At 61.6% G+C, this 55,996-nt stretch carries 54 protein-coding genes and 1 pseudogene (1 of these 55 cut by a window edge); 32 read left to right on the top strand and 23 right to left on the bottom strand.

Going from position 1 to position 55,996, the window contains the following annotated elements; genetic code table 11:
• The 3 genes in view from HNW77_RS07550 to HNW77_RS07540 are tightly spaced (at most 32 nt apart) and all read left to right on the top strand, a layout consistent with a single transcriptional unit that may run on beyond the window.
• Positions 1-1,030, top strand: partial view of a nucleoside hydrolase gene (locus HNW77_RS07550; RefSeq protein ID WP_172156555.1) — the 3' portion only. The gene continues 113 nt to the left of window position 1, outside the view; only the last 1,030 of its 1,143 coding nucleotides appear in the window; the start codon falls outside the window, past its left edge; the stop codon is at positions 1,028-1,030.
• Between the two features lie 9 nt (positions 1,031-1,039).
• Positions 1,040-1,483: a DUF1489 family protein gene (locus HNW77_RS07545; RefSeq protein WP_172156553.1), complete on the top strand. Its 444-nt coding sequence runs from the start codon at positions 1,040-1,042 to the stop codon at positions 1,481-1,483.
• 32 nt (positions 1,484-1,515) lie between these two features.
• Positions 1,516-2,574 (top strand): lytic transglycosylase domain-containing protein, encoded by a 1,059-nt coding sequence (locus HNW77_RS07540; protein WP_172156581.1) that lies wholly within the window; start codon positions 1,516-1,518, stop codon positions 2,572-2,574.
• A gap of 20 nt (positions 2,575-2,594) precedes the next feature.
• On the opposite strand, the gene HNW77_RS07535 is transcribed toward HNW77_RS07540, so the two are convergent.
• The gene (locus tag HNW77_RS07535) at positions 2,595-4,631 is read right to left on the bottom strand and encodes a glycoside hydrolase family 3 protein (RefSeq protein WP_172156551.1); all 2,037 of its coding nucleotides are present in this window, start codon (positions 4,629-4,631) and stop codon (positions 2,595-2,597) included.
• A 225-nt stretch (positions 4,632-4,856) separates the two neighbouring features.
• Between HNW77_RS07535 and HNW77_RS07530 the strand changes: the two genes are divergently transcribed.
• From HNW77_RS07530 to HNW77_RS07510, 5 genes are all read left to right on the top strand, one after another.
• Positions 4,857-5,390 (top strand): DUF3576 domain-containing protein, encoded by a 534-nt coding sequence (locus HNW77_RS07530; protein ID WP_172156549.1) that lies wholly within the window; start codon positions 4,857-4,859, stop codon positions 5,388-5,390.
• A 104-nt stretch (positions 5,391-5,494) separates the two neighbouring features.
• The gene (gene leuS / locus HNW77_RS07525) at positions 5,495-8,128 is read left to right on the top strand and encodes a leucine--tRNA ligase (RefSeq protein ID WP_172156547.1); all 2,634 of its coding nucleotides are present in this window, start codon (positions 5,495-5,497) and stop codon (positions 8,126-8,128) included.
• Between the two features lie 2 nt (positions 8,129-8,130).
• Positions 8,131-8,994, top strand: a complete 864-nt coding sequence (locus tag HNW77_RS07520) for an LPS assembly lipoprotein LptE (protein ID WP_172156545.1) — start codon at positions 8,131-8,133, stop codon at positions 8,992-8,994.
• Positions 8,991-10,010, top strand: a complete 1,020-nt coding sequence (holA, locus tag HNW77_RS07515) for a DNA polymerase III subunit delta (protein ID WP_172156543.1) — start codon at positions 8,991-8,993, stop codon at positions 10,008-10,010. Before HNW77_RS07520 ends, holA begins: the two co-directional genes overlap by 4 nt.
• 146 nt (positions 10,011-10,156) lie before the next feature.
• Entirely contained in the window at positions 10,157-10,348 is a 192-nt protein-coding gene (locus HNW77_RS07510; RefSeq protein WP_172156542.1) for a hypothetical protein, read from the top strand.
• A 317-nt stretch (positions 10,349-10,665) separates the two neighbouring features.
• Here the strand turns inward: HNW77_RS07510 and tal are convergent, their stop codons facing one another.
• The 5 genes from tal to dhaL all read right to left on the bottom strand — a co-directional run bounded on the left by tal (position 10,666) and on the right by dhaL (position 18,185).
• Complete coding sequence (tal, locus tag HNW77_RS07505; protein ID WP_172156541.1) at positions 10,666-11,859, bottom strand: transaldolase; 1,194 nt, start codon at positions 11,857-11,859, stop codon at positions 10,666-10,668.
• Positions 11,860-11,886: 27 nt separating this feature from the next.
• Positions 11,887-13,989 (bottom strand): transketolase, encoded by a 2,103-nt coding sequence (tkt, locus tag HNW77_RS07500; RefSeq protein WP_172156540.1) that lies wholly within the window; start codon positions 13,987-13,989, stop codon positions 11,887-11,889.
• A 136-nt stretch (positions 13,990-14,125) separates the two neighbouring features.
• Positions 14,126-14,881, bottom strand: coding sequence for a GolD/DthD family dehydrogenase (locus HNW77_RS07495; protein ID WP_172156539.1), 756 nt, complete (start codon positions 14,879-14,881; stop codon positions 14,126-14,128).
• Between the two features lie 34 nt (positions 14,882-14,915).
• The gene (locus HNW77_RS07490; protein ID WP_241694353.1) at positions 14,916-16,265 is read right to left on the bottom strand and encodes an MFS transporter; all 1,350 of its coding nucleotides are present in this window, start codon (positions 16,263-16,265) and stop codon (positions 14,916-14,918) included.
• A gap of 147 nt (positions 16,266-16,412) precedes the next feature.
• Positions 16,413-18,185, bottom strand: a complete 1,773-nt coding sequence (gene dhaL / locus HNW77_RS07485; protein WP_172156537.1) for a dihydroxyacetone kinase subunit DhaL — start codon at positions 18,183-18,185, stop codon at positions 16,413-16,415.
• A 338-nt stretch (positions 18,186-18,523) separates the two neighbouring features.
• On the opposite strand from dhaL, the gene rpiB reads away from it, so the two are divergent.
• Together rpiB and HNW77_RS07475 are read left to right on the top strand one after the other, a co-directional pair.
• Positions 18,524-18,973 carry a ribose 5-phosphate isomerase B gene (rpiB, locus tag HNW77_RS07480; RefSeq protein WP_172156536.1) on the top strand — a complete coding sequence of 150 codons (450 nt, stop codon included), beginning with the start codon at positions 18,524-18,526 and terminating at the stop codon, positions 18,971-18,973.
• On the top strand, positions 18,942-20,030 hold the full coding sequence (locus tag HNW77_RS07475; protein ID WP_241694352.1) for a sugar-binding transcriptional regulator: 1,089 nt from the start codon (positions 18,942-18,944) through the stop codon (positions 20,028-20,030). Before rpiB ends, HNW77_RS07475 begins: the two co-directional genes overlap by 32 nt.
• Before the next feature lie 26 nt (positions 20,031-20,056).
• On the opposite strand, the gene HNW77_RS07470 is transcribed toward HNW77_RS07475, so the two are convergent.
• Positions 20,057-20,824, bottom strand: coding sequence for a polyprenol monophosphomannose synthase (locus HNW77_RS07470; protein ID WP_172156535.1), 768 nt, complete (start codon positions 20,822-20,824; stop codon positions 20,057-20,059).
• On the opposite strand from HNW77_RS07470, the gene HNW77_RS07465 reads away from it, so the two are divergent.
• The 3 genes from HNW77_RS07465 to HNW77_RS07455 all read left to right on the top strand — a co-directional run bounded on the left by HNW77_RS07465 (position 20,823) and on the right by HNW77_RS07455 (position 24,149).
• Complete coding sequence (locus HNW77_RS07465; protein ID WP_172156534.1) at positions 20,823-21,260, top strand: hypothetical protein; 438 nt, start codon at positions 20,823-20,825, stop codon at positions 21,258-21,260. The two genes, HNW77_RS07470 and HNW77_RS07465, sit on opposite strands and share 2 nt — an antisense overlap.
• 272 nt (positions 21,261-21,532) lie before the next feature.
• Positions 21,533-22,768 (top strand): NAD(P)-binding domain-containing protein, encoded by a 1,236-nt coding sequence (locus HNW77_RS07460; protein WP_172156532.1) that lies wholly within the window; start codon positions 21,533-21,535, stop codon positions 22,766-22,768.
• Between the two features lie 52 nt (positions 22,769-22,820).
• Positions 22,821-24,149, top strand: a complete 1,329-nt coding sequence (locus tag HNW77_RS07455) for an ATP-grasp domain-containing protein (protein ID WP_172156530.1) — start codon at positions 22,821-22,823, stop codon at positions 24,147-24,149.
• 198 nt (positions 24,150-24,347) lie between these two features.
• On the opposite strand, the gene HNW77_RS07450 is transcribed toward HNW77_RS07455, so the two are convergent.
• From HNW77_RS07450 to HNW77_RS07435, 4 genes are all read right to left on the bottom strand, one after another.
• Positions 24,348-26,066 carry an OprO/OprP family phosphate-selective porin gene (locus HNW77_RS07450; RefSeq protein ID WP_408886773.1) on the bottom strand — a complete coding sequence of 573 codons (1,719 nt, stop codon included), beginning with the start codon at positions 26,064-26,066 and terminating at the stop codon, positions 24,348-24,350.
• Between the two features lie 154 nt (positions 26,067-26,220).
• Positions 26,221-27,213, bottom strand: coding sequence for a phosphate ABC transporter substrate-binding protein PstS (pstS, locus tag HNW77_RS07445; protein WP_172156577.1), 993 nt, complete (start codon positions 27,211-27,213; stop codon positions 26,221-26,223).
• A gap of 173 nt (positions 27,214-27,386) precedes the next feature.
• Positions 27,387-28,829, bottom strand: coding sequence for a mannose-1-phosphate guanylyltransferase/mannose-6-phosphate isomerase (locus HNW77_RS07440; protein WP_172156526.1), 1,443 nt, complete (start codon positions 28,827-28,829; stop codon positions 27,387-27,389).
• A 160-nt stretch (positions 28,830-28,989) separates the two neighbouring features.
• A complete protein-coding gene (locus HNW77_RS07435; RefSeq protein ID WP_172156524.1) occupies positions 28,990-29,658 on the bottom strand; it encodes a hypothetical protein in 669 nt (222 codons plus the stop codon).
• Between the two features lie 597 nt (positions 29,659-30,255).
• Here HNW77_RS07435 and HNW77_RS07430 point away from each other — a divergent pair.
• Genes HNW77_RS07430 through HNW77_RS07420 form a run of 3 tightly spaced genes read left to right on the top strand, consistent with a single transcriptional unit; the run spans position 30,256 to position 33,390 of the window.
• Positions 30,256-31,602: a CgeB family protein gene (locus tag HNW77_RS07430; RefSeq protein WP_241694351.1), complete on the top strand. Its 1,347-nt coding sequence runs from the start codon at positions 30,256-30,258 to the stop codon at positions 31,600-31,602.
• Positions 31,599-32,402, top strand: a complete 804-nt coding sequence (locus tag HNW77_RS07425) for a glycosyltransferase family 2 protein (protein ID WP_172156522.1) — start codon at positions 31,599-31,601, stop codon at positions 32,400-32,402. Before HNW77_RS07430 ends, HNW77_RS07425 begins: the two co-directional genes overlap by 4 nt.
• Positions 32,403-32,451: 49 nt before the next feature.
• On the top strand, positions 32,452-33,390 hold the full coding sequence (locus HNW77_RS07420; protein ID WP_172156520.1) for a glycosyltransferase family protein: 939 nt from the start codon (positions 32,452-32,454) through the stop codon (positions 33,388-33,390).
• Here HNW77_RS07420 and HNW77_RS07415 read toward each other — a convergent pair.
• From HNW77_RS07415 to HNW77_RS07405, 3 genes are read right to left on the bottom strand one after another with little or no spacing between them, the layout of a single operon-like run.
• Complete coding sequence (locus HNW77_RS07415; protein ID WP_172156518.1) at positions 33,373-33,639, bottom strand: hypothetical protein; 267 nt, start codon at positions 33,637-33,639, stop codon at positions 33,373-33,375. The two genes, HNW77_RS07420 and HNW77_RS07415, sit on opposite strands and share 18 nt — an antisense overlap.
• A gap of 25 nt (positions 33,640-33,664) precedes the next feature.
• Positions 33,665-33,817: a hypothetical protein gene (locus tag HNW77_RS07410; protein WP_172156516.1), complete on the bottom strand. Its 153-nt coding sequence runs from the start codon at positions 33,815-33,817 to the stop codon at positions 33,665-33,667.
• A 21-nt stretch (positions 33,818-33,838) separates the two neighbouring features.
• Positions 33,839-34,123: a hypothetical protein gene (locus HNW77_RS07405; RefSeq protein ID WP_159260840.1), complete on the bottom strand. Its 285-nt coding sequence runs from the start codon at positions 34,121-34,123 to the stop codon at positions 33,839-33,841.
• Between the two features lie 133 nt (positions 34,124-34,256).
• On the opposite strand from HNW77_RS07405, the gene arfB reads away from it, so the two are divergent.
• Positions 34,257-34,664 carry an alternative ribosome rescue aminoacyl-tRNA hydrolase ArfB gene (gene arfB, locus HNW77_RS07400; protein ID WP_172156515.1) on the top strand — a complete coding sequence of 136 codons (408 nt, stop codon included), beginning with the start codon at positions 34,257-34,259 and terminating at the stop codon, positions 34,662-34,664.
• Positions 34,665-34,757: 93 nt separating this feature from the next.
• Here the strand turns inward: arfB and HNW77_RS07395 are convergent, their stop codons facing one another.
• Genes HNW77_RS07395 through HNW77_RS07385 form a run of 3 tightly spaced genes read right to left on the bottom strand, consistent with a single transcriptional unit; the run spans position 34,758 to position 40,532 of the window.
• Positions 34,758-36,254 carry an efflux transporter outer membrane subunit gene (locus HNW77_RS07395; RefSeq protein WP_172156514.1) on the bottom strand — a complete coding sequence of 499 codons (1,497 nt, stop codon included), beginning with the start codon at positions 36,252-36,254 and terminating at the stop codon, positions 34,758-34,760.
• A gap of 4 nt (positions 36,255-36,258) precedes the next feature.
• Entirely contained in the window at positions 36,259-39,384 is a 3,126-nt protein-coding gene (locus tag HNW77_RS07390) for an efflux RND transporter permease subunit (RefSeq protein ID WP_275942141.1), read from the bottom strand.
• Positions 39,385-39,389: 5 nt separating this feature from the next.
• On the bottom strand, positions 39,390-40,532 hold the full coding sequence (locus HNW77_RS07385) for an efflux RND transporter periplasmic adaptor subunit (RefSeq protein WP_172156513.1): 1,143 nt from the start codon (positions 40,530-40,532) through the stop codon (positions 39,390-39,392).
• A 191-nt stretch (positions 40,533-40,723) separates the two neighbouring features.
• Here HNW77_RS07385 and HNW77_RS07380 point away from each other — a divergent pair, with 191 nt between their 5' ends.
• Positions 40,724-41,416, top strand: coding sequence for a TetR/AcrR family transcriptional regulator (locus tag HNW77_RS07380; protein ID WP_241694350.1), 693 nt, complete (start codon positions 40,724-40,726; stop codon positions 41,414-41,416).
• Between the two features lie 106 nt (positions 41,417-41,522).
• Here the strand turns inward: HNW77_RS07380 and HNW77_RS07375 are convergent, their stop codons facing one another.
• Positions 41,523-42,083, bottom strand: a complete 561-nt coding sequence (locus HNW77_RS07375) for a hypothetical protein (RefSeq protein ID WP_172156512.1) — start codon at positions 42,081-42,083, stop codon at positions 41,523-41,525.
• 271 nt (positions 42,084-42,354) lie between these two features.
• On the opposite strand from HNW77_RS07375, the gene HNW77_RS07370 reads away from it, so the two are divergent.
• The gene (locus HNW77_RS07370; RefSeq protein WP_172156511.1) at positions 42,355-42,867 is read left to right on the top strand and encodes a hypothetical protein; all 513 of its coding nucleotides are present in this window, start codon (positions 42,355-42,357) and stop codon (positions 42,865-42,867) included.
• A gap of 207 nt (positions 42,868-43,074) precedes the next feature.
• On the opposite strand, the pseudogene HNW77_RS07360 reads toward HNW77_RS07370, so the two are convergent.
• A pseudogene (locus HNW77_RS07360) lies at positions 43,075-43,511 on the bottom strand (YrrC family ATP-dependent DNA helicase); the annotation flags it as partial.
• 423 nt (positions 43,512-43,934) lie between these two features.
• Between HNW77_RS07360 and HNW77_RS07355 the strand changes: the two are divergent.
• The 4 genes from HNW77_RS07355 to gapS4b all read left to right on the top strand — a co-directional run bounded on the left by HNW77_RS07355 (position 43,935) and on the right by gapS4b (position 48,399).
• Positions 43,935-45,083: a tyrosine-type recombinase/integrase gene (locus tag HNW77_RS07355; RefSeq protein WP_172156510.1), complete on the top strand. Its 1,149-nt coding sequence runs from the start codon at positions 43,935-43,937 to the stop codon at positions 45,081-45,083.
• 211 nt (positions 45,084-45,294) lie between these two features.
• Positions 45,295-46,320 carry a nucleoid-associated protein gene (locus tag HNW77_RS07350; RefSeq protein ID WP_172156509.1) on the top strand — a complete coding sequence of 342 codons (1,026 nt, stop codon included), beginning with the start codon at positions 45,295-45,297 and terminating at the stop codon, positions 46,318-46,320.
• Positions 46,320-47,264 carry a GapS4a family protein gene (gene gapS4a, locus HNW77_RS07345; protein WP_172156508.1) on the top strand — a complete coding sequence of 315 codons (945 nt, stop codon included), beginning with the start codon at positions 46,320-46,322 and terminating at the stop codon, positions 47,262-47,264. Before HNW77_RS07350 ends, gapS4a begins: the two co-directional genes overlap by 1 nt.
• 1 nt (position 47,265) lies before the next feature.
• On the top strand, positions 47,266-48,399 hold the full coding sequence (gene gapS4b / locus HNW77_RS07340; RefSeq protein ID WP_172156507.1) for a GapS4b family protein: 1,134 nt from the start codon (positions 47,266-47,268) through the stop codon (positions 48,397-48,399).
• Between the two features lie 59 nt (positions 48,400-48,458).
• Here the strand turns inward: gapS4b and HNW77_RS07335 are convergent, their stop codons facing one another.
• Positions 48,459-48,668, bottom strand: a complete 210-nt coding sequence (locus HNW77_RS07335; protein ID WP_172156505.1) for a helix-turn-helix domain-containing protein — start codon at positions 48,666-48,668, stop codon at positions 48,459-48,461.
• Positions 48,669-48,916: 248 nt separating this feature from the next.
• On the opposite strand from HNW77_RS07335, the gene HNW77_RS07330 reads away from it, so the two are divergent.
• The 9 genes from HNW77_RS07330 (at position 48,917) to HNW77_RS07290 (ending at position 54,088) form a co-directional block, all read left to right on the top strand.
• On the top strand, positions 48,917-49,126 hold the full coding sequence (locus HNW77_RS07330) for a transcriptional regulator domain-containing protein (protein ID WP_041111696.1): 210 nt from the start codon (positions 48,917-48,919) through the stop codon (positions 49,124-49,126).
• Between the two features lie 133 nt (positions 49,127-49,259).
• Positions 49,260-49,697 carry a DNA -binding domain-containing protein gene (locus HNW77_RS07325; protein ID WP_172156503.1) on the top strand — a complete coding sequence of 146 codons (438 nt, stop codon included), beginning with the start codon at positions 49,260-49,262 and terminating at the stop codon, positions 49,695-49,697.
• 162 nt (positions 49,698-49,859) lie between these two features.
• The gene (locus tag HNW77_RS07320; RefSeq protein ID WP_241694349.1) at positions 49,860-50,201 is read left to right on the top strand and encodes a helix-turn-helix domain-containing protein; all 342 of its coding nucleotides are present in this window, start codon (positions 49,860-49,862) and stop codon (positions 50,199-50,201) included.
• Entirely contained in the window at positions 50,198-50,674 is a 477-nt protein-coding gene (locus tag HNW77_RS07315; RefSeq protein ID WP_172156501.1) for a DUF2840 domain-containing protein, read from the top strand. Before HNW77_RS07320 ends, HNW77_RS07315 begins: the two co-directional genes overlap by 4 nt.
• Positions 50,671-51,240: a S26 family signal peptidase gene (locus tag HNW77_RS07310; RefSeq protein WP_172156499.1), complete on the top strand. Its 570-nt coding sequence runs from the start codon at positions 50,671-50,673 to the stop codon at positions 51,238-51,240. The genes HNW77_RS07315 and HNW77_RS07310 overlap by 4 nt, the downstream gene beginning before the upstream one ends.
• Positions 51,241-51,307: 67 nt before the next feature.
• Complete coding sequence (locus HNW77_RS07305) at positions 51,308-51,637, top strand: DUF736 domain-containing protein (protein ID WP_172156497.1); 330 nt, start codon at positions 51,308-51,310, stop codon at positions 51,635-51,637.
• Positions 51,638-51,687: 50 nt separating this feature from the next.
• Positions 51,688-52,311 (top strand): lytic transglycosylase domain-containing protein, encoded by a 624-nt coding sequence (locus HNW77_RS07300; RefSeq protein ID WP_241694354.1) that lies wholly within the window; start codon positions 51,688-51,690, stop codon positions 52,309-52,311.
• 244 nt (positions 52,312-52,555) lie between these two features.
• Positions 52,556-53,518 carry a DUF3363 domain-containing protein gene (locus HNW77_RS07295; RefSeq protein ID WP_172156493.1) on the top strand — a complete coding sequence of 321 codons (963 nt, stop codon included), beginning with the start codon at positions 52,556-52,558 and terminating at the stop codon, positions 53,516-53,518.
• A 114-nt stretch (positions 53,519-53,632) separates the two neighbouring features.
• Positions 53,633-54,088 (top strand): CopG family transcriptional regulator, encoded by a 456-nt coding sequence (locus HNW77_RS07290; protein ID WP_172156491.1) that lies wholly within the window; start codon positions 53,633-53,635, stop codon positions 54,086-54,088.
• Here HNW77_RS07290 and HNW77_RS07285 read toward each other — a convergent pair.
• From HNW77_RS07285 to HNW77_RS17700, 3 genes are all read right to left on the bottom strand, one after another.
• Positions 54,040-54,972 (bottom strand): LysR family transcriptional regulator, encoded by a 933-nt coding sequence (locus tag HNW77_RS07285; RefSeq protein WP_172156489.1) that lies wholly within the window; start codon positions 54,970-54,972, stop codon positions 54,040-54,042. The two genes, HNW77_RS07290 and HNW77_RS07285, sit on opposite strands and share 49 nt — an antisense overlap.
• Positions 54,973-55,002: 30 nt before the next feature.
• Positions 55,003-55,632, bottom strand: coding sequence for a glutathione S-transferase family protein (locus tag HNW77_RS07280; protein ID WP_082789561.1), 630 nt, complete (start codon positions 55,630-55,632; stop codon positions 55,003-55,005).
• A 176-nt stretch (positions 55,633-55,808) separates the two neighbouring features.
• On the bottom strand, positions 55,809-55,996 hold a 188-nt coding region (locus HNW77_RS17700), incomplete at its 5' end, for a hypothetical protein (RefSeq protein ID WP_241694348.1).

Raw genomic sequence — 55,996 nt, 5'->3', positions numbered from 1 at the left:
ACCCGCCACGGCGGGCCCGGAACTGGTCATTGAGGATAACGACTTCCTCGGCCCCGGCGGGTCGGACCAGCTTTCCACCATTCCGCTGCTGTTCAACCCCAATGTGCGCGTGCTGGGCTTTACGGTAGTGAGCGGCGACGGGTGGGAGAACGCGGAATCCGCCCATCTGCGCCGCCTGCTTGAAATTATTGGCAAAACGGACGTGCCGGTGGCCGATGGCGCGGTCTATCCGCTGGTCAACACGCGCGCCGAAATGCGCCTGCATGAGCAGCAATATGGTGCTATTCCGTGGAAAGGGGCCTGGGGCGGCCTCGGCTCGATCGACACGGCCCCTGATGTGCAGCCCGCCATCGGAACCATGAAGGAAGGCGCACCCCACACCCCGCCCGCAAGGCAGGGCGCGGTGCAGTTCCTGATCGAGCAGGTGCATGCCCACCCGCATGAGGTCACGATCGTGGCCGCAGGTCCGCTGACCAACCTGGCCCTTGCCATCCGCGAAGACCCGAGTTTTGCCGAGACGGCAAAGCAGCTCATCTTCATGGGCGGCATGCTTGACACGAGCATGATGTCGATTACCGGCAACGCGGATTTTGCCTCCGACTTCAACATGATCTTCGACCCCGAGGCCGCCCATATCACGCTCACCGCGCCGTGGAAGAAGATCACGGTGGTGGGCAGCGTGTCGAACGACCTCATGCTCTCACGCGAGTACCTCGGCCAGATCACCAGCAAAAAAACGCCGCTCACCGCCTATATCGGCAGCTATTACGACCCGCTGCCCATGTGGGATGAAATGACCACCGCCATTGCCGCCGACCCCACGCTGGTCACCGCCGCAGTCGATGCCCGCATGGATATCGACACCACCCGCGGCCCGCATTACGGCCACGCCTTTGTGGTGCCCGAGGCCCTTGCCCCAAAGGGCAGCCCCATGCGGGTGATGCATATCGTGCGCAGCATTGATGAAAAGCGCTTCCGCGAGACTTTCATGCACGAGGCGCAGAGCGATCCTGCGGCCCCCGCGCGGTAAGGGCCGGGCATGCTGCATATGGTCAAGCTGGCGGTTGGCGTGCATTCCCTTGAGGAACTCGCCGCCCGCCAGTCGCTCCAGACCCCGCCGGTCGATGACCTTGATGGCACCGGCCCCTCAGGCCAGCCGTGGTTCCGCACGCGCATGTATCCACGTCGGGCGGCGGAAATACTTGATGGCGGATCGATCTACCGCGTGATTGCCGGGCGCATCCTGTGCCGCCAGCGCATTACCGCCATCGAACCTGACACGCGCGAGGATGGCGTGGCCTGCGCGCGGGTGGTCATGGCGCCCGAGATCATTCCCGTCAGCCCGCGTGCCATGCGCGCCTTTCAGGGCTGGCGCTACCTCAAGCCCGCAGACGCGCCACCCGACCTTCTGGCAAACAGCCATACGGGCGATATCCTGCCCGAAGCCCTACGCAACGAACTGGCGGAACTGTGCCTGATCTGAACATGCTCCCTGCACCTCCCTCCCTGCGGGACATGACGCGCCTGTTCCTTGTTGCCATCGCGGGGCTGGGGCTTGCCGCCTGCGCCACGTCACCCGGCGGGGGCGGCCACACCCATGCCAGCTATAACAGCTACTACAAGGGCAAGGCCGCCTACCGCCCGCCCGGCCCCGAAAACGACCCGTGGCAGCCCTATATTGCCGATGCCGCCACCCGCTTTGCCGTGCCGCAGGAATGGATCCGCGCCGTGATCCAGAAGGAATCGGGCGGGCATGAATATATTGATGGCCACCTCACGCGCTCGGCCAGCGGGGCGATCGGGCTGATGCAGCTCATGCCCCCCACCTATGCCGACATGCAGCGCCGCAACCACCTCGGCTCCGACCCGTATGACCCGCACAACAACATCCTCGCGGGCACGGCCTATATCCGCATCCTGTACGGGCTGTATGGCGCGCCGGGCTTCCTTGCCGCCTACAATGCAGGCACCGAGCGGCTGAACGACTACCTTGAAAACGGCCGCCCGCTGCCCAGCCAGACGGTTCGCTACCTTCGCATCATCACCCCCAATCTGGGCAATGAAGTGGCACTGAGCGGGCCGCTGGCGGTTTATGGCTCCTCCAGCCAGCGGGTGACATCCACGCCGGTGCCGCTGGGCAATGGCACCACCATCCAGCCCGACCACACCTATGTGCAGTACGCAACCCTTAACCCGCCCGCCCCCGTGCAGCACCGCACCGCCTGCGTGCATGACGCCAACCTTGCCTATGACCCCGGCAGCAGCACCTGCCACACCGATGCCCGCACGGCGGCCGCAGCCGCGCCCAGTGCCGGCGCCGGATATGGGGCATGGATGGTGCAGGTGGGTGCGTTTTCGGCAGAGGGGCAGGCCCGCTTTGCCAACTCCATGGCGCGGCAGGGTGACTTTGCGGCCCTGCAGGGCGCGCGCAGCCTGGTCATTCCGGTCCGGCGGCCCACGGGCCTGATCTATCGCGCCCGCCTGGCCGGGCTTTCGCAATCCGCCGCGACACAGGCCTGCGCCACGCTGAAGGATCAGGGCCTGCCCTGCACGGTCATCCGGCCCGGGCAGTAAACACTTTTATCCGTTACCCCTCATTCAGCCGTCACCACCGGGGCGGGCTGGTTTTCCAGCGTGGCGGGTACATGCAGCGCGGGCAGGTGCAACGTGGCATGCCGCACCAGCATGACCGACGAAAACCCGAGCGAGAGCGTATAATCCCCCCCCGCCACAGCCCAGTTGCCCGCTGTCGCATTCCACTGCCCCGCCAGCCGCAGGCTGACGGGCACGCTCAGCCGCACAGGATGCCCCGGCACGACCATCACGCTCCGCCACGCAGCCAGCCTGCGCGGATTGCCCGGCAGGTCGGGCGGGGTTTCGACATAAAGCTGGGGCACGGCCCGCACCGCCGCCGTGCCGGGATTGGAGAGCGTGAAGCTGGCGGTGAGGTGATTGCCCTCGCGCACCACATGCAACTCGCTCAGCGCCAGCCGCCCGCGGGCTGACAGCCCATAGCCAAACGGAAACAGCGGCACGACCTGCGCGCGCTCGAAGGCGCGGTAATTCGCATCGACCATGCCCGGCGGATAAAGGCCGCCCGTGAGCGTCACCGGCAGGTGGCCCGAGAAGTCCTGCTGCCCCGACAGCAGCGCCGACAGGGCGGGCGCATACTCATCGCGCCACGCCCAGCCCTGCACCACGCTATCGACCGCATCGAGCCAGGGCATCTGCCGGTCGGGGTCATCGGCGGTCAGCACCACGGCCACATGGCCGCCAAGTTCGGCCAGGGTGGTGATCATGCGGTTGTCATCATTGCTGGCGCTGAGCACCAGCGTGCGGGCCGCCTGCGCGCAGGCGGGTGGCAGCGTGCCCGTAGCCCCTGCGCCATCAGGGGCAGTGACCACCGTCACGGTCAGCCCGGCATGGCGCAACCCCTCGGCCAGCAGGTCGGCAGGGCCGCGCATGGCCGGGTGCACCAGCACCAGCACCGGGCCAAGGGCGGGATCGAAGGGCAGGACCCGATTCTCGTTTTGCAGCAGCACCGCGCCCTCGGCCTCCACATCCCCCAACAGCGTATCGGTGGGCGGGGGCTGCACGCCGGTGCGGGCCGCGGCGAAAGGCGGCGGATGGTCAAGGCTGCCCGCCATGTAGAACGAGGCGAGGATATGCGTGACCATGGCCTGCACCTGCGCGGGTTTGACATCCCCATCGCGCACGGCCTTGCGCAGCATCTCGCCCAGCACGTCGGGGCTGCCGGGGCTGACCTGTTCCATGTCCACCCCCGTGGCAATGGCATTGAGCGCGGGCGCGGTATCCGTGCCATGCGCGGCGCCCCCGGCCAGCGCGCCGCCCGGCACGGCCATGATCATGCCGGGAAAATGCCACGCCTCATGCACCATGCCCGCAAGCCCCGTCACCCCGGCGCACGGGGCCATGCCGCCGCACAGCATCGCCCCCCCATGGGCCACCTCCAGCGCCGTGGCCACGCCCAGCAGGCTGTGGGCCGCAAGGTCGGAAGCCTTGACCGGCGCGCTGCGCTCGGGGGTCGCGCCATCGGCACGCACCTGCTCCTCCCGCGCGACCGAGCCGAAGACCGGCAGCACATGACCCGAGAGCAGCCCCGCCCCGATCATGCCCGCCATGCTGCCCGCCAGCACCTGGTCCTCGCCGCCCTGCAACCGGCCCGAGGGCAGCGTATCCACCCCGCCCACGCGCAGCACCGCGCGGCCATGCAGCCATTCGGACCGGGCGCGGGCCACGCCCGCGCGGCGGGCGAGGTCGGGGTCCCATGTCGCGGCCAGCGCCAGCCAGGGCAGCATGGGCCGCGGCGAAGCATCGCCGGGCTGCACGGGGGTGGCGAAGGTGGGCATGCGCAGCACCGGCAGCCCCAGCCGGGGCACGCCCGGCCAGGCCAGCAGGCCGGGGGTCGTCTCATCCCCCCCGGCAGCCGGAACGGGGCGGACCTGGAGCACGGCCTGCTGCTCGGCAGGTTGCAGGCGGGCCGCCATGTCCGCCGCGCGGCTGCCGGTCGGGCTGGCGGCAGCCGCGACCGCCGCATGCGCCGCAGTGGCACAAAGCAGCCCCGCCATGAGCAGGAAGGGGGCGGACCCTGTAAGCGCGTGTTTCATCATGTTCCGCAGCAGTTGGCGTGTGCCGCCATTTTTGCGCTTCAATGGCCTGATTGTCACGCCGGGCACGGTAAAGTGCCCATGCGACTTGGCGTGACAGGCGCGGCAGGATATGAAGAAGGATAACGCGACAGGCCGCAACGCCCCTGCCCGGCATGCCCGCCGGTGACCGGGCGCGTGGCCGGATCACCACATGCGGGGGCCATCCCCGGCGTCCACAGAGGCATCATGACCCTTCGCCCGTTCCATCCTGCTCCCTCTGCCGCCCCCACGGGCCGTGTCCTGCTGCCACGCACAGCACTCCCCGCCCTGCTGGCCGCCAGCCTGCTGGCTGCCTGCGGCAGCGCGCCGCAGCACGACAAAAGCGGGCTGGCCGTGCCCCAGAACCGCCTGCTGAAGGAAGATCGCGGCGCCAATGGCGGCTCCACCCCGCTGGAAAGCAACGGGGTCAACGCCTTCTTGTGGCGTGGCGCGCTCGATACGCTGTCCTTCATGCCGTTCGCCTCGGCCGATGCCGTGGCGGGCGTGATCCTGACGGACTGGTACACGCCACCCGCCACCAAGGATGAACGCTTCAAGATCACCTGCTTCGTCCTCTCACGCAGCCTGCGCTCGGATGCGGTGCGCGTGTCCGTGTTCCGCCAGGCCTATGAGGACGGGCAGTGGGTCGATACCCCCGTTGCCGCCAATACCGTGTCCGACATCACGGCCCGCATCCTGACCCGCGCGCGCCAGCTGCGCACCGATAGCGGCCAGCACTAGACGCCACGCGCGCCCCGTAACGCACTCCCGGTCGGGCCATGCGCGGCCCGGCCCCTTTCAGCGGGCGCATGCCGCCTGCCCTCCGCATACCGAACCAGAAGAAGATGACCGAAACCAGCACCCCTGCCGAAAACGCCACCCCCGCCTATGATTTCCACACGGCCGAGCCGCAGTGGCAGGAACGCTGGGCGGCCTCGGGCATCTTCGACGTGCCGGACGTGCCCCCCGCCGACCGGCCCAAATACTATGTGCTGGAGATGTTCCCCTACCCGTCGGGGCAGTTGCACATGGGCCATGTGCGCAACTACACGCTCGGCGATGTGGTGGCGCGCTACAAGCGCGCGCGCGGCTTCAGCGTGCTGCACCCGATGGGGTGGGACGCCTTCGGCCTGCCCGCCGAGAACGCGGCGCGCGAGCGCGGCGTGCATCCCGGCCAGTGGACGATGGACAACATCGCCGCCATGCGCACGACCCTCAAGCGGCTTGGCTTCTCCTTCAACTGGGACCGCGAGATCGCGACCTGCCTGCCCGAATATTATGGCAAGCAGCAGAAGCTGTTCCTCGACATGCTCAAGGCTGGCCTGGTCGAGCGCCGCGAAAGCTGGGTCAACTGGGACCCCGTGGACAACACCGTGCTGGCCAACGAGCAGGTGGTGGACGGGCGCGGCTGGCGCTCGGGCGCGCTGATCGAGCAGAAGAAGCTCTCGCAGTGGTTCCTGAAAATCACCAATTTCGCCCCGCAACTGCTTGAGGGCCTGTCCACCCTGCCGCGCTGGCCCGAGCGCGTGCGCACCATGCAGGAGCGCTGGATCGGCCGATCCGAAGGGGCGAAAATCCGCTTCGGCCTGCACGCCCCGCCCACGGGCTTCGATACCGACCTTGATTCGGTCGAGGTGTTCACCACCCGCCCCGACACGCTGTTCGGCATGTCCTTCCTGGCCATTGCCGCCGACCACCCGCTGGCCGCCAAGGTGGCTGCGGGCAATGCGAAGGCGCAGGAATTCATTGCCGAATGCCAGCGCCTCGGCACATCGGAAGAAGCGATCGAAACCGCCGAGAAGCGCGGCTTCGACACGGGGCTGCGCGTCAGCCACCCCTTCATGCCCGACCAGTCCTTCCCGGTCTGGATCGCGAATTTCGTGCTGATGGATTACGGCACGGGGGCCGTGTTCGGCTGCCCGTGTGGCGACCAGCGCGACCTTGACTTCGCGCGCAAATACAACCTGCCGGTCACCCCGGTCATCCTGCCGCCAGGCGCCGAGGCGGGCACGTTTACCATGACCGACAAGGCCTGTGATGGCCACGGCACGCTGTTCAACTCCGGCTTCCTTGACGGGCTGGACACGGAGGCGGCCAAGAAAGAGGCCATCACCCGGCTCGAGGGCATGGGCGTTGGCCAGGGCGTGGTCAACTGGCGGCTGCGCGACTGGGGCATTTCGCGCCAGCGCTACTGGGGCTGCCCGATTCCCGTCATCCACTGCACCGATTGCGGCGCGCAGCCCGTGCCCGATGACCAACTGCCCGTAAAGCTGCCCGAGGACGTGACCTTCGACCGCCCCGGCAACCCGCTCGAGCACCACCCGACCTGGAAGCACGTGGCCTGCCCCAGCTGCGGCAAGCCCGCCCTGCGCGAGACCGATACCTGCGACACGTTTGTCGACAGCTCATGGTATTTCGCCCGCTTTACGGCACCGCACGCACCAACGCCCACCGTGCCTGCTGCCGCTGATGGCTGGCTGCCGGTGGACCAGTATATCGGCGGCATCGAACATGCGATCCTGCACCTGCTCTATGCCCGTTTCTTTACCCGCGCCATGCACGAGACCGGGCACCTGCATGTGGACGAGCCCTTCAACGGGCTGTTCACGCAGGGCATGGTCAACCACGAGAGCTACCGCGACGCGGCGGGCAACTGGCTCTACCCCGAGGAAGTCGAGCGCCGCGCGGACAGCGCCGTGCGCCGCGACAACGGCGCGCCGGTCACCATTGGCCGGGTGGAGAAGATGTCCAAGTCCAAGCGCAACACGGTCGCCCCCGTGGCGATCATCGAGCGGTTTGGCGCGGATACGGCGCGGTGGTTCGTACTGTCCGACAGCCCGCCCGAGCGTGACATGGAGTGGACGGAATCCGGTGTCGCCGCCTCCGCGCGCTTCCTGCAGCGCCTGTTCCGCCTCGTGCGCGGCGTGGCCGAGCAGACCCCGGCAGATGCGCCCTGCCCCGCCACGCTCTCACGCGCGGCTGATGGCCTGCGCCGGGCCACGCACCGCGCCATCGCCGCCGTGACCGAGGCGCTCGAAGGCTTCAGCGCCAACGTGGCCGTGGCCCGCCTGCATGAACTGACCTCCGCCCTGGCCGAGGCCGAGAAGGCGGCAGGCGAGGACGGCATGGCCTTCGCCCGCCGCGAGGCCGCCACCATGCTGGCCCTGCTCGCCGCCCCCATGGTGCCCCACCAGGCGGAAGCGATGATGGCGCTGCTCGAGCCGGGCGGCCAGCCCGTGGTGGAACGCGCCTGGCCCACCGCCATCGCGGACCTGCTCAAGGCCAGCGAACTGACCATTGCGGTGCAGATCATGGGCAAGCTGCGCGGCACCATCGCCGTGGCCCCCGACCTGCCGGCGGACAGGGTGATCGCGCTGGCCGAAGCCGAGCCGAACGTGGCCCGCCTGCTTGAGGGGGCGCGGATCGTCAAGCGCATCCATGTGCCTGGCCGCATCGTCAATTTCGTGGTTGCGAAATAGACATGGCCCTTCCCGTCCTTCGCACCGGCGTGCTGTGCGCCCTGCTCATGCTGGCAGGGTGCGGCTTTTCCCCGATGTACAAGACGACGGGAAGCCATATCGGCCCGGATGGCAAGCCCACCACCGGCAACGTGCTGGCCGAACTCAAGCAGGTCTATATCGCGCGCATCAATGAACGCTACGGCCAGTTGCTGCGCCAGGCCCTGCAGCAGGACATGGGCGGCGCCGGGCCGGAAAACCCGACCCGTTACGTGCTGCGCATCCGCACCTACCTGATGAACGAGGCCGTGGACATCCACGCCGACAACACATCGGGCCGCACGCGCACCACAGCCTTTGCCCACTGGACGCTGGAGACCATCTCGAACGACCCGGACACGCTGGCCGGGGGCGACGCGTCGGTGGTGGACGGGGTAAACAACAATTACGAGCAGTATTTCGCCCAGACCCTGAACCTTGAGGGCGTGCGCGCGCGCGTGGCCAAGAACCTGGCCGAGCAGATCACGCAGGAAGTGGCCGTGTGGTTCCGCACCCATGCCAGGCCCGCCGTCAGCGGCTCGGTGCGCGGGCAGAACCAGCCGCGCTACACCGACCCCAACAGCATCATCAACCCCAACAACCAGATGCCTGCCCAGCAACCCGGCGCCGACGGCCTGCCCACCATGGCCACCGGCCGCACCGATGCCCAGCTCAACGGGGAAAACAACGGCGGCATGATGACACCCGATGAACACGGCCCCATGGATAACACCCCCGACACCGACACCACCACGCAGGCGCCTGCGGCCACCCGCGGGCGCGCGTCGTCCATACTGGAAAATGATGACATGTCGGGCATCAGCATTGGGGGCAACGAGAACCGGTGAAGATCGACGCCCGCTCCGTCAACGCGACCCTGAACGCGCCTGGCGCGCTGCGGGCCATCGTGCTGCATGGGGATGATGCCGGGCTGATCCGCGAACGGGCCACGATGGCGGCACGCGCCATCTGTCCCGACCTCAATGACCCCTTCCGCGTGGCCATACTGGGCCGCGAGGACCATGACCGGCTGGAGGAGGAAACCACCGCCCTGTCGCTAAGCGGCGGGCGGCGGGTGATCTGGCTGCGCGAGGTGGGTGACAGCGTGCTGGCCGCCCTGCAGCGCTGCCTGGCGCAGGAATCCGACACGCTGGTCATTCTCGAAGCGCCCAACCTGGCCTCACGCGCAAAACTGCGCGCCTTTGCCGAAAAGGACCGCCACTGCGGCGTGATCGGCTGCTACCCCGAGGAAGGCCGCGCGCTTGAAGGCGCGATCCGGCAGATGCTGGCGGGGCATAAAGTGGATATTGACCCCGACGCGCTGGGCTGGATGGTCGAACGCGCGGGGCCGGACCGCGCCGCCACCCGCAGCGAAGTGGAAAAACTGGCCCTGTTTGCCGGTGCTGGCGGCAGGCTGGGGCTGGAGGACGTGCGCGCCTGCGTGGGTGACGCGGCGGGCGTGTCGCTGGAGGATGCGGCCTTTGCCGCCATGGCGGGCGAGCGCGAAGCCGCCGATGCCGCCGCGGAGCGCGCGCTGGTGACCGATGGCAGCAGCCCGGTGGCGCTGGCCCGCGTGCTGCTGGCCCACATTCACCGCCTGCGCCGGGTGCGGCTGGCCATGGATGGCGGGATGGGCCGGGCGGAGGCCATGCGGCAGTTGCGCCCGCCGGTGTTTTTCAAGCGCACGGACAGTTTCGGGCAGGCCCTCAATGCCTGGTCGGCCGCGACCCTGCTGGCAGCGGCACAGGACACGCAGGCGCTGGAACTGGCCTGCAAGCAGACCGGCAGCCCCGATATCGTGCTGGGGCTGCGGCATGTGGCCCGCCTGTGCGCCATGGCGCAGAAGGCACGCAGGCGGCGCTAAAGGGCAATTGGCCCGGCCCGCGCGCATAAAACACCTTGCCCACGCGCATGGGCTCGGTTAGAAGCCTCGTTGTGTGTCCGCGTAGCTCAGCCGGATAGAGCACAGGATTCCTGGTTTTCAAATTGGGCGCCATGATGGGAAACCCCATGGCGGATCTGCTCAAATTCGGGGAACGCTCTGGCGAAAGCCGTGCCAATCCCGAGCCAAGGCCAGCGCTGCTGGCAAGGTGTAGAGACTGGATGGGCAGCACCTGTAGACCGCCTGCGGTCCATGGTGAAGGGACAGTCCAGACCACGAACGCCATGCTCATGGCGGCGGTGAAAGCCGAAGTGGTATGAATCCTGGGGCCGTGGGTTCGAATCCCGCCGCGGACACCACAATCCCCTTCCGAACAGTTCCGACCGATCCATGAAATGGCTTCCGGCCGCCATTTTTCACCGTTTCGGGGTCTGGGCCGTTTCTCCCGACCCGGCGCGTCCGGGCGGTATCGCCGGAGATAGCGCCGGGGGAAGCGTCGGAGCAGAAGGCCCGCGCATCGGGGCGAGAGACGGGCGACCGCAGGCCATTTTGCATCGGGTATGTCAGGGGACGGAGTGCGTGCAGGCGTCATCCCTCGTTACGGCCATCGATCCCGCACGCAGTAACACAATACGCGCTAGCGGCCCGAAGAATGCTCATGCAGGTTTGCGAAAGCATTGCCCTTTTCCATGCTGGATATTTTCATGGATATGCTTTGGCGCAGGGCAATGAATGCCGCGTCAAAGGCGGCCAGCCCTTCGTGTAGCAGGGCGTCGGTCACCCCGGCCAGATCAAGCCCCAGCCGGTCCGCCTCATGCAGCACCCGTTCCACGCCCGGGATATCCTGTGTCAGTGTCGGGGCAACGGTTCCATAATCCCGAAAGGCGGCGAATGTAACAGGTGGAATGGTATTGACCGTCTCCGGCCCGATCAGCGCATCGACGTACAGCACATCACTGTAGGCGGGGTCTTTCGTGCCGGTCGAGGCCCAGAGCAGGCGCTGGGGCTGTGCGCCAAGTGCTGCCAGCCTGCGCCACCGCGCGCCCTGTGTCACCTCCCGCCAGTATTGATAGGCCATCCTGGCATTGGCGATGGCAACCTTGCCGCGCAGGTTTTTTAGCGCTGCTGCCTGCGGGTCCGCTGCCGCCAGCCGTGCATCGATCGCCGCATCGATGCGGGCATCAATACGGCTTATGAAAAAGGAGGCGACCGAGGCGATGCCCGATACGGGCAGCCCCTGCGCATGCCGTACCTCCAGACCCGCCATGTAGGCATCCAGCGCCTTCTTATAGGCCTCGAGCGAAAAGAGCAGGGTCACGTTGACATTCATGCCATCCGCGATCGCGGTGCGCACGGCCTCGACCCCTTCCAGCGTACCGGGAATCTTGATCATGAGGTTGGGCCTGTCGACCCGTTTCCACAAATGCCGCGCCTCGGCCAGCGTGCCGATGGCGTCATGGGCCAGATGGGGCGCGACCTCAAGGCTTACATACCCGTCAATGCGCCTGCTGGCTTCATAGACCGGGTGCAGCACGCGGGCTGCGGCCTGTATGTCCTCCACTGCCAGGATTTCATATAGAGTTGCCGCATCGACCCTCCGTTCAGACAGGACCTGGCGGATGCGGGTGTCATATTCGCTCCCCTCCCCCATGGCTTTTTGGAAGATGGCGGGATTGGAGGTGACGCCCTTCAGCCCGTCGTGATCCACCAGCCGTTTCAGGCTGCCATTTTCGGTAAAGGAGCGCTGGATGAAGTCCAGCCACGGCGACTGGCCAAAGCGGGCCAGTTCGCATAACGGATTGCTCACGGCAATGCTGCACGATTCATTCATGATCTGTGTTTCCGGCTCTTCATAGGGTCAGGCGCGCGCGATCTGCCGCCGTGCCGCAGCAAGGACAGCGTCGACGGTAAAGCCGAATTTTTCCTGCAAGGCTTCCGCCGGGGCGGAGGCGCCAAAGCCATGCGTCACCACGGCCTCGCCCGTCAGGCCGATATAGCGCGCCCACCCCATGCCGGATGCCTGTTCCACCGCCACGCGGGCGGTGACATCGGGCGGCAGCACGCTGGCACGATAGGCTTCGGGCTGGGCCTCGAACAGGTCCCATGACGGCATGGAGACGACACGGACACTTACGCCTTCCTTTTTCAGGATCTCATACGCGGCCACCACGAGGGAGATCTCGCTGCCCGTCGCCATCAGGATCAGGTCGGGCCTGCCGCCGCAATCGGCCAGGACATAGGCCCCTTTCGCCAGCCCCGTGGCGGGGGCGTAAACGCTGCGGTCCAGTGTTGGCAGGTTCTGGCGGCTGAGCACCAGCACGGCGGGGCGATCGGTCATGGGGAGGATCACCCGCCAGGCTTGCGCCACCTCGTTCGCATCGGCGGGGCGGATCAGGGTCACGCCGGGGGTAGCGCGGAGCTGGGCCAGTTGCTCGATGGGCTGATGGGTGGGGCCATCCTCGCCCACGCTGATGGAATCATGGGTGAAAATGTAGATTACCGGCAGGTTCATCAGCGCGGACATACGGATCGGCGGCTTCATGTAATCGGAAAAGATCAGGAAGCCGGAGCAGAACGGGCGGATACCCGCCAGCGCGATCCCGTTGCAGATCGAGCCCATGGCATGTTCGCGCACGCCAAAATGCACATTGCGCCCGCCATAGGTCCCGCCCCATTGCGGTGGCTGGAAATCGCCTGCGCCCGCGAATGTCAGGTGGGTCTTGGTCGATGGCGACAGGTCGGCCGAGCCGCCGATCATCCAGGGATAATTCTGCGCAACCGCGTTGAGCACCGTGCCCGAACTGGCGCGGGAGGCCACACCTTTCGCATCTGCATCAAAGGTCGGGATGCCACCATCCCACCCCGCCGGCAGCGTGCCGTTGATGATGGCCGTAACCTCGGCCCCAAGGTCGGGATGGGCCTGAAGGTACGCCGCAAACAGCGCCTGCCACCGCGCGCTGGCCACAGCCCCGCGAGCGCCCAGCCCGGACTGGAAATGCGCCAGCACGCCATCGGGTACGTAGAAGCTCCTGTCTTCCGGCCAGCCATAGAATTTCTTGGTCTCGCGGATTTCTTCCACACCCAGCGGCTCGCCGTGGGCCGCTGCCGTGCCCGCCTTGTGCGGCGCGCCCCAGCCAATGATGGAATGGGCGATGATGAGCGTGGGCCGCGTGGTCTCGGCCTTCGCATCCGCCAGCAGGCGTTCAAAGTTGCCCGTATCGTTGGCATCCATCAGTTCCAGCACGTGCCAGCCATAGCCCTCGAAGCGCCTGCGCACGTTTTCGGTAAAGGCGATATCGGTCGAACCCTCGATGGAAATGCGGTTGCTGTCATAGATCCATGTCAGGTTGCCCAGCTTGAGATGGCCCGCAACGGATGCGGCCTCGCTGGCCACGCCTTCCATCATGTCGCCATCACCGCACAGCGTGTAGATGTGGTAATCGAACAGATTGAAGCCGGGGCGGTTGTAACGCGCAGCCAGCCATTTCTCGGCCATGGCCATGCCCACCGCATTGCCGCATCCCTGCCCCAGCGGCCCGGTTGTGGTTTCCACGCCGGTGGTATGGCGGTATTCCGGGTGGCCCGGTGTTTTTGAGCCAAGCTGGCGGAACTGTTCCAGATCACCCAGTGTCAGCGCAGGCGCATCCGTCACCTTGCCCGCCTGCACATCACGCACACCTGCCAGATAGATCAGTGAATAGAGCAGCATCGAGGCATGCCCGATGGACAGCACGAACCGGTCCCGGTTGGGCCAGAGCGGGTTGGCGGGATCATAATTCATGACATTGCGCCACAGGGCATAGGCACAGGGTGCGAGCGCCATTGCCGTGCCGGGATGACCGGAATTCGCCTTCTGCACGCCGTCCATGGACAGGGTGCGGATGGTGTTGATGCAGAGCTGGTCGATACTGGCGCTGGCGTGGCCGCCCCCATCGGGAGCAGCGGGGATTGTATGGCGCATGTCTTGTGATGTTCCTGCGTCTTTAAATTATGTTGAGAAAAAGAATAAAAAGTTTTTGGGTGCCGCCTTTTGATCGAAACAGGCGGCGTTCTTCGAAGCTTTTTGAAAAAAGCTTCACCAAAAACTTTTTTACTGTTCAGCGAATGGTATAGCCGCCATCCACTACAAGGTTTTCGCCATTGACCATGGCGGCGGCATTGCTGACCAGATAGGCGACGGCGCAGGCGACCTCGTCAGGCTGGGCAAAGCGGCCGGTTGGCACCTGCGCGCGGAAGGCGTCGCCCACCGGCCCGGACCAGACCTGCTTGCCCAGTTCCGTCTCGACCACGGTGGGCGAGATCGCGTTGACCGTCACCCCCGATGGCCCCCATTCAAACGCCAGCACCTTGGTCAGGCCAAGGATACCCGCCTTGCTGGCGCTATAGGCTGCATGCTTGTCCAGCGCCACAAGCGCTGCCTGTGAGGCAATGTTCACGATCCGCCCGAAGCCTTTTTTACACATGGCCGGGCCAAGCGCGCGGGCAAACAGGAACGGCGCGCGCAGATTGATCGCCATCGTCAGGTCCCACGCGGATGTTTCCAGTTCGGCAGCCGAGGCAATCAGGGCAATCCCGGCATTATTGACCAGGATATCGACATGCCCAAGCTGGGACAGGATGGTGCTGCACGCGGTCTTGATCGCGGCTTCATCCGTCACATCGGTATGGACGCCACAATGCTGGCTGCCCAGGCTGGCCGCGATCTCGGCCACCTTCTCGTTGCGATCGACAAGGCACACCACAGCCCCCTGCCCAGCAAGCCGCTGGGCAATGGCCAGGCCAATGCCCGATGCGCCACCGGTTACGACGGCGGTGCGGCCTGTAAGGCTGAGGAGTTCACTGAACGGTTTCATTTTATTATTCCCGTATAGGTTTTTATTTGTGGGTTTATTGACTTCTGGCCACGGCGCGCCGGGAACGGTCCAGTTCCGCCTGCAATGCCGGGTCCAGGGTCAGGAACCACGCAAGGCAGGCACTGAGCAGGTAAATGCCCGCATAGGTGACCATGACACCAAAGATGCCAAAGCGTGGTTCAAAGAGGTAGACAACAGCAGGCCCGATCCACACGCTGGCCCCGGCCCCAAGGTTGAGCAGCGACATCGCGGCCGGTTTGTCGTCGGGCGCCAGATAGGGCATCAGGGCGGAAAGCGGCACGTAGGCGGCCAGCGTCATGCCATACAGCGCACCTGCAAACAGCGTGGGCAGCATGTGCCCCGGCCCGAAATGGGTGGGGCACCAGTACAGCAGCAGCGTGCTGATGGCAGACCCCACGCCGCCCCCCAGCATGACCGTGCCGCGCCAGCTCAGCCAGTCGCTCAGTATGCCGAACAGAAGGTTCCAGATCACGTTGGAGATGAAGATGGCCTGCAACACCATCAGCCACTGCCCCAGGCTGAAATGCAGGTCGTGCATGAAGTACAGCGGCAGGCAGACCAGGAAACCGAATTCAGCCGAGGTATCAATGGCGCGGACAAGACAGCCAAGACCGACCTTGGGCCGCTCCCACGCAATCGACAGCGAGGCGAACAGGGTCTTCAGCGGGTGCTTGTCCGCGCTGGCGGCATGGATGTTGCCATGCGTCTCCCGAATGCCACCCAGCGCCATGGCGCCACCCAGCATGACAAGGCCAAGGGCGAGCCACAATGTTGCGATCGGGCCGATATGGGGAATGGTGTAACCGGCAAATACGGACCCCAGCGTGGGCATGCCGCCGGTAAAGCAGAACCAGAACCACCCCACGGCGGACCCCAGCCTGCCCGGACTGACCGTTGTCACCACCCAGACAAGGAAGCCGAAGGCAAAAAGCGGATAGCCAAAACCCCTGATGCCGTAGAACAGCAGCATGAGCGGCAGGGAGCGTGCGGGGAGTGCCACCAGCAGGAAACCGACCTGCAGCAATCCCCAGATCGCAAGCCCGGTCAGCATGACCCGCCTCGCCCCCCACAGATCGGACAGCGCGCCGGACAGCCACGCCGCAACCGCGGCACTCAGCCCGTAGATGGTGAACAAAAGGGCCACGTCATGCTCGGTAAACCCCATGCTGACGAGATAGGGCGAGAGATAGCCGCTCTCCACCCCATCGCCCGTCATGAAGATCAGGACCCCGGCAAACCCCCATGCCAGGGCGGGCGGCATGCCGATGCGCGAAAGAAACCGGCCCGTGGCGGTGCGCGGTCTTTCCTCATGCGGGATTTCGCCCTCGACCCGCGTGGGGTCAAGCAGAACTGTCTGGGCCATTATCTTACCCTCCAGCATCGCGGCGGGCGCAGCGTGGCGCATCCTTTCCGCAGAAGATGTTATTCTTGTTATTGCAGGAATGGTGGCGCCCCACGGCTGCACGCAGCCGCCGTGGGGCGATCGTGGTCATGCCCGCGCGGGCATCATTCAGGCTTCGGCAATGCCAGACAGGCTGGCCGCCATGGTCTGCAGGATCAGGCAGCATGACGTCGCACCCGCATCCAGCACGCCGCGCGAGCGCTCACCCAGCCTGCTGGCCCGGCCAATACGCGCCACAAGGTCGCGGGTTGAATCACGCCCCTGCCCGGCTGCGACCGACATGGCGGCCAGGGCTGCTTTCAGCCCCTGCCCTTCCGCCGCGTGATAGGCCCTGACGGCGGGTACGAGCGTATCCATCAGCGTCTTGTCGCCCACATCGGCATTGCCCAGCGAGCGGATGCCCGCTTCCGCCCCGTCCAGCATCAGGCCGAACAGATGGGCGTCGATATGGGTCACACCTGCCAGCGGCTTGGCCAGCCCTTCAAAAAACCGCCCGTACAGCGGCCCCATCGAGCCACCAATGCCGGCCATGAGCGAGTCCGAAAGGGCACGCAGCCCGCCTTCCATCGTGGGCGGCGTATCACCCAGCGCCTGGCCGCAGCGGGCAAAGCCCTTGGCCATGTTGATGCCGTGGTCGCCATCACCGATCTTGCCGTCAATCTCGCTCAGCCAGTCACGCGCGCCGACAATGGCGCTGACCAGGGCAGGTACCACCGCACGTGTGTTCTCGACCGCAATCCCCGCTGCCGGGATGTAGCGTTCCGTCTCAGCCAGTGCCCCGTGTGCGCCCTGATCGTGCGCCGTGGCCGCCGGGGCCGCCACAACCGGGTTTTCGGGCGCGTTGCCCACGCGCGTCAGGCCGATGGCGTGGGCCGGGTGGGACATCAGCCGGTCCAGTTCCGCATCCAGCTTCATCACCGTCAGCGTCACCCCCTTCATGTCCAGCGAGGTAAACAGGTTGCCCACGAAGTTGTGGCGGATGGTGATGCCGCGTTCGCGCATGATATCGGCAATATCGGCAAACAGCACGTAAAGCTCGATGACCGGCGTGGCCCCAAGGCCGGATACCAGCACCGTCACCTCATCGCCCGCCGTGAAGGGCAGGTCGGGCAGGATATGGTCGCACATCATCCGCGCGATTTCACGCGATGAGCCCAGCCTGCTGATTTCCACCCCCGGTTCGCCATGATGGCCGATGCCGACTTCCATCGTCCCGGCCTCGATCATGAAATTGGGGTGACCGTTGGCGACAATGGTGCACGGTGAAAGCCCGACGCCGATCGAGCGCGTCCTGTCGATCGCCTTGCGGGCAGTGGCCAGCACCTCTTCCAGCGAGGCCCCTTCCTCCGCCCGGGCGCCGGCGGCCTTCCACATCAGGATTTCGCCCGCCACACCCCGCCTGCGCGCCGCGTCATCCTTCGGGGCCGAGGCCACATCATCATTGGCGACCACCGTGCCCACGGCAATTCCCTCGCGCGTTGCGTCATCCACCGCCAGCCGCACATTCATGGTATCGCCTGCATAGTTGCCGAACAGGCAGGCCACCCCCGCGCCGTTATCCGCCTCACGCATCGCGTCAAGGAAGCTGGCTGCGGTGGGGGAGGAAAAGATCTCCCCGATGGCGACGGCATCCAGCAGGCCCCTGCCCACATAACCAAGGAACGCCGGTTCATGGCCGGAACCGCCGCCGGTAATCACGCCAACCTTGCGCGTGGCAGTTTTATGCGCACGGCGCAGGACACGCGGGTTGTTCGTGCCCGCCAGGATATCGGGATGCGCCAGCAGGTAGCCGCGGATTCCGTCTTCAACGATCTGGTCGGGATCATTGAAGATACGGTCCAGCGGGCGCGCGGCGCGCAGGTGAATGTCGATGGTATTCATGGAACTTTCCCGTCTTTCCTCGTGCGACATTGGGCCGCCTTGTTGTTTTTAGTCTGGCCTCCGGAACTTTTGTAATCTTACCGGAACACCTGTTTACGCGGAATCGTAGAACGAAAGCATCTCGCATAGGCTCTAACGCCTTTAACGCACATATTTCTGGCGTTTTCATATCACTATAACGTGATTATGGCGGATATATCCGGTTTACAAAGGTTATTATAATTATCTTTTGTGCATATTGGTTATCGTTTGTGTGGCGCACAACGCAGAGACCCCGCAACAGAAACCCCGCCGGGCGGCCTTCGCTCCCGGGATGACCGGATAAAAGGATACACATCATGGATATCGCCATCGGCTGCGATGAAGCAGCATTCACCCTGAAGGAAACCATCCGTGATTTTCTTGAGGCGGAAGGCCACGCCATTACCGATTACGGTACATATGACGGCGCGCCGGTCCTCTATCCCGATATTGCCGTAACCGTGGCCGAGGCCATAAAGGCCGGAACGCACGAACGCGGCATCCTGCTGTGCGGCACGGGAATCGGGGTCGCCATCAGCGCCAACAAGGTTCATGGCATCCGCGCCGCCCAGACACACGACACCTATTCCGCCGAGCGGGCCATGAAGAGCAACAACGCCCAGATCATTACATTGGGCGCGCGCGTGATTGGCCCCGAACTTGCAAAAACGATTGTGAAAGCGTACCTCTCATCGCAGTTTTCCGGTGGCCCATCAGCCGAAAAAATCAGTCGCATTGCTTATTACGAGGAACGCCTCCCTGTCTGACACCCCGCGCAAATCCACCCGCACGGCATCGCCCGAACGCCCAGGGCGGCGCGCAGGGTCGCGTGATGCCGTGCAGGCCGCGCCAGATGCAAAATCCGGCGGGCGCACGGAAGTCACGCTGGATCAGGTTACGGAAATCGCGGCCCTCTATTACCTTGAACAGGTGACACAGGAAGAACTGTCCAGGCAGTTCTCCCTGTCGCGCCCCACCATCAGCAAACTGCTCAAGCGTGCGCGTGAGGAAGGCATTGTCGATATCCGCGTGCGCACGCGCCCTGCCGCCGCAGCCGCACTCGAGCAGGAATTCCAGCGCCGCTTTGGCATTGCCCGGCTGCTGACGGCAGTCGACCAGCGCGACCAGGACGCCCAGCGTGACAGCGTGGCCGCCATCGTCGCCCTGCATCTCGACAGCATCCTGCAAGACGAGATGATCATCGCCGTGGGCATGGGCCGTAACATCGCGGCCATCGCCAGCCATACCGGCATGCCTGTCACCCGCGCCATTACCTTTGTCTCCGCCATCGGGGGGTCGATGCGCGCGGGCGAGCACATGAGTTCCGACCACATCTGCCGCCGCCTTGCCGCGCGCTTTGGCGGCGAGAGCGAAACGCTCTACGCCCCCGCCCTTGTGGCTGATGCCCAGATGCGCCGGGCGCTCATGGCCAACGATGTCGTGCAGCACACGCTCAACCGGGCGCGCCGGGCCGATATTGCCCTGATCGGCATTGGCGATGTGAATGAAGACAGCAACATGGTGCGCATGGGCTGGTTCTCGCCTGCTGAAATCGCGGCCTCTAAACTCGCGGGCGCGATTGGCGACATGATGGGCTATGACTTCATCACGATTGCAGGCAAGGCGGCCGACGTGCCGATGCAGGGCCGTGTCATCGGGCTTTCGCTCGATGAGTTGCGCCGCATCCCCAATGTCATCGCCATTGCATCGGAAAGCACGAAGATCGTTGCCATCCTGGCTGCCCTGCGCACCGGCACCATCACCACGCTGGCCACGACCGAAGCCAATGCCCGCACCATTCTGGAACTGGATGCGACGGCGTAGGGCACCGTTCCAGGCAAGGCCAGCCTTTATTTATAACGCCGCCACAGATGATGAAGCAGCATCTGCACGAACTGGAAAAGCACCTTCCGGTCCATCTTGCTCGCCCCCTCATGCCGGGCGCGGAACACGAATGGCAGTTCAATAACCCGCGGCCCCGCTTCCTGCGCCATCAGCAGGTCGAGCAGGATCTTGAACCCCGTGCCCGACAGGCTGCCAACCGACTGCACGAACAGCGCGCGCCGCATGGCGAAGAACCCGCTCATCGGGTCGCTCACGCGCAGGGGCAGCAGGCATTGCGCCACCCGGATGCCAAACCCGGACAGCGCGCGCCGCCAGGCATTGGCCAGCCCGGCATTATCGCCGCCTTTGACATGGCGGCTGCCTATGGCGATGTCATAACCCTGCTGGCTTATGGCATCGGCCATCCCGGCCAGCAGGGCTTCATCATGCTGCATGTCGCAATCCATCACCGCCACAACGGGCGCTGATGAGGACAGCACCCCCTCGATCACGGCGGAAGACAGGCCCCGCCGCCCGATCCGCAGCAGGCCGCGCACCCTTGTGTCAGCCCGTGCCAGGCGCCAGACCTCATCGATGGTGCCATCGGGTGAATTGTCATCGACAAAAATGAGTTCCCAGTCATGGCCGGCCACCGCTTTTCTGACGGCATGGAACAGGGGAACGATATTGCCCCGCTCCTGATAGCACGGAACGATGATGCTCAGCCCCGGCCCCGGATGCGGGGGAGGGCCTTCATGTCTATCCCGTGGCTCAGATGCGGACAAAGCTTGCATGGTCGATAAAATCCCGGGCAGGGCACCTGATGAACACACGGGCGTGCAGACGCAACAGGAACACGCAAAAGGTCGCTTACGCCTGGCCACCGGAGATAAAGGATTTCACCCACAGTCGCAACACGGTAACGCTGCCCGTTATAATAAATACTTTAAAAACAATGCTTTGATTGGAAATAATAACGGTCCTGGCATGGCCGCCCTTTTGTGGAAGGCCGCGCTGCCGCAGCTTTCAAAACCATCTTTGCCAGAAACTTTCTCCTGCTTGCCACGCAATGGCAGGACGCGCTTTGCCTGCCCCGTTACGGCAGGCTGGCAGGCGCCTGTTGGCGCGCAGGCCCCCGCACCCCATGCCCGCGTGCGCGAAGTATGGAAACAGCATAAAAGTTTCATTCACACTATTTATTTCTTCACAACCATAACGTGCGCTCTATAAAGCGCACATCTTACGATGAGTGCTGTGTGATTTTTGCCAGATCACGCATCTCTTACATATATTTGTCTTTTTTTGATTGTTGTCTTTCATGGGGTAAATGTATGGTTAACGTATGGCCAGATCGTGGTCTGGCCCTCGTTCTGACACGCCATCCCCTGTTTGCGTGCAGGTAATACATCGGCATCTGTCATGAATGCCCGATACAGATTCACGTCTCCACACTTTTACTGATCATTGTTCGCACTCCGAACCTACAGGCTGGTGGATTTCTGATGAATACTGACATCGCCATTATAGGGGCTGGTCCCTATGGCCTTTCCCTTGCCGCGCATCTGCGCGAGAGGGGGGTGAATTTCCGTATTTTCGGGCGGCCCATGGCATTCTGGCGCGACCATGTGCCTGCTGCCCTGCGGCTCAAGGCGGAAGGCTTCGCGCTGGATCTGTTCGACCCCGCGCGGCGGTTCACGCTGGCGCGGTTCTGCCGTGAGCGCGGCTACCCTTACGCGCCAACGGGCGTGCCCATTCCCGCCGAAGTCTTTCGGGAATATGGCGAGACGTTCCAGAAAACCCATGTGCCCCAGCTCAGGCCCTTTCTGGTCACGCGCCTCACCCGCGCGGGCGAGGGTTTCGCGCTGCGGCTGGACAATGGCGAGAACGTCATGGCGCGCAACGTGGTGCTGGCGGTGGGCATCGAGCATTTCGCCTACCTGCCCCCCGTCGTGCGCGGCCTGCCGCGCGAGCGGATCAGCCATACGTTTGACGAGACGGCCTTCGCCCGCTTTGCGGGCAAGCGCGTGGCGGTGATCGGGGCGGGGTCATCGGCGGTGGATACGGCGTGCTTCCTGCATGATGCGGGGGCGGAAACCTTCATCTGTACCCGGCGGCCCAAGATCTGGATCAACAACCCGCCACAGAAGCTCAGCCCGCTCAGGCGGCTGGTCACGCGCATCAGGAAACCCCTCTCCGGCCTTGGCACGGGCTGGCGCTCGCGCATGGCGTGCGACCTGCCCGATGTGTTTCACATGCTGCCCGCGCGCCTGCGGCTGCGCATCACGCGCGGGCATCTCGGGCCTGCGGCAGGCTGGGTGACCGGGCAGGTCGTGCGCGAGAAGGTGCCGATCTGGCTCAACGTGGAACTGACCGCCGCCGCCCTGCACGGCGGCGCCATTCACCTGACCTTCCGCGACAGACAGACCGGCCTGACCTGCACGGCGGAGGTGGACCACGTCTTCCTGGGCACAGGCGTGCAGGTTGCCGTTGACAGGCTGCCTTTTGTCGATCCGGCGCTGGCGCGCGCCGTGCGCACGGAAGACAGCATGCCCGCGCTGTCGCGCCACTTCGAATCCAGCGTGCCGGGACTGTATTTCATCGGCCCGATGGCGGCTGGCAGCTTTGGCCCGCTGCTGCGCTTTGCGTGGGGCGCGCGCTTTACCGCCCGCAGGCTGACGGCGCGCTTCAGGCGGCAACGCGCCTTTGCAGCCTTTGCGCAACCAGCCTTTGCGCCGTAACGCTCCCCTGCCGGTCATGGCCGCCATGACCTGAACTGGAAAGTCCTGACCCATGAAAAATGATTTTACAGTTCTGATCGTCTCCTCCGTCTGGTGGTCCGCCATGACGCGGGCCGCCCTGGAATTCATCGAAAGCGGGGTGAGCGTGCATGCCATCTGCCCGCAGGGGCATTCGCTGCATTGCCTTGATGGCATCGCAAGCTTCAGCCGCTACCCTTATTTCGCCGCCCCCGGCGTCCTGGCCGAGGCCATGGCCCGCATCCGGCCCGACCTGGTCGTGCCCGCCGATGACCGGGTGGTGCTGGCCCTGCACCAGGCTTATGCCGAGGCCGATCCCGGCACCGAGGCGGGCCGCCTGTGCCGTGAAACCATTGCGCGTTCGCTCGGCCAGCCCGAATTCTTCAGCTATGCCGAAACACGGCTTAAACTGATCGAGGCCCTGCGGGCAAAGGGCGTGCCCACCCCTGCCGCGGCCGCCCTCGATACGGCACAGGACCTGCGGGCATGGTGCGCGCGCACGCCCGGGCCGTGGGTACTCAAGCGCGACCGGAGCTGGGGCGGGTCGGGCGTGGTCATTGCCGATACCCCGCCAGAGGCGATGGCAGCCTTCCGCCGCCTGTCGCAGCCCGCGCGCATGGCCTGCGCGCTGCGCGTGCTGCTGGCGGATCGGGACATCTATTCCTTCATGGAGGCCTCGAGCCGCCGCCTTATGCCGGTCATGGCGCAGGCGCATGTTGAGGGCATGCCCGCCAATATCATGGTGGCGTGCTGGCGTGGCGAGGTGATTGCAACGCTGGGGGCCAATGTCGTGGCCTATCAGGGGCGCACGGGGGCGGCCACGGTCATCGAGATCACCGGGTCCGCGGATATGGAGCATGCAGCACGGGTGGCGTGCGGCAGCCTCCAGCTTTCAGGTTTCTTCGGGCTGGATTTCGTGCGCTGCGCCAGAACCGGCACCTATCACTTCATAGAAATGAACCCGCGCCTGACCCAGATCGGTCATCTGTGCCATAATGGCACGACGCTGATCCGCAGCCTGCTGCGCCATGTGCGCGGCACGCAGCCTGCCGTCACATCACCCGACATGCCGGACCTTGGCGCGCGCACGCTCGTGGCGCTGTTCCCGCAGATATTGCGCGCGGAAGCCGACAGCGTGCGCCATGCCTCCGCATGGATCGACATTCCGTGGCGGCACCCGGCCCTGGTGGAGGAACTGCTGCGCCGCCCCTGGCCACGCCGTGGCTCGGTAGCGCGGCTGGAGGAACGCCTGCGGCCCAACATGCCTTATGGCAAATCGGTGGACCGCAGCGAGGCCATGGGCAAGCTCTCCACCCTGCTGCAGGCGGGCATGATTACCGACATGCCGCTCGCCCTCCCCTAGGCCCGCCAGGCGGCCACCGCGGCAGGACGCATGAATGCAAACGGGCTGCATGGCATCACCATGCAGCCCGTTGCGTAACGGCGAGGGACCATGCCCCCACGGAACCGCCTTAAAATCGCGCACGCGCCTGTCATAAAGCGGTTTTCAAAACTTCAGGAAACGCCGCCCGCATGAAGCAGGGCAGCACCCGGAAGGCTGTTAGAAAGCGGCCTGGATACGACCGGCGACGGAATTGCCATCACGGCCATACAGGTCATACAGGGCGCTGTTGCGGCTGACGATGATGTGGTTGAAGTCAAGCATGAAGCGGAAATGCCGGTTGGGATACCAGTTCACACCCGCCGACCAGACCGTCTGCTGCCCGCCACGGATGCCACCGGGCGTGCCCAGGGCGCTGTCCAGATCCGCCACGCTGTAACGGGCAGACAGTTCCAGCGCGCCCCAGTAGCCGTGGGCCGGGTCAAACGCATGGTCAACGCCCGGAGCGGCGAAGGCGCCTTCCTTGATGTTGTAGCTACGCGCCTTGCCAAACAGGGTGTAGTTGGCGGCGCCATAGTAACCCTGGAAATTGACGGTGCCACGATTGGCGGCACTCGTGCCGTAGTTGTCACCACGGGTTACGCCGATATGGTAGTATTCACCCTTCAGCACCAGGCGCTTCCAGCGGAAGCCGAGTTCGGGACCAGCCGACCAGATGCTGCCCACGTTGCCCACCGTCGTGCTGAGGAACTTGGTGGTGGTCAGGTTGACTTCAGGCCCTTCGGAAAAGGTATAGCTGCGCGAACCGCCATTTTCCGCCACCTTGAACGCGGTAATGCCAGACACGCCAACATGCACGTCAATATCCTTGGACATGTAGGGGCGGCCCGCCACGCGGAAGGTGGCGCCGCTCTGGCTGTCGGCAATGCCGGTATAGCTGTTGACGCCGGTTACCTTTTCAGGTGAGCCGCCACGCGCGCCATAGCTCTGGCCCGTCACGTAACCCGCAATCCACCAGCGCTTGGCATAATGCAGCGCGCCAAAGCTCATGCGCGCGTCACCGGCGGCGATGTTACGCACGATATCGGTAATGGCGGGGCGCTCCATCATCTCGAATTCGTTCGAACTTTCGGAGTCTTCTTCCGTCACGCGCGGCTGGAAGTAACCGGCCGTAATGACGGTGTTGTGGAAGCCCGCATAGTTGAGGTTGGCTTCATACAGCGTTGTCGCGCCATCGCCCGTGCCATTGCCGAAGTCCGGCGTGATGTTGGCGATCCAGTTCTTGTAGCGAAACGAGATGGGAATACGCAGGCGGCGGGCGTTTTCGGCCAGGCTGGAGAAATCACCCCGCGCCTCGCCCCGGCGCGGGGACATGCCCATGAAGCCGCCGATGTCTTCATGGAAGGCAAGGCCGATGGACATGGCATACATGCCATCATCAGACGAAATGGTCGGGCGCCCGCCGGGGAAGCCCACCATCATGCCACCAAGGTGCAGGGCCTCTTCCTTTTCCGTCGCGGCGCGGAAGGAGGACCAGGAGGACGACACGCCACGGTCGGATGGCGGGGTGCCGAGATCGGCCTTCTGCAACACGCTGCCCATGCCGCTGCCCGTGCCGGTGTCGCCACCGATATGGATGTCACGCGCATAGCTTTCGGGCAGGGGCTGGCCATTGGCGGCGGCCACCCGGCGGGCCTGCGCCGCATTGGCGGCCGTCGTGTTGGGGGCGTGCGTTTCAGCACGGGCAAGGCGCTGGCGCAGGACACTGATCTGGCCCGACATTTCACGCCGCATTTCCTGCATTTCGCGCTGCAGGGCCTGAATCTGGGCAGCATCGGAGGCCGATGCCGCATGAGCTGACTGAAGGGAGCACGCCCCCCACAGGGCGGAGGAACCAAGCAACAGTGAAGCAGCTGAGCGGCGAATCATATGAACCATTCCGTAATGAAGAATGGGTTCATTTAAGGGCGTGACACAGGTTTGTGTGTTATGTTTCCAATACAGTTTCATGAAGGTTTTATGACAGTCCTCCATACAGAAAAACCGCCCGGAAACCGGGCGGTCCTGTTATGTCGTTACTGTGCCGGGAGGATTATCTGGCGCTGTCCCACTGGCGCATGATCTCGGCCTTGACCGTGGCGGGAACCGTTACGTAATCCAGCTTGTAGGCTGCCGCATCCCCGCTCTTGAGCGCATAGCCAAAGAACTTGCGCACGGCCGCCCCATGTTCGGCCTTGGCGGTGGGTACCGGCACGAGCACATAGGTGGGCGAGACGATCGGCCACGCGCCAGCGCCTGCCGTATCAAGCAGGTCAACGGCGAAGTGGGAGGCATCCTTCCAGTCGGCGGCCTCGGCAGCACTCCTGAAGCTGTCCATATCGGGGGCGACATAGGCGCCGCTATGGTTCTTGAGCTTGACGGTGACCATGTGCGCATTGGCGGCGAAGGCATATTCGACATAGCCGATCGCGCCCTCGGTATTGCGCACGGAGGCGGCAACCCCGTCATTGCCACGCGCGCCGATGCCGCCGGGCCAGGCGATGGAAGCGCCACTACCCTGCCCCTCGCGCCACTCGGGCGAGACACGGGCGAGATAGCCGGTAAACACCGCCGTCGTGCCCGAGCCATCGGCGCGGTGCACGGTGGCCACGGCCGTGTCAGGCAGTTTTACGCCGGGGTTGAGGGCGGCGATGCGCTTGTCGTTCCACTGCTCGATCTCGCCGCGATAGATGGCGGCCAGCGTGGGGCCATCAAGCTGGATCTGGTTGGCGGCAATGCCGGGCAGGTTGATGACCGGCACGATGCCGCCCATGACCGTGGGGAACTGGAACAGGTGGGCGTTTTCCAGCTTCTGCGCATCCATCGGCACGTCGGAGGCGCCAAAATCAACCGTGCCGGCCAGGATCTGGTTCTGCCCGGCGGAGGAGCCGACCGTCTGGTAATTCAGGTTGACGCCCGCAGCACTCCGCGCATCCGCCCCCCAGGCACCATAGATGGGCGCGGCGAAGCTGGAACCGGCCCCTGTAATGTCAGCGGCATGGGCCATGACGGGCAGGGCGCTTGCCAGCAGGGCACAGGTAAGCATTCGAGCAGGAAAGGACATAATACTCATGTTCTCCGACATGAAGAATACAGACGCGTCTGGCCTTGCAGCCGACAGGCCGAAGAATAAAAAATTAATATCCGTAATGAAAATGATATGTCCATGACAGTTTTATGAAGGAAATATGAACCTTCCAATCCCTGCCATGGCCCTGGTCAGGTGCGGCTGTACGCATCCTCCAGCCGCACGATATCATCCTCGCCCAGATACGGGCCGGACTGTACCTCGATCAGGGTCAGCGGAATGCGCCCGGGGTTTTTCAGCCGGTGCGTGGCGCCAAGCGGCAGGTAGACGCTCTCGTTCTCGCGCACCAGGATCTCCTCCCCGTTGCGCGTGACCTGGGCCGTGCCTTCCACCACCACCCAGTGCTCGGCGCGGTGGTAATGTTTCTGCAGCGACAGCATCCGCCCTGCCTCCACCACGATCCGCTTGACCTGAAAGCGGGTGCCCACGATCAGCGTCTCGTAAAAGCCCCAGGGGCGGTAGCGGCGGCGATGGGCCGTGGCCTCGGGGCGGCCCGCCTTCTTGAGCTGCGCCACGATGGTTTTTACATCCTGCGCATGGTGGCGATGGGTGACCAGCACCGCATCTTCATTGACCACCACCAGCAGGTCTTCCACCCCGCTCACCGCGGTCAGGATGCCATCGGTGCGCACGTAGCTGTTGGTGGTGTTGTTGAGCACCACATCGCCACTGACCACGTTGCCCGCGCCATCGGGCGGCCCGAGTTCCCACAGCGCATCCCAACTGCCCACGTCCGACCAGCCGAAATCACCGGGGATGACGGTCATGAGGCCGGTGCGCTCGGCCACGGCGTAATCGATCGAGATATCGGGCGATGCGGCAAAGGCGGTGGGGTCCAGCCGTTCAAAATCGATGTCGGAGCGCCGCTCGCGCACGGCCACGCGCATGGCGGCGAGGATGGCGGGCTCGAATTTTTCCATCTCCCCCAGCAGGGTCCGCGCCGTGAACACGAACATGCCCGAGTTCCATAAAAAACACCCCGAGCCAAACATCCGCGCTGCATTGGCGGCATCAGGTTTTTCAACGAACCGCTCCACCGCGAAGGCACCGTCATGCCCCGCAAGCGGCGCCCCTTTTTCAATATAGCCATAGCCGGTCTCGGCCCGCGTGGGGGTCATGCCGAAGGTCACGATCCGCCCCGCCCGCGCCACCTGCGCCGCCAGCGCAAGTGCCGGGGCCACGTTCTGCGGCTTCTGCATCGCGGCATCGGCGGCCATGATCCACAGCACCGCATCGGGGTCGGTCTCGGCCGCGAGCAGGGCGGCGGCCGTGATGGCGGGGGCGGAATTGCGCCCGACCGGCTCAAGCAGGATGCGCGGCGCGGTGATGCCCACTTCGCGCAATTGTTCGGCCATGATGAAGCGATGCTCGTTGTTGCACACCACGATGGGTGCGCTGAAGCCCGGCCCGTGGCTGCGCAGCGCGGTTTCCTGCACCAGGGTGCGCTGCGAGACCAGCGGCCAGAACTGCTTGGGGTAGGCGCTGCGCGAGACGGGCCACAACCGGCTGCCACTCCCCCCCGACAAAATGACCGGCACCACGGGCAGGGCAGGATGCGGGAGGGGACCGGTCATGGAAACTCCTGAAGGAACGGGGCGGACATTCACACAGCGCCTGAAAATGATGGAAGTTCTGGGGCATGCTTTTTTTTCGCAAGGCACCGGAGCCGGCCTTCATGCCAGAGGCTGCCGGAGCGCATGGTCAGCGCCCTGTTTTTTTTTGCAGAACGCGCCTTTAGTGAATTTTCTGGGCATCAGCGCGCAGCACGTCAAGCGAGGCACGCAGTTGCATCGCCTTCTCGAAATCGTTCATCTGCTCGCGCCGGTCGGCAAACAGGATGGCGTCGATGCGCAGCACCATCTTGCGCAGCCGCCAGAACTGCTCGGCATCGACAATCAACGTACGTGACATGTCCTCCAGCGCGCCAACCTGGATGTATTTGGTGTTGTGGAGGGGATCATCGTGCAGTTCCTCCACGAAAATGGGCACGAAGCACAGCGCCACCGAACAGGGCGCGGGCGTGAAGGGGTGCATCTCGTGCCCGTCATAGACCTTGACGCGGCTGATATCGAACTTGGCGTATTCCTTGAGCAGCCATGCCATCTGGGTAGCGGGGGCGATGCGGGCGAAGTCGGCGCGGGTGAAGTCAAGGAAGACCTTGCGGTCCCTGATGATGGTCTGGTCATCAAGGGCAAGCTGCCGGGCGAAGGCTGCCTCCTCCTGCGAATGCTTGATCAGGACATTGTGCTGGGCAAAATCCGTCTCGCTGCGCGCGCTCCAGTGCTGGTAGAGCGCAAAGGCCGTTCCCAGGCACAGCAGCACCGGCACGCTCATGCAGGCCCACCAGTGCCGCCGCGCAAAGGCCCGCAGGCCCTTCTCTTCATCCATCCGGGTCGGATACATGCACCCGATCTCCCTGTCTGTGCCCCAACGCTGGCCCGCAGGCCGCAGGCACCGGGACACCGCTTTTTCCAGCCATCATGATAGCAGAAGGGCCGCGGGGCTGTCATGCCGCGGGCATGCACGCGGCTGGCCCATCCCCTGCCATATTCATCATGATTGATAATATCGGGCGCGCGCACCCTGGCACCGGGCCATGCAGGATGGCCCGCATGACCGTTCTTTTATGACTGTACGGTACAGGATACGGCCTGTAACCCGCGCCCCAGCACCAAAAACCACCCGTGCAATAATCAATTCTTAATGGAAGTGCCCTAGCAGGAGGGATGTGCCCGCCCCGGCGTGCACCCCAATCCCCCCAGCCAAGGTAAGAACCATTGTCCGCGGACCTGCTCCTGACCCTGACACCGACGGAACAACAGGACCTCCAGCAGATCAGGGAGTCCGGCCAGTTCGATGCGGCCTTCTATCTCGCCACCTATACGGATGTGGCCGGGTCCAAACTCGATCCCCTGCTGCATTACGTCAAATACGGCTATCGTGAAGGGCGTCAGCCCAACCGCAACTTCCGGCCCGATGCCTACCTGATCCAGCACCCCGATGCGGGGGGCACGCAACCGCAACCCCTTCATCCACTTCCTGCACACGCATGCGGGCTGCCACGTGGCCCACCAGGGCCTGCTCACGCGCTTCCACCTCGAGGACCTGAGCATCGGCGTGCGCACGCTCGAGCAACTGCCGTTTTTTGAACCCGGCGCCTATCACGACAGCAACCGCGACCTTGACCGCGACATGACGGACATGGCCGAGCACGCCCTGCTCTATGGCGTGCCCGAAGGGCGGCGCATCTTCAGCCCGCTGCGTGTATCGGAAACACTGGGCGCGCTGTGCGCGGCAAAGGGGCTGGATGATGCGGACTACCTCGCCCCCGGCGGCCCGGTGCCCGAAAGCATCGGCGTCTATTACAATACGGCCGGGAATGTCTTCATCCACGAGATCGCGGCCGACCTGCATCGCAGCCTGAGCGAGGCCGGGCTGGACTGCCGCCTGCTTGATGAGACCGCCAGCATTGATGACCGCCCCGCGCTGTGCATTTTCGTTGCCCCGCATGAGTTCTTTCACCTTGGCCGCGGGCGGGACTGGGCCACGGGCGCCATCATCCGCGATGCCATCATGTTCAATACCGAACAGCCCCAGACCCTGTGGTTCGAGCGCGGCCTGCCCTTCCTGCTCATGGCGGCAGGCGTGATCGATATCTGCTACCAGATGGCCGAGAGCTTCCGGCAGGCCGGGCTGCCCGCCATCCATTTCACGCCCACCATCGGCACAGAGCGCGATTATCTGCAAAAAGACGACATGCAGCACCCCATGGTGCGCATCCTGCCGCCTGCGTGCCGCAAGCGCCCCGACCCCGCAACGCCCTTTGCGGAGCGCGGGCTGGATATCAGCTTTTTTGGCGGCCTTTCGGCCCACCGCGAGAAGTTCTTTGCCCGCAATGCCGGTTTCTTCGCGCAGTACCGCACCTATTTCTACTACCGCAAGTTCACCACACCCATCGATACCAGCCCGCGTGACCGGCCGCTCTCGCGCCTGGCCGCCCATGTGGCGGGACATTCGCGCATTGCGCTGAACATCCACCGCGATGACTACGGTTTTTTTGAATGGCACCGCATCGTCAAGGGGGCCATGGCCAACGGGGCGGTGGTGGTGTCCGAGCCGTGCCTGCCGCATCCGGTCTTCCGGCCGGGCGAGCACTTCCTTGAAGAAACGGGCCGCCATATCCCCAATCTGGTCGAATGGCTGACCCAGACGCCGGATGGACAGGCCAAGGCCGAGGCCATCCGCCGCAGCGCCCTGAAACTGATCGGCACGCCAGCGGGCAACCGGGCGGGCTGCGCGCGGATCCGCGACTTTATCGCGCATGTATGGAGCACACCGGAAGAATGAGCATTGCAGCCCCCTGGATGGTGACCGGCGAGACCGTCTTCGCCTTCAAGCACCGCCGCAGGAAACCGGCCGACCTGGTCAGCCTGTGCGTGACCAACTTCAATTATGGCTGCTACATCATCGAAGCGCTTGATTCGCTTGCCGCCCAGACCCACGCCGCCCTTGAACTGGTGGTGGTCGATGACTGCTCGGGCAAGGATGATTCCGTGGCCCTCATCACCGCATGGATGGAGGAAAACCACGCACGCTTCTGGCGCTGCACCCTGGTCGTGCATACGCGCAACCTTGGCCCGTCGGCTGCGCGCAATACCGCGTTCCACCATGCAGGCGGGGCGTTCGTGTTCGTGATGGATGCGGACAACATGATCTATCCCCGCGCCATTGCCCGCCTGCATGAGGCGGCGGTGGATGGCGGGTTTGACGCCACGTACTGCCAGCTTGAATATTTTGGCAAGGAGCAGCGCATCGGCTCGGCGGACATATGGGACCCCGCCCAGATCGTGCGCGAGAACTACGTGGATGTAATGGCCCTGCTGCGCCGTGAGGCGTGGGAGGCGGTAGATGGCTACAGCCATATTGACGAAGGCTGGGAAGACTATGATTTCTGGCTGAAATTCATCGACCGCGACTTCCAGGCCGCCTACGTGCCCGAGATCCTGTGCCGCTACCGCGTGCATGGCAGTTCACGCACCACCAACGAGGCCTGGATCGCGCATGAAAGCCTGCGCGCCATCATGGCCTTCCGCCACCCCGGGCTGAGCGCGCGCTACCGCCAGCCACCTGGCGTGGGCAGGACCTGAAAAAAAGCCGCGTATTTCCGCCCACGCCGTCCTGTGCCTATATGGGGCCATGACGCCGCCTGACCACCCTGCCTCCCCTGCCGCCCGCCGCATTATCGTAACCGGGTGCGACCATGCCTATTTTGAACTGGTGGCCGAACTCATCGCCTCCATCCGCGATCATGCCGATACGACCATCGGCGTGATCGACTGCGGCATGACGGTGGCCCAGCGTGAAAGGCTCGGGGCGCAGGGCGTGCTTGTGCTTGCACCCCATATCCCCGATTACGCGCCGCGCCGCGCGCTGGCAAAACGGCCCAGCCTTGCCATCAACATCAGCAAGCTGTGGCTTGACCAGATGCTGCCCGATTTTGACCTGATCCTGTGGCTTGACGCCGATACATGGGTGCAGGACGGGCAGGCGCTTGAACGGATGTTTGAAGCCGCCATGAGCCGGACCCTGGCCATCGTGCCCGAAATCGGCGCCAAGCGGGCCGATCTGCTGGGCGTGCGCTGGCTGTGCCCCGGCTGGATGCAGATCCGCTCGTTCCTGTACAAGAACGCCACCCGCGCCCGGCTGCCATTTGCCATCCGCAGGCGCATCGGGGCCAAGCCGCTGCTCAATGCGGGTGTGTTCTGCCTGCACCGCCACGCCCCCATCTGGACCGTGCTGCGCCAGTGGCAGGCGCTGATCCTGCCACGCCGCCACATGGCCTTCACGCAGGACCAGCTCTGCATGGCGCTGGCCGTCTATATCGACGGCCAGCCCGTGACCTTTCTCGATAACAGCCACAACTATATCGGCCCCTGGCTGCTTGATGAGGCCACGGGCATGCTGGCCAACCTGTTCTTTCCGCATGCGCCGGTGGGCATCGTGCACATGGCCTCGCAAAAGGCCATGCGCAACGCGCTGGAGAACACCCTCGCCATTCCCACCGTGCAGGGCGGAACCGTTGCGGTCAACCTGCGCTATGGCGGCATGCGGGCGCTGTCAGGCCGCGGGGGTTGAGCCCTTGGCCTGCTTTTCGGCGCGGGCGGCCTGACAGCGCTCGGCGGCCTGGCGCAACTGCCCGGCAAGGTTGAGCGCCAGTTCAGGCGGCAGCACGGTGACCACGCGCCTGTCGCCCCTGGGCATGTGCTCGGGTGCGGTGGCCATGAACAGGTCCATCACCACGATGGAATCCTGCACGGCCTCCGCCCCGCAACTGACGGTAGGATAGACCACGGCCCGGCCGGCGGCGTCGCGTTCATCTTTCATGGTGGCAGTTCCCTTTCGGGCGCATTCAGCGCGTGGCGGGGCGTGACGCATCACGCCGCAGTTGCAGGTTCAGGTCATGGATCGTCTTGCGGGCCTGCACGAGTTCTTCACGCACGCGCGCCAGCTCCGCCTTGAGCGCTGCGATTTCTGCCCGCAGGGCAGGAGGATGATCGGCCATGTGCAACATCTTCCTTGCAAATCAGGTTTTGGGGGCGGTCGATGCGAAGCGGGCGCGCACCTGCTCGAACAGGGCGCGCGCGGCCATGTCCTTCGTATCGGTATGCTCGATGTGATGGCGCATGCGGGCGGCGATTTCATCGGCATGCAGTACCTTCGCCTCGACAAGCATCTGCATGAGGTCCATGACAACGATCTGCTGGGCCGCGATCATCTTGACCACGGGCATGACCTTGGCCTGCGCCGCATCGCCCGCCGCCTGCGCCAGAACCTTGCGCAACTGGTCCGTTTCGGCCTGATCGTTCATGATTGTGCTCCTCCGCTCTTGTCATCTCGCGGCAGGCATGGTGATAGCAAACAGCCGGTACAGCAATGCCGCCCACGCAGGGCCGCTCATAGGCGGCCGCCGCATCTGCCTCCCTTCAGGACCGTAAACCGCCATGTCACCCCCCACCATCCCCGATGATGAATTACATGTGACCTATATCCTGGCTTCGGGGCCGGGCGGGCAGAACGTCAACAAGGTAGCGACGGCGGCGCAACTGCGCTTTGATGCGCGCAGTTCGCCCTCACTTTCCGCCCGTGTCAAAAGCAGGCTGATTGCGGTAGCAGGCAGCCGCATGACGGCGGATGGCGTGATCGTGCTGACCGCGCGCCGCTTTCGCAGCCAGATCCGCAACCGCGAGGACGCCGTGGCCCGCCTGCATGAGATGATTGCCGCGGCCAGCCACGTACAGGCCTACCGCGTGCCCACCCGCCCCTCGCGCACGCAGCGCCGCAAGCGGGTGGACAACAAGAAGCACCGCAGCCGCATCAAGCAGGGCCGCAGCAGCAACCACCTGGACTGAAGATAAAAGAGAAAAGTTTTTGGTGAAGCTTTTTTCAAAAAGCTTCAGAAGAACACCGCCTTTTAAAAAAAGCCGGTGCCCGAAACTCCCCCCTCACCCCTTCCCGGTCACTTTCTGCCCCTTGGGCGGCGCGGGCACGGGCGTATGTTGCGTCCAGCCGCCGCCAAGGGCGCGGTAGAGGGTGACAAGGTTCTGGTAGCGCGACACCGCGATCGAGATCTGCCACTGCTGCGCCTGCAACAGCGTGCGCTGCGACACCAGCGATGTCAGGTAGGAATCCGTCCCGGCCCTGTAGCGCATCATGGCCAGGCTGTACGCATCGGCCGAGGTCGAGACATACCGGTCCATCTGCGCCGTCTCGTCGCGGTAGGTGTCGCGCGCGGCCAGCGCATCCGCCACTTCACGGAAGGCGGCCTGCACCGTCTTTTCATACGCCGCGGCCTTCGAGGCCCGCATGGCGCGCGAGGCCTTCAGGTTGCCGCTGTTCTGCCCCCAGTTGAGCAGGGGCACCTGCAACTGCGGCGACACACCCCATGTGGTCGCGGCCGATGTAAACAGCTTGTGCGGCTGCAGGCTGCTGATGCCATCGGATGCGGTGAGCGTGATGCGCGGGTAGAACGCCGCCTTGGCCGCACCGATATCGGCATTGGCGGCCAGCAGGTCGTGCTCGGCGGCCTGGATGTCGGGGCGGTGCTCGAGCACGTCGGCCGGCAGCCCCGGCGGCAGGTCCTGCATGATGGTCTGCTGGCCCAGCGGGCTGGCGGGGGGCAGGTTATCGGGGATGGGCTGGCCGATGAGCATGGTCAGCAGGTTTTCATCCTGCCGCACATGCCGGCGCGATTCATCGCGAAAGGCCCCGCTCTGCGCCACCTGTGTTTCCGTCTGGCGCAGGGTCATCTGGTCGGTCTCGCCATGGGCGAAGCGGGCCTTGACCATCTCCAGCGTGGCTTCCTGCGAGGCCATCGTCTCATCGGACAGGCGCAGCGAGGCCTGGTCGCCCAGCCACGAGATATAGGCCGTGGCCACCTGCGAGATGATGCTGATCAGCATGGCGCGCGCGTTTTCGCGCTGCATCAACGCATGTTCCGCCGCCTCGCGCGACATGCTGCGGATGCGCCCGAACAGGTCGATCTCATACGACGAGACGCCAATGCCCATCTGGTAATATTTGAACATGGGCGGGTGGCCGGTATCGAGGCCCGGCGCAAAGCTCAGGCCTGCTGCATCCGACGGCCCCTGGAACATCGCCTCGCCGCCGCCGCTGATGGCGGGGAACAGGCTGGCGTGCTGGATGTCGAACTGCCCCTGCGCGCGGCGGATATCGGCTGCCGCCTCCCGCAGATCGCGGTTTTCGCGGATGGCGATGGCAATCAGCGCCCTGAGCCGGGGGTCGGTAAAGAATTCCGCCCAGCCCAGATTGGCCGCAAGCGGGTTCTCGGCCACCGCGTCGCCCGTGGTGGCATAAGCGGGCCATGCCCTGGCCAGCGGCGGGGTGGGGCGCTTGTAATGCGGGATCATGGTGCAGCCCGCCAGCAGCATGGCCGCAAGCGTTGCCGCACCGGCCCGCCTGAGTGTGGGGAGAACGGTCATCGCATTACGCTCCCTTGGTCCGCTCGGACAGGCGCCTGACGCGGAACAGGCGCAGCACCACCACAAAGAACAGCGGCACGAAATACACCGCCAGCAGGGTAGCCGTGAGCATGCCGCCCACCACCGCCGTGCCGATGGCGACACGCGCGGCAGACCCCGCACCCGTGGCGATGGCCAGCGGAAACACGCCCACCACGAAGGCAATCGAGGTCATGAGGATGGGGCGCAGGCGCTCGCGGCCTGCCTCGAGCACCGATTCCTCAAGGGTTGCCCCGTTCTCGAAAAACGCCTTGGCGAATTCCACGATCAGGATGGCGTTCTTCACCGCCAGCCCCACCGTGGTCAGCAGCCCCACCTGGAAATACACGTCATTGGCCATGCCGCGCAGCAGCGTGGCCACGATCGCGCCCAGCACGCCCAGCGGAATGACCAGCAGCACGGCAAACGGAATGGCCCAGCTTTCATACAGGGCGGCCAGGCAGAACAGGATGACGATCACCGCCAGCGCGTAAAGCGGCCCGGTGAAAGAGCCCGAGGCCATCTGCTCGAACGACAGCCCGGTCCACTCATAGCCCACGCCAGCGGGCAGCTTGGCCAGGATCTCCTTCATGGCGGCGATCGAATCCCCCGAGCTGTAGCCGGCAGCGGGCTGGCCAAGGATTTCGAAGGCGTTGAGGCCGTTATAGTCCTCGACCTTCTGCGGCCCCATGATCCACTGCCCGGACACGAAGGCGTTGAACGGCACCATGCCGCCGGTGGCGTTGCGGATATACCATTTGCTCAGGTCATCAGGGATCATGCGCGCATCGGGTTCGCCCTGGATGTAGACCTGCTTCACGCGGTCATCACGCAGGAACTGGTTGACATAGATCGACCCCAGCGCCCCTTCGATGGTGGTGTTGATGTCGGCAATGGTAATGCCCAGCGCGTTGGCCTTCTCGCGGTCGATATCGAGATGGAACTGCGGCGCGTCTTCCATGCCGTTGGGGCGCACGGCGGTCAGGCGGCGATCCTTGGCCGCCATGCCCAGCACCATGTTGCGCGCCGCGAGCAACTGGGTGTGGCCAAGGTGGCCACGGTCTTCAAGTTCAAGGTCGAAGCCGGTGGCATTGCCGAGTTCCAGCACGGCGGGCGGGTTGACGGCAAAGATCTGGGCCACCGGGTCCATCCAGAAATGCATCATGATGCGCATGGCGATCGCCGCCGAGGTCTGGCTGGCGGCGGGCCGCTCATCCCAGTCCTTGAGGCGGATGAAGAAGGCGCCCGCACTCTGCCCCTGGCCTGCGAAGTTGAACCCGTTCGTGGAATAGACGGATTCGACGTTGTTGCCCTCGGTCCTGAGCACATAGTCGGCCACCTTGCGGTTGACGGCCGCCGTCTCCTCCAGCGTGGAGCCGGGCGGCATGGTGACCTGGCCAAAGATCAGGCCCTGGTCCTCATCGGGCAGGAAGCCACCGGGCAGGCGCATGAACAGCCAGCCCACGCCAGCCGTAATCAGCACGAACACCAGCATGGACAGGCCCGCATGCCCGAGCACGCGCCCCACCCCGTTCTGGTAGGCCGTGGTCATGCGCGCGAAATGGCGGTTGAACCAGCCTGCGGCCCCGGTGGTCTTTTCATGCGCGCCGGGCTTGAGCATGGTCGCGCACAGGGCCGGTGTCATGACCATGGCCACCACCACCGAAAGCCACATGGCCGCGACGATGGTGATGGAGAACTGCCGGTAGATCACGCCCGTCGAGCCGCCAAAGGCCGCCATAGGCAGGAACACCGCCGTGAGCACCAGCACGATGCCCACCAGCGCGCCGGAGATCTCGTCCATCGACTGCCGGGCCGCATCACGCGGGGAGAGTTTCTTCTCGGTCATGACGCGCTCGACATTTTCCACCACCACGATGGCGTCATCAACCAGCAGGCCCACGGCCAGCACCATGGCCAGCATGGTCAGCGTGTTGATGGAAAAGCCAAGTGCGGCCAGGATGCCGAACGTGCCCAGCAGCACCACCGGCACCGCGATGGTGGGGATGAGGGTGGCGCGGAAGTTCTGCAAGAACACCAGCATGACCAGGAACACCAGCGCGATCGCCTCGATCAGCGTAATGACCACTTCCTTGATCGACAGCACGATGAAGGGCTCGGTATCGAGCGGATAGACGGTCTTGAGCCCGGGCGGGAAGAACTGCTCGAGTTCCTTGATCTGCGCGCGCACCGCGTTCTCGGTCTGGAGCTGGTTGGCGCCGGGGGCGAGCTTGAGCGCCATGCCCGAGGCCGGCATGTTGTTATAGTAGGAATGGGTGTTGTAGGTCTGCGGCCCCAGCTCGACATGGGCCACGTCACGGATGCGCACCTGCGAGCCATCCTGCTGCACCTTGAGCAGGATCTTCTCGAACGCCTCGGGCGAGCGCAGGCGCGTCGGCCCGATGATGGTCGCATCGAGCCGCGCGCCCTTGACGGCCGGCACGCCGCCGAGTTCGCCTGATGAAACCTGGATGTTCTGCGTCTGGATCGCGGTCTGCACATCGCCCACGGTCAGGCCGTATTTGTACAGCTTCGAGGGGTCGAGCCAGATGCGCATGGCGTATTCCGCGCCGAACAGCGTGTGGTCGCCCACGCCGGTCACGCGGCTGAGCGGATCGGAGATGTTCGAGGCCACGTAATCGGCGATATCGGCGCCGCTCATGCTGTTGTCGGTCGAGATGAAGCCGAGCACCATCATGAAGTTCTTGACGGCCTTGGTAATGCTCAGGCCCTGCGCGGTCACTTCCTGCGGCAGCTTGGGCTGGGCGAGCTGCAGCTTGTTCTGCACCTGCACCTGCGCGATGTCGGGGTTGGTGCCCTGCGCGAAGGTGAGGTCGATTTCCATCTGCCCCGAGGCATAGGACTGCGACGAGATGTATTCGAGGTGATCGAGCCCGAACATCTGCTGCAGGATGGGGCGCACGACCGTATCGTTCACCGTATCGGCCGAAGCGCCGGGATAGGTCACGGTAATGGCGATCTGTGGCGGTGCGATGGAGGGATACTGCGCGATGGGCAGGCGGAAGATCGACACCCCGCCCACGAGCATGATGATCAGCCCGATCACCCACGCGAAGACGGGCCGGTCAATGAAAAAGCGCGACAGAGACATGGGGGTTATCCTGCCTTGGCCGGTTCGGCCGCATCCTGCGGGGCGACGGTGTCACCGGGGTGGATTTTCTGCAGTCCCTCAAGCACCACGCGCTCGCCGCTTTTCAGGCCGCCAGTCACCAGCCAGTCCGTGCCGATGGCCTGCCCCACCGTAATGGGGCGCAGGCTGACCCGGTTATCGGCATCGACCACCCACACCTGCGGGTCACCGTGGGAGTTGCGCTGCACCGCCTGCTGCGGCACCAGCAGGGCATCGGGGTCCAGCCCCTCGGCCAGTTGGGCGTGCACGTACATGCCGGGCAGGAGCAGACGCTCGGGGTTGGGCATGACCGCGCGCACCACGACGGTGGCGGTGGCTTCATCCACGTTCACTTCCGAGAACTGCATGCTGCCCGAATGCTCGTAGGTCGTGCCATCTTCCAGCGTTACGGTAATGGAGGCGGCATTGTCGCCCGCGCGCGTCAGCCGCCCCTGCGCCAGTTCACGCTTGAAGCGCAGCAGTTCGGTGGCGGGCAGGTTCACATCGACATAGATCGGGTCAAGCCGGGTCACGATGGCGACGTTGTTGGTCTGGTTGACGGTAACCAGCGCGCCCACGGTCAGGATGGAACGGCCGATGCGGCCCGTGATGGGCGCATTCATGTGGGTATAGCCCAGATCGACCGTGGCGCGCTCGAGCTGGCCCTTGGCGCTCAGGATATCACCCTGGGCCGCGCGCTCGGCGGCGAGCGCATCATCATATTCCTGCTGGCTTACGGCATGGGCCTTGAGCAGCGGCCCGTAGCGGTTGAGCTTGGCGCGCGCGGTGACCTCGGTGCCCTGAGCATGCAGCAGCTGGCCCTGCGCGCTATCCACCGCCGCCTGATAGATGCTGGGATCGATCTGGTAGAGCTGCTGGCCTGCCTGCACGTCCGTGCCTTCAACGAATAGCCGCTTCTGGATCACGCCGCTGACCTGCGGGCGCACCTGCGCGATCTCGAACGCCTCGGTGCGGCCGGGCAGCTGGGTGTGGATTTCCACCGGGGCGGCCTTGAGCGTCATGACCGTGACGGGCTGCGGCGGCATCTTGGGGGCGGCGGCATGCTTCTGGCACCCCGCCAGGGCGAGTATCAGAGCCGCCGGGGCTACGACACGGGAATATTGCATCATGGTCACCAACCGGCTTGTGGGCCGTAATCTAAAAATGTTTCTGAATCACGTCCGTGCTGTTTGCCGCACATGGCCGCCATATGAAAGCCAAATAAGGAAACCATTTGGTTTTCAATGAATGGAAAACTATATCGTCTCCATAAGGCGGTCAAGCAGGGCACCCATTCAAAACGGGCCGGAGCAGATTACGAATGAGCAAGATTGGACAGGAGGGACACGGCCCCATGCATGAGAACTGCGATACACCGCGCCGCGGCCCCGGTCGCCCCCCGGAAATGGAGGAATGCGAACGCCGCGAACGCATTCTCGACGCGGCAAGCGAAGTGTTGCAGAAATGCGGCTATCACGCGGCCTCGATGGACAAGGTGGCGCAGCATTCGGCCATGTCCAAGCGCACGCTCTACCTCATGTTCCATTCCAAGCAGGATCTGTTCCGCACGCTGGTCAGCAGCAGGCTGTTCAATGTCAGCCCTGGCAAATGCCTGCACATGGCCGACCCGGTGGAGGAACTGACCGAACTGCTCATGCGGCTTGGCAGCGTGATCCTGCGGCCGGATCGCATCAGCCTGATCCGCGCGCTGGTGACCGAATCGCAGCAGTCGGAAGACATCCGTCAGATTCTGACCAGCCTGCGCGCGGGCGGAAAGGACAATGTGCTCACCACCTGGCTCGACCGCTACGTGCGGGCGCGGAACAGGTCGGTGGCGGATATATCCATGTACAGCAACATGCTCTTTGGCATGACCATTGGCGACCTGATGCTGCAAAGCCTGGCCTGTGCGCCCGACCGCGCCTGGATCGAGCAGGACATGCGGCCGCGCTTTCACAAGGCCGTGCAGATTTTCCTGGCGGGCTTCGCGAAGGATGGTCCTGCGGCTTCATAAAGTGCCGCAAAACCTTGCCACGGGTTATGGGGCATCCTTGCGCCCTTGTGCCTGCAGGCAGCGGTGCCAGAACCTTCCTTACTGTTTATGAGCGGGCTTTGGCGCTTCAGGCGGTCGGGCGGGACTGGTTGGCTGCGGGCGACGGGCCATAGGGACCACAGGCCAGAACCTCCATGCACAGCACGCCCAGCATGCCGGGATGGCGCGGGCCAAGGTGCAGCAGCGCCTGCCCGTCCGTCCAGCGGCAGGGTTCGGGGCGCAGGGCATAAAAATCATCATGCCACCCTTCTGGTGCTTTCTGCGCCAGATGCATGACGATATGGCGGGCCACGGTGCCTTCAAACAGCTTGATATGCCGGACCAGCACGCCACGCGGGCGATGGTCATCGCGGCACGGGCCAGCCACGCTGACCGGGCGGGCGCTGCGCGACATGATCTTTACGGAGCCAAGATCGGGCGGCAGCATGAAAACCGCATAGCGGTTGGCGTCGCGCATCCTGCCGATGGTGTCGCCCCTGTCGGTCATGAGGTGAAGATCGGCCGCATGCGCGGTTCCGGCAGATGCGGCCTGCGCGCCCTCTGGCTCCGGGTTCATGCCGGTCAGGGCACCGGTGAGAGGCAGTTCCCGGCCTGAACGGCGCATAGCTGTGGTCAGGACAGCAGACATTTTCTTCCCCCACGGAATCAATTCCGGTTCCAGCAAGGCGACGACACCAGAACCGACATGGAGGAAAAAGATCGGCGCAAAGAATTAAAAATACTCTAAGACATAACCTGAAAAGTCAGGCCAGCCCCTGTTCGCGCACGCATGGCGCACTTCCAGGGCGGCAGGCATCACGGGCGGGGATGCAGCCCTGCCGGTCATTTTTATAATCTCCTGCATCGCACGTTCCTGCGCTATCGTGATAACAGGGGTGTGAAGATAAGGGAGAATCCGCGTGAGTCAGACGTGGGGTGATTTTCAGGCTGTCGTGCAATTATCGGCCGGCCTGAATGTGGCTATTCTCAGCTTTGTGGATATCAGCCTGCCTGCCATAAAGGAACGTCGGCGCGTCTTTGCCAAGGCGCAGCAGGAACTCGACATGCACCGCTCGGCACCGGGAAAAGTGACCTCTGCCGCCCAGCTCGAGCATGACTGCCAGGTCGATGAAATGAACCAGAAGCTTTACCTGCTGTGGAAAGAATCCTCATCATTCAGCAGCGAGGAAGATTCCCTTATCCATTCCACCGGTATTCTGGGCTTTATTGGCGCGGTACTCAGCCTGTTCCTGCTATGGTATTCAGCGGAATATTATGATGCCAGCATCAGCGTGACCGGAAAATTCGTCATCGGCCTGTCATTCTGCTCGTTGATCGGGGCCTTCATCATCAATTTCATGACAGCCTCGCAGGCCAGCGTCTTTACCAAGCAGTGCAACCAGATCCGTGAGGAAATGCGGCAGAAGCTCTAGGTTCTGTAAAACCTTGAACAACAGGACAGATGGCATCGCGGCATGATGAATATCATCCCGTCTGTCTTTTCCGATCATGCCTAGGTTCTGTTGACAAAAGACGGTAGCCACAACTTGACTGCGGCGAGGTTGAGAAAGGCGAGGAACGATTTTCTCGTCTTGTCATAGCAGGTTGCGATACGGCGAAACTGCTTCAGCTTGTTGAACATCCGCTCGATACGGTTGCGATCCCGATAGCGACGGAAGTCGGCGCGGTGTCACGACCGATAGGTCCAGCAGGGCATCAGCGCCGGAGTAATCAGAAATTTCACCGCAACCGAAATAGCGTTCGATGCCCTCGAGCGTGGTCGGTGGGCTGGCCCTGAGGAACTCCGTCTTGAACTGCAATCCATGGGTGTGGTCATTGAACCAGCGCTCCGACATCTGCACGAACTCGCCCGCCAAAATCATGGCGGCATGGCCGACGACAGTGACCAGATCGCGCTGCCCGCGCATTTTTACCCTCAGACGCAGAAACCGTTCTCGGCGTTGTGGAACGACACCCGCTCTACAAGGTCGGCCAGCGCCTCGGATAAGGTAGCCGCGCCACGCGGCGGGACGCTCCTGCTGGCGCGGAATCGAGAGGGGCGGAAACCATGATCCATCGTAACACAGGATCGCGCTGCCGACCGTATCGCCGGGCTCCAACACACTTGACACGCCATCATGAAGATCCCCGATTTCAGTCCTATCTTCGCTGGAGTTTCACTCCCATTTGCATCCTATACGCATCCTGCGCGTGTTTCCCAAACGCAGAAAGCCGCCCTTCCGGACGGCTTAACATGCTGATGATATTGGATAATGCTTGGTTGCGGGGGCAGGATTTGAACCTGCGGCCTTCAGGTTATGAGTTCCAGTCGAATACTTACACTTTTTCTGCATGCGGCCAATTTTTCTACGATAAGTAGTGGTTTTATTTACGTTTTTACTCGGAGCATGCTACACTCTCTTACGACTGGAATCGCCTGATTTTGCCCCCAAATGATTCCTATTTGATTCCAGTGATTCCAACCAAGGGAGGGTTCCCCATGGTCAAGATCACGAAACGTTCCGTCGAAGCCGCCGCCAGAACCGGCAAGGAGTATTTCCTCTGGGACGACGAGCTTCGAGGCTTTGGTCTGAGGGTCCATCCCTCGGGGCGGAAAATCTACCTGGCCCAGTTCCGCGCAGGCGGACGCATCCGGCGGGTCAATATCGGCCCGCATGGCCCGATCACTCCGGATCAGGCCCGCACCGAGGCCATGAAGCACCTGTCCGATGTCCGGCTGGGCAGCGATCCCGGCGCGCAACGCGACCGGCTGCGCGCCGCCGCGACCATGAAAGAGTTCGGCAGGCGGTTCCTCGACGAACACGTCGCCTCGCATTGCAAGCCCTCGACACAGTATGAGTATCGCCGCTGCGTGGACCTGTTCATCACACCGAAGCTGGGCACACTCAAGGTCATCGACGTGACCCGCGCCGATGTCGTCGAACTGCACCAAGGATTGAAAACGACGCCCTACCAGGCCAACCGGGTGCTGGGCGTTCTGTCGATCATGTTCACCCTAGCCGACACCTGGGGCGTACGGTCGGACGGGATCAATCCATGCTGGAAGGTCAAACGCTACAAGGAGGTGAAGCGGGAGCGTTACCTGACTCCCGACGAACTGGCCCGCCTGGGCAAGGTGCTCCGAGAAGCGGACGGTGAGCCGGAAGCCGCGACCTGCATTCGGCTACTGCTGCTAACCGGGTGCCGTCTGGGGGAAATCCAGACCCTGAAATGGGAGTATGTGGATTTTCGGGCCGGTGTCCTGCGACTGCCGGATTCCAAGACCGGGGCCAAGGTCGTACCCATCGGCAAGGCGACGCTGGACGTGCTGTCGGACATGCCCCGGATCGAGGGTAATCCCCATGTCATCATCGGGAAGGTGGAGGGCCAGTATCTGACCGACATCCAGAAGCCTTGGCGACGGATACGCGCGCGGGCTGGGCTGGACACACTACGAATCCATGACCTGCGCCATTCCTTCGCATCAGATGCACTTCAGCTCGGCGCAGACCTGACCATGATCGGGCGGTTGCTAGGTCATACACAGGTACAGACCACCGCACGGTATGCCCACTTAAAAACTGATCCAATTAGGAAAACTGCAAATGACGTGGCCGATGCGATCGCTCACGCTTTAGGTACAAGATAAGCTCTCTAACAGCCCCCCTCCCCTGAAAAGGAATATGCACTCAATCATCGCGTTGAATCGCACCAACAGAAAGCAACTTTACTTCAGAAAGCTGAGAGACTAATTTTAACGCATAAACGTAGCTTGATGCTACCTACTAGGCCTCATGGAATCCAAAGGTACAAAATGATTGATTTAATTAATACTCCATACATTTTTTGGAAAAATAATTATGAGTGAAATAATAGACATAAGTTCATCGCGCCTAAAAAAAATAGCAATCCATCAAGTGGGAAACAAAACCAGAGAAGAAGGCATTGAACTTTCGAAATATGAAACATCTTTCGACAGTGATCTTGAAGATATTTTATTAAAAAATTACTTGAAGCCATTTTCTAAACAAGAAAAAATATACGATTTTTTCCATGAGTCTGATTTAAATTTGAATGCCATATTTACTTTATCAAGTAGAATATTTTCTAACCATGAATCATTTATCAAACAAACACAAAATATTTCTAAATATCTCTACAGCACATCGAATCACCCAAATATTTCAAAAGGAAATGTATTGTTTTTACTTTTCTCTAATATATTATATAAAGAAAGAATACATGATGCTTTAGCTATAATTAAAATAGAAAAAAAAGATTATTTTCTAGATATACAGAAATCAACAAATTCTTTTAATCTTATTGAAAGAAGTGGGATATCATTAAGCCAGATACAAAAAGGCAGTTTGATTATTTCAGAAAACGCGGGGGTGTTTTCTATTGATAATCTAGGACAAAAAATAAAATATTGGCTGGATTCATTTTTAAAGGTATCCCTCAGACAAACATCCCAATCAAACGCCAAAGCCTGCGGGTCTGTATTGAAAGGTGTTATGTCAAAAATAGATAATGCAGATAAAGAAGCAAAATTAATTACGAAGTTAAAAACGAAAACAGAATCTAGAAAGATCCTAAACTTCAGTGAATTAAAAGAAATTTTATCTGAATTTGTCAATGATGACATTATATCTAAATCAATAGCAGGAGCTAATATAAGTTCCGGAATTAATCTAAGCAATGAAAGTATTTTTTACTCCACTGATTTTGTCAAACAAACAAAGAATATTACAAGCAAAATAAAGGTTTCATCCGGAGCATCTTTTGTCATTACAGATCCCTCCCTTATGGTCTCAAAAGTAAAAATTGAACCACATGAAAATGGTTATCGAGCGATAATCGATGTTAACATAAAGAAAGATCAGTGATGGGTGAGAAATCAAAAAAATCTGGAGAAATCGGAGAAGAAATTTCCAAGAAACTTTTGGAATTAATCGGATGGAAAACTTTTCTCCAGAACGTGACGATTGCGTGCAATAATAAATCCCATGTAAATGAATCAGGAAATCCACGCAAGACACATGGTGGAGATATTATTTTTATCTATCACAACCCATTTCATGACGATAGAACAGATATAGTCCATGTCTCTGTAAAAAATTCACTTTCAGCTCCTCCAAGCCCGGCAACTCTAAAAAGAAAATTCAAAGAATATTATACAGAACTACAAGAAACTATTGCATGTGCTAAACATAGCAAAGAAATACAAGATATATGCGATGCATATGGAACCAGAAACAAAAAAACTCATTCCGGTCTTTTGATATGGCTTCACAATGAAGACACAAACCTAGAATGTGACATAAAGCCGCAGCTTTCAAATGTTCGTCTAGAAGAAGATTGTATTTTCCCCGTGTATCTCATAGATAATTCGAGGGCAGCATTTTTAATAAAAATTATAGATGATATTTCTATTCGATTTTCGAAGAAAACCTCTGATTTCTTTTACCCTCAAATTGGAACCAACATTTACGACAAAGAGAAGCGATCAGGGAATTCTCTGCCCCTTGAACTAATTGCATCCGATATAGTTCCATGCCTTATTCGATCAGAAGATTCTACATCTGTCGAATTAGTCATTTACGCCAATCAAGCTTTTAGCCAGAATTCTTATAAAAGAATTTTATCCTATGCACTCAAATTTTCCGCTGGTATCATAAAAAGAATATACATTGGTATGCCTGATTACAACCCAACAAAAGATGAACAAGCCGCGCAACTTGCTCGAATGCATTTCTCAGAACGAGAAGAAATAATAACTATATTTTCTTTCAAAAAATCAATTCTTAGCCTTCTAGAAACAGGAGAGTGAAATGAAATCACCTATAGATACAGATTCTATCATTTTATTTGGATCTGACTTGCGTGTATTACTCAATAGTGACCATATATCTTATGGAGAAATAGACTGTATCTTAAAAGAAAAAGGCATCTACATTGGAAGAAATGACAAATGTAATACCGTTCCCATTTTATCTTCTACGCTTCTGACTCCGGATAATTTCTCAACGTTAATAGAATCAAGTATAGATAGAGAATCTCAGTCGAAGATAAAAATATCTAACCTTGAACTGAATTCAAAAGACTCTGACTGGATCTCTCCATTAAGAAATGGATTATTTGACGATTCGTCATGGCTCCTTTCCGGAATAGATAATGTTTCCTTTAATTCCTCTCCCAATCTATGTATCGAAAATGAAAATGAGGCGAGCATATCCTACAAGATAACTCGCACAGATTATAGTAAAAATTGGCTAGAAAGAGAGCTTGTTTTTTGTGGAACCGTAAATATCTCGAAGAAAGACGGATCTATAAAACTTGAATTCTCAGCAAATCACTCTTCAAAAGAAACAAATAATATAAATAATAATATAATAAAGAACATATCAAAGCTACTCAAACATTCGAATATTGTTACATCTGAAAATCCTGATCAAATACGATTTAATTCTTTTGACAATGAGGAACGCATTAGATTTTTTAAACGTCTAACAGCAGGATTACCAAACAACATTTCAGTCGGAGATGTCGATAATATAGAAATTAATGTTGACAAAAATGCTCCGCCTTTGCCTAACGACCCACAAATTTCATGGATGAAAGATGCCGTCAAAAAAATGAAAATTGATGGTGAAAAAATGAATGATGTTTTTCTAATATCAGATGAGCAATATTATAAATATTATCATATCCAAAAAATTGATTTGCAATTTAAATATCAAAAGGCTGCCAATTCAGGAAAATTCAAGGTAAGTTTTTTCTTTAACGCGACCGGACGTTCTGATCATAGTTACTTAAATGCAGAATTAACATTTTTATTATCAAACATAACATATGAAAACAAAGTAAATGAAACATCAAAGAAAAATATTCGCCTATTTTTAGATGAATGTATGGCTAAAATTATAGATGAGAAATACCAAACTATATGTAAAGAAAGAAAATAGGTGCGTATGATTTTTTATTTTCTCGAATGAAATAGTATAGGTAAGATAATCATTCTATATTACACTAACCTTAACAGATCATATGCCTCAACCCCTAACGCTTTCGCCAGCCGGTCCACGACCTCAATGGAAGCCGCATACTGGCACCGCTCCAGCGAACTGATGTAGGTCCGGTCGATCTCAGCAAGATGGGCAAGCTCTTCCTGCGACACCCCGCGTTCACGCCGGTATCGTTTAAGGTTTGCTGCCAGAATCTCCCGTATGTTCATACAGGATAGGGCAGCCTCTTGCAGAGTATTTAACCACGGAGTATTCTCTACATTTCTGAGCGGACCCTGAGGTGAGCGGCACCAACAGCCGCCATCTTCCGTAGATCATGAGCCTGTTATCACTTTCATGAAGTGAATCATGCGGTTACGTTATGCGGCCTTCGCTCTATGCAGGCTCGTTCCGTTTCTGAAATCCTCGGCTTCTCACAAAATCAGCGACAAACGGACCTGATCCGGGAGGCCGCCCCATGCCGCTCGACGTCTGGCAGTCAGAGACCGACCGTGCCGCCCTCAAACGCCTGGATGAAGCCGGTTTCGCCGGGGCCTTCATGCGGCGCTGGACGACCTATCGCAAAGATCATGCCGAGACAGCGCGATTGATCTCAGCAGGCGCATCCAATCCCAACGCGGAATGGGATACCTTCTGCCAGCGCTGGAGGATACGTTTTCCCACATAGCCCGGAAATACCCGTCACCCGCGTGCCCGTGATCTGGCGACCGGGCGTCACCTCCAGCGTCATCAGCCTGACACACGCTGTTGACAGCTTCACTCCGCCTGCCCTTCCCTCCTGGCGCTCACTGGGTCATCCCTTGTTCGATCAGGCCGACCAACTGGGCCGCGCCATCGTGGTAGCGACGCCCTCGGCCACGTTCAGTCTTTCCCTTCATGGCGCGGCCGCCGCCTGCCCGGCAGTCCATATCCCTGTTGATCCTTCCTATCGGCGACGCAGTGATGAGGCTGCCCGTTTCTGCGCCCATGTGCTGGGCTATCGCCTGCCCTCACGCCATCCCTGCCGAATTACCCCGACACGCTGGCGGCAGCTTGCCCTGCGCCTGCATGCCTTCGATCTGGATGCGACGGGTGCCAGCCTGCGCGACATTGCGGCGAAACTACTCGACCCGGACGCCCGGACCATGCCCGACGACATCTGGCGCGATTCTGCCTTGCGTACCATGGCCCGCACCTTGCGCGACGAGGGCAGCGCACTTGTTCATGGCGGATATCTCGCACTGCTGGACGGACTCTGACCACCCTCATTTCCGACCTCGCCTTGCGCTCCATTACCCTTTTGGGGTGGAGGAATTCGCGCACATCATTTCCTCCACTCCCAGACCGCTTCTTTCCCGTCAGCCTCCCCTTACCGGCTCAGCTTCCCCCCCGAAGCACGCCGCATCGACAGGGAGGTTTTCATGACCGATGCCACGAAACCCAAAATGGGCGTATCCGTGCCACCGACACAACCGACGTCCGAGGTCTCTGTACCAGCACGCCCGCTTACATCCCCGTCCCGTATCCTGCGCCCCTATCTGCGCGGGGGTGAAGCCGCCGAACTGATCGGGGTCTCTATTCGCACGCTGGAGAAATACCGCTGCACCGGCGGCGGTCCACCGTTTCTAAAGGTTGGCTCGCGCGTCCTCTATCTCCGCGAGGACGTGGAAGCATGGCTTCAGCGCCATCGCTGCCAAAACACCTCGGACGACAACTATGCCGCCGCCCTGCGTGAGATGCCCTCACGGAGGAACAGACCATGAGAGCGGATAATTCCAACCTGACTACAGTCGAACTGACCTTCATCGAAAAGCGCATCGAACACTGGATCAGGTTCGGCAGGCCGATCTCCGACCGCGTGCTCGACAAACGCCGTCGCCTGCTAAGTTTCGCACCCGGCAGCACGTTCGGCTTTATCCGCTGGGCCGCCAATGATTACGGCACGGTCGTGTCCTGCCTCGCCATCGTGCGCACCATAGAACGGGGCACCGCCTTTCAGACCGTGCCCTTTGTCTGGCCTGGCGGCGACCTGCTGCTCGACGTGTCGGGCTGGCCGCAGGTAAAGCATGTGCTGGAGGTGATCGACCAGATTGAGCGCTTCGGCTTCGATCCCTGCGCCGTCTCCCCCGATCACTGGCGGCATGTCCATAACCGTATCATCGCCGGGCAGGAACCACGGCGCTACACGCATACCCTGCACGCGGCATGGCTGAAGCGTGCGAGGCTGGTGTCATGACCAGGCGCGCCTGGTTCTTCGGCACCTATTTCGTCGTGCTGGTAGTGGGCACGTCCGCCGCCGTGTGTGTGACGCCCCGGCTGCTGTGGAACAGCACGGCCAGCGTCCCGGTGGGACTGTATCAGCTCCGTGCCGACAGTGTTCTGCATGTCGGAGATCTTGCCGCCGTGCGTCTGCCCGACCGGCTGGCCCTGCTGCTGTCACAGCGCGGCTATCTTCCATTCGGTGTGCCCTTGCTCAAGCCCGTCGCGGCCTTACCAGGACAGACCGTATGCCGAGCAAATGGCAGTATCACGATTGATGGCAGCCCCGTCAGCGACGCGCTGACTACTGATCATCGGGGCCGTCCGTTACCCGTCTGGCGTGGCTGTCATCGCCTCATGCGCGGCGAGATTTTCGTCATGAACCCGGCAGAACCACGCAGTCTGGACGGGCGCTATTTCGGACCGCTTCCCGCCAGCACGGTGATAGGCCGCGCTATCCCGATCTGGGTCACGACCGGACGGATTGCACCGGGCCACGACGAAAGACCTCATCCGGTGCTGCTGTCGCCTCCACTTCAGTAACTCGGCGTAGCCCTCCCCCAGTTTTCAATTCTTTGCCCTGCAATCCGCAGACCAGGAGAGACGTATCATGATCCGTCTTGGCACGTTCACGCGCACCACAAACGGCTTTTTCGGCCAGATCACCACCTTTCTGATGGAGGACGATCTGTCGATCCTCCCCATCGCTGACCCCACCACAGAGAACACCCCGGATTATCGCGTCCTGCGCGGTCTGGAAGATGACGCCATACAGGTGGGCTGCGCCTGGGCGCGTCAGGGGGAACGCATAGGGCTGTGGCTGGCGGTGATGATTGATGACCCGCTTTTCGCCCGCCCCCTGCGTGCCCGGCTACTGCCGGACCGGGACGAACACGACACGTTCCATCTGGTCTGGAACCGTCCCCGAACGCCGTCATGATCCGCGTTAAAACAGTGCCTGGTCTGCTGGTGGTCTGCGCCGGGTTTGCGATGCCTATGCAGACGGCCAGCGCCAAGCCGTTCGAGACCTACGTCACCGAGGCCGCTACACGGATGCAGATTCCTTCCGCATGGATTGCTGCCGTGATGCAGGCCGAAAGTCAGGGTGATGCCTCAGCGGTATCACCCAAGGGGGCGATGGGCCTCATGCAGATCATGCCGGACACATGGCGGGGACTGCGTCACGCGCTCAACCTTGGGGCTGATCCCTATGACCCGCACGACAATATTACGGCGGGCGCGGCGTATCTTCGATGGCTGCATGACCGCTACGGCGATGCGGGTTTTCTCGCCGCCTACAATGCCGGTCCCGGACGGTATGAGCAGTTTCTCACAGCAGGAAAAATGCTGCCTGATGAGACCCGGAAATACGTCGCGAGAGTCGTCCGACTGCTGCATGGAGTGTCGGTTGGCGGTACAATTGCCGGCGTGGGTTTTGTCGATCAACCGCACGAACAAACACCGTCCGGATGTCCGATTTTTGTGGGTGCGTTTACATCCCGAGAAGCGGCTCAGCGTGCCCCCGAGGTGATGCCCATTTTCGTTCAGGTGCTGCGATCAAAGACCCCATCTCATGGCCTGTTCATCCCCATTTCGCAAAGGAGCGCGCCGTGACGAGGGATTTACGGCATGAACGGGAAAACCTGTCATCCCATCGGGAGCGCTTCGGGTATGCGTCCGGGGTTGAGGGGATCGGGAAACATGAAGGAAAGAGAAGGCAAGATAAAACGGCCTGCCACGTCGGGCGACGAAGCGCGGTCGCGCTTCGTCTTCTTGTGTGCATGGCGGGTCGGTCGTGTGCAGGGTTTCAGGTTTTGCCCTGCTTTCCTGCGGGGTTCTTCTGCACAGTGAGGTTCTGATGGTCCGCGATGAGGATTTCCGGGTCCGTCCGGGCCGCATTCGGAGCAAGGGAGGTGGTGCCCGCCCCCGAAGCTTTCTGGCGCAGGTGCTCCATGCCTCCCGACGCGCGGGCGGAGGCAGTAGCGGCAACCCCGGAAAGGGGAAAGGCGGCAGTCCGCGCTCTGGCCCATCGACCTTCGGGCGTGGTCATTCCCGGTTTGGCAGAAGCCGCCTGTTCGACGCCCATCGCCGCGTCACCGTCAAGGCCCGCGTGGTGCGACAGACCATGCGTGATAACCGGCCCGGATCTCTGGCCGACCATCTCGCCTATCTGCGCCGCGATGGCGTCACCCGCGACGGCGAAAAAGCGCATCTGTTCGGGCCGGGTGGTCAGGACGCGGATGCACAGGATTTTGCCGTGCGCTGCAAAGACGATCGGCATCATTTCCGCTTCATCGTCTCGCCCGAGGACGCCCCGGAGATGGCGGACCTTGCCGCCCAGGTGAAAGCACCGGGCGCGACGTGGCTCGATCACCGGCTGGTGGAGCGTCAGCCCATGGACCTCACCCGCACCGGCTTCGGGGCCGAGGTGCGGCAGGCCATGCAGGAGCGCACCCGTCACCTCGCGGAGCGCGGGTTGGCGTCATTCCATGCCGACGGATCAGCGCGCTATCAGCGCAACCTCCTGGCGACATTGCGGCAGCAGGAACTCGATCAGGTTGGCGCGAAACTCGCAAAAGAAAGCGGGCTGACCTATGAGCGCAGCATTCCCGGCAATTTCGTCACCGGCCAGTATGTCAAACGCCTCAACCTGTCCTCGGGCCGGTTCGCCATGATCGACAACGGCATGGGCTTCCAGCTTGTGCCTTGGGCACCGTCGCTGGAAAAGCAGCACGACCGCTATGTGGATGGGGTCGCCCGTGATGACGGGGGAGTCGACTGGCGACACGACCGAAAGCGCGATCTCGGAATCAGTATGTGATCAGCTCGCAGCCTATTTTCACGCTCTTGCCCTCCCCGATACGCGGGATGGGGTTTCGCTCTTGTCTCTGGAAAAACCCCGCGTTCACATCATGGCTTTTCAAGGAGGGTTTCCATGCGCGACCGCTTGAACGTCTCCCTGCCCGTCGCCATGATTTCGCACATCGGCGATCTTGCCACGCGTCGGAAGGTGACGCGCTCCGCCGTGGTGGAGGCGGCGGTCGCCTCGCTCCTGTCGCCCGATAGCGCTGAGAAAACCGAAGCAGCCCTCACGCGGCGACTAGACCGGCTGACGCGGCAGATGCAACGGCAGGAGCGCGACCTGATGATCGCGCTGGAAACGCACGCCCTGTTTATCCGCTTCTGGCTGGGACAGATGCCGCCGCTCCCTGCCGAGGCGCAGGCCGCCGCCAATGCGCTGGGGCAGGAACGCTTTGCCCGGTTTCTGGATACACTGGGACGTCGTCTGTCCCAGGGACGATCCTTCCGTGACGACATCCCCCTCGATATTCCCGCCATGCGTCAGACGTCACCAGCACCAGCACCAGGGAAAGAAGCGCCATCCTCATGATGATACCGCGCCAATTCGATAAAGCGGGCGAGAACAGGATCGCTTTCTCCATCCCGCCAGCACAGGGCGAGATCGAATATCGTCGGGCCGCTTATATCCATGACCGGCCGGAAAACGACGCCATCCATTCTGATGCCCGTAGCGCCTTCCGTGATGAGCAGAATCTTATCCCCGTGACGGGCCAGTGCCAGCAACCGATCAATGGCAGCGTCATGAAACATGATACGCTCAGGCAGGATGCCATGCAGCAGCGCAAGCTTGCGAAGCTCCATGCCTGCACCACGACGCGGGAGCGTCAGGAGACAATCTGACAGGCCGGGCCACGTCACCGCCGCCCGCGCCGCGAGGGGGTGATCTCGCGCGATAGCCGCCAGCACTCTTTCCGACCCCAGCGGGACGGCTCGGGCGGTCCAGCCCTCGCCCGCTATGACGATCGCCGCGTCGAGGCGGGAGGCCAGCACATCCCCCAGCAATCTCTCACGCGGGCCGTCCATGACTTGAAAGTCCACATCGGGGCATACGCTCTGATACCGTTCGAGAAGGGCGGCCACTACGCCACTAGCGAAGGACACCTGCACACCGAGGCGGAACCTGCCCACCACTCCGTTATGCCGCAGGCGCAGATGCAGCATGGCCTCGTCCATGCCATCCAGCACGGAGGCGGCGATCTTGGTGAACGCCATACCCGCCGCCGTGAGCCGCGCCCCAGTCCGCATTCGCTCGAACAGGGGAATACGAAGCGCGTGCTCCAGTGCCTGGATCGAGCGCGTCAGCGTGCCCTGATCCACCTCCAAGGCCAGGGCCGCTTGACGCAGGCTACGGTGCTCCGCAACCGCGATCACTCGCCGAAGATCGCGGAGGTTAAATGGGTATTCTTGTGCCATCTAAAGACACCCAACGTACCTCGCTGCTATTTACGGGATCAAACCTTCTTGCCGTAAAGCGTTTTGAACGGCCGACCGCTCCAACATCCGCGCTGCATGACGCGACCACGCTGGGAAAGAAGATTCCATATCCAACCCGATGGCTTTCCCCCAGGAATAGAAAACAAATAAATACGGATCAACGCATGAATACGCTTCACCTACGCACCATGTTCTCCCAGAAATATTATTTTCTATTACACCACTAAATTCCTGAAGGTTGTTGTTCCCTTTTGAAATAACATTTTTCCACTGATGTTCGTCATCAATGAACCGTCCAGGTCGCCATACCTGTCCATAGGCAACCGCGTGTACATTGCTCGATAACCAGTTAAACCACTCCCAGCAGCGAGCTTGCTCTAAAACTGATTTTGGCCAGAAATTTCCGTCTGAAAATGAACTCGATAAATAAAATAAGATTGCGGGGCTTTCGGTAATTATTTCCCCACCATCAATTAAAACAGGCACTCTTCCTCGCGGGTTTATTTTTAGAAATTCTTTACTTCCTGTACCTTCATCTCCAACGGGGGTCAGTTTCAATTCATATGGTCTTCCCAACTCTTCGAGCAAAATATGCCCTGCCAAAGAGCAAGCGCCCGGAGAATAGTATAATTTTGTCATGACCGGCCTTTCCTACAACGAGATGGAGCACGGAAATCAAAGAACGATTCCTTGCCCGCGCTTCCGTCTCCTTTGACGGTCCTAGCCAGCCGCAATATATGATCAAGAACATATTTAGAGGGGGCGAGCTTATGCCATATTCAAAGGCTCATAAGGAAAATAGCCGACGTCGTATTTTAGACAGTGCCGTAAAACTTTTCGCGGCGCAGGGTTATGACGCCGTGACGTTGGACCAGGTGGAGGGTTCTAAAAACCTCTTGGTATTGAGGCCTACGCTGTGATTCCATTTTTCTGGTTCTGGTTGGAGGAATGGCGCTATGAAACAGGCGGGATTTTTTGACGTTGAAGAGCGACTTGCTCGGTT

Origin of the sequence: Komagataeibacter melomenusus (assembly GCF_013155395.1) — a bacterium.
Lineage (GTDB): Bacteria > Pseudomonadota > Alphaproteobacteria > Acetobacterales > Acetobacteraceae > Komagataeibacter > Komagataeibacter melomenusus.
Note: the sequence above shows the minus strand (reverse complement) of the source record. Positions and strands in the feature narration are given on the sequence as shown.

What these genes read in the sequence shown, in the direction of transcription:
- HNW77_RS07545 (WP_172156553.1), top strand. Translation starts at nt 1,040, where the DNA reads ATGCTGCATATGGTCAAGCTGGCGGTTGGCGTGCATTCCCTTGAGGAA.
- HNW77_RS07540 (WP_172156581.1), top strand. Translation starts at nt 1,516, where the DNA reads ATGACGCGCCTGTTCCTTGTTGCCATCGCGGGGCTGGGGCTTGCCGCC.
- HNW77_RS07535 (WP_172156551.1), bottom strand. Translation starts at nt 4,631, where the DNA reads ATGATGAAACACGCGCTTACAGGGTCCGCCCCCTTCCTGCTCATGGCG.
- HNW77_RS07530 (WP_172156549.1), top strand. Translation starts at nt 4,857, where the DNA reads ATGACCCTTCGCCCGTTCCATCCTGCTCCCTCTGCCGCCCCCACGGGC.
- leuS (WP_172156547.1), top strand. Translation starts at nt 5,495, where the DNA reads ATGACCGAAACCAGCACCCCTGCCGAAAACGCCACCCCCGCCTATGAT.
- HNW77_RS07520 (WP_172156545.1), top strand. Translation starts at nt 8,131, where the DNA reads ATGGCCCTTCCCGTCCTTCGCACCGGCGTGCTGTGCGCCCTGCTCATG.
- HNW77_RS07510 (WP_172156542.1), top strand. Translation starts at nt 10,157, where the DNA reads ATGGCGGATCTGCTCAAATTCGGGGAACGCTCTGGCGAAAGCCGTGCC.
- tal (WP_172156541.1), bottom strand. Translation starts at nt 11,859, where the DNA reads ATGAATGAATCGTGCAGCATTGCCGTGAGCAATCCGTTATGCGAACTG.
- tkt (WP_172156540.1), bottom strand. Translation starts at nt 13,989, where the DNA reads ATGCGCCATACAATCCCCGCTGCTCCCGATGGGGGCGGCCACGCCAGC.
- HNW77_RS07495 (WP_172156539.1), bottom strand. Translation starts at nt 14,881, where the DNA reads ATGAAACCGTTCAGTGAACTCCTCAGCCTTACAGGCCGCACCGCCGTC.
- HNW77_RS07490 (WP_241694353.1), bottom strand. Translation starts at nt 16,265, where the DNA reads ATGGCCCAGACAGTTCTGCTTGACCCCACGCGGGTCGAGGGCGAAATC.
- dhaL (WP_172156537.1), bottom strand. Translation starts at nt 18,185, where the DNA reads ATGAATACCATCGACATTCACCTGCGCGCCGCGCGCCCGCTGGACCGT.
- rpiB (WP_172156536.1), top strand. Translation starts at nt 18,524, where the DNA reads ATGGATATCGCCATCGGCTGCGATGAAGCAGCATTCACCCTGAAGGAA.
- HNW77_RS07465 (WP_172156534.1), top strand. Translation starts at nt 20,823, where the DNA reads ATGGTCGATAAAATCCCGGGCAGGGCACCTGATGAACACACGGGCGTG.
- HNW77_RS07470 (WP_172156535.1), bottom strand. Translation starts at nt 20,824, where the DNA reads ATGCAAGCTTTGTCCGCATCTGAGCCACGGGATAGACATGAAGGCCCT.
- HNW77_RS07460 (WP_172156532.1), top strand. Translation starts at nt 21,533, where the DNA reads ATGAATACTGACATCGCCATTATAGGGGCTGGTCCCTATGGCCTTTCC.
- HNW77_RS07455 (WP_172156530.1), top strand. Translation starts at nt 22,821, where the DNA reads ATGAAAAATGATTTTACAGTTCTGATCGTCTCCTCCGTCTGGTGGTCC.
- HNW77_RS07450 (WP_408886773.1), bottom strand. Translation starts at nt 26,066, where the DNA reads ATGGTTCATATGATTCGCCGCTCAGCTGCTTCACTGTTGCTTGGTTCC.
- pstS (WP_172156577.1), bottom strand. Translation starts at nt 27,213, where the DNA reads ATGCTTACCTGTGCCCTGCTGGCAAGCGCCCTGCCCGTCATGGCCCAT.
- HNW77_RS07440 (WP_172156526.1), bottom strand. Translation starts at nt 28,829, where the DNA reads ATGACCGGTCCCCTCCCGCATCCTGCCCTGCCCGTGGTGCCGGTCATT.
- HNW77_RS07435 (WP_172156524.1), bottom strand. Translation starts at nt 29,658, where the DNA reads ATGTATCCGACCCGGATGGATGAAGAGAAGGGCCTGCGGGCCTTTGCG.
- HNW77_RS07430 (WP_241694351.1), top strand. Translation starts at nt 30,256, where the DNA reads ATGCGGGGGGCACGCAACCGCAACCCCTTCATCCACTTCCTGCACACG.
- HNW77_RS07425 (WP_172156522.1), top strand. Translation starts at nt 31,599, where the DNA reads ATGAGCATTGCAGCCCCCTGGATGGTGACCGGCGAGACCGTCTTCGCC.
- HNW77_RS07420 (WP_172156520.1), top strand. Translation starts at nt 32,452, where the DNA reads ATGACGCCGCCTGACCACCCTGCCTCCCCTGCCGCCCGCCGCATTATC.
- HNW77_RS07415 (WP_172156518.1), bottom strand. Translation starts at nt 33,639, where the DNA reads ATGAAAGATGAACGCGACGCCGCCGGCCGGGCCGTGGTCTATCCTACC.
- HNW77_RS07410 (WP_172156516.1), bottom strand. Translation starts at nt 33,817, where the DNA reads ATGGCCGATCATCCTCCTGCCCTGCGGGCAGAAATCGCAGCGCTCAAG.
- HNW77_RS07405 (WP_159260840.1), bottom strand. Translation starts at nt 34,123, where the DNA reads ATGAACGATCAGGCCGAAACGGACCAGTTGCGCAAGGTTCTGGCGCAG.
- arfB (WP_172156515.1), top strand. Translation starts at nt 34,257, where the DNA reads ATGTCACCCCCCACCATCCCCGATGATGAATTACATGTGACCTATATC.
- HNW77_RS07395 (WP_172156514.1), bottom strand. Translation starts at nt 36,254, where the DNA reads ATGACCGTTCTCCCCACACTCAGGCGGGCCGGTGCGGCAACGCTTGCG.
- HNW77_RS07390 (WP_275942141.1), bottom strand. Translation starts at nt 39,384, where the DNA reads ATGTCTCTGTCGCGCTTTTTCATTGACCGGCCCGTCTTCGCGTGGGTG.
- HNW77_RS07385 (WP_172156513.1), bottom strand. Translation starts at nt 40,532, where the DNA reads ATGATGCAATATTCCCGTGTCGTAGCCCCGGCGGCTCTGATACTCGCC.
- HNW77_RS07380 (WP_241694350.1), top strand. Translation starts at nt 40,724, where the DNA reads ATGAGCAAGATTGGACAGGAGGGACACGGCCCCATGCATGAGAACTGC.
- HNW77_RS07375 (WP_172156512.1), bottom strand. Translation starts at nt 42,083, where the DNA reads ATGTCTGCTGTCCTGACCACAGCTATGCGCCGTTCAGGCCGGGAACTG.
- HNW77_RS07355 (WP_172156510.1), top strand. Translation starts at nt 43,935, where the DNA reads ATGGTCAAGATCACGAAACGTTCCGTCGAAGCCGCCGCCAGAACCGGC.
- HNW77_RS07350 (WP_172156509.1), top strand. Translation starts at nt 45,295, where the DNA reads ATGAGTGAAATAATAGACATAAGTTCATCGCGCCTAAAAAAAATAGCA.
- gapS4a (WP_172156508.1), top strand. Translation starts at nt 46,320, where the DNA reads ATGGGTGAGAAATCAAAAAAATCTGGAGAAATCGGAGAAGAAATTTCC.
- gapS4b (WP_172156507.1), top strand. Translation starts at nt 47,266, where the DNA reads ATGAAATCACCTATAGATACAGATTCTATCATTTTATTTGGATCTGAC.
- HNW77_RS07335 (WP_172156505.1), bottom strand. Translation starts at nt 48,668, where the DNA reads ATGAACATACGGGAGATTCTGGCAGCAAACCTTAAACGATACCGGCGT.
- HNW77_RS07330 (WP_041111696.1), top strand. Translation starts at nt 48,917, where the DNA reads ATGCCGCTCGACGTCTGGCAGTCAGAGACCGACCGTGCCGCCCTCAAA.
- HNW77_RS07320 (WP_241694349.1), top strand. Translation starts at nt 49,860, where the DNA reads ATGACCGATGCCACGAAACCCAAAATGGGCGTATCCGTGCCACCGACA.
- HNW77_RS07315 (WP_172156501.1), top strand. Translation starts at nt 50,198, where the DNA reads ATGAGAGCGGATAATTCCAACCTGACTACAGTCGAACTGACCTTCATC.
- HNW77_RS07310 (WP_172156499.1), top strand. Translation starts at nt 50,671, where the DNA reads ATGACCAGGCGCGCCTGGTTCTTCGGCACCTATTTCGTCGTGCTGGTA.
- HNW77_RS07305 (WP_172156497.1), top strand. Translation starts at nt 51,308, where the DNA reads ATGATCCGTCTTGGCACGTTCACGCGCACCACAAACGGCTTTTTCGGC.
- HNW77_RS07300 (WP_241694354.1), top strand. Translation starts at nt 51,688, where the DNA reads ATGCCTATGCAGACGGCCAGCGCCAAGCCGTTCGAGACCTACGTCACC.
- HNW77_RS07295 (WP_172156493.1), top strand. Translation starts at nt 52,556, where the DNA reads ATGGTCCGCGATGAGGATTTCCGGGTCCGTCCGGGCCGCATTCGGAGC.
- HNW77_RS07290 (WP_172156491.1), top strand. Translation starts at nt 53,633, where the DNA reads ATGCGCGACCGCTTGAACGTCTCCCTGCCCGTCGCCATGATTTCGCAC.
- HNW77_RS07285 (WP_172156489.1), bottom strand. Translation starts at nt 54,972, where the DNA reads ATGGCACAAGAATACCCATTTAACCTCCGCGATCTTCGGCGAGTGATC.
- HNW77_RS07280 (WP_082789561.1), bottom strand. Translation starts at nt 55,632, where the DNA reads ATGACAAAATTATACTATTCTCCGGGCGCTTGCTCTTTGGCAGGGCAT.